This is a genomic window from Stappia sp. ABD4_338 (assembly GCF_056312175.1).
Genome location: NZ_CM149982.1, coordinates 3,227,205 through 3,283,013, shown reverse-complemented (window position 1 = coordinate 3,283,013; position 55,809 = coordinate 3,227,205). Strand labels below are relative to the sequence as shown.

General features: G+C 64.4%; 53 protein-coding genes (2 of these 53 running past the window's edge). 36 read left to right on the top strand and 17 right to left on the bottom strand.

Features of this window, described 5'->3' with window-relative positions; genetic code table 11:
• On the bottom strand, positions 1–2,204 hold the 5' portion of the coding sequence (locus ACYX4S_RS14785) for a methyl-accepting chemotaxis protein (RefSeq protein WP_476360744.1). It extends 232 nt beyond the left edge of the window; 2,204 of the gene's 2,436 nt are visible here — the first part of the coding sequence; the start codon lies at positions 2,202–2,204; its stop codon lies off the left edge, out of view.
• A 195-nt stretch (positions 2,205–2,399) separates the two neighbouring features.
• Positions 2,400–4,115, bottom strand: a complete 1,716-nt coding sequence (locus ACYX4S_RS14780; RefSeq protein ID WP_476360743.1) for a methyl-accepting chemotaxis protein — start codon at positions 4,113–4,115, stop codon at positions 2,400–2,402.
• Between the two features lie 350 nt (positions 4,116–4,465).
• On the opposite strand from ACYX4S_RS14780, the gene ACYX4S_RS14775 reads away from it, so the two are divergent.
• Complete coding sequence (locus ACYX4S_RS14775) at positions 4,466–4,699, top strand: (2Fe-2S)-binding protein (protein WP_476360742.1); 234 nt, start codon at positions 4,466–4,468, stop codon at positions 4,697–4,699.
• On the top strand, positions 4,689–5,174 hold the full coding sequence (bfr, locus tag ACYX4S_RS14770) for a bacterioferritin (RefSeq protein WP_293721532.1): 486 nt from the start codon (positions 4,689–4,691) through the stop codon (positions 5,172–5,174). Before ACYX4S_RS14775 ends, bfr begins: the two co-directional genes overlap by 11 nt.
• A gap of 34 nt (positions 5,175–5,208) precedes the next feature.
• On the opposite strand, the gene ACYX4S_RS14765 is transcribed toward bfr, so the two are convergent.
• The 4 genes from ACYX4S_RS14765 to ACYX4S_RS14750 all read right to left on the bottom strand — a co-directional run bounded on the left by ACYX4S_RS14765 (position 5,209) and on the right by ACYX4S_RS14750 (position 9,437).
• Positions 5,209–5,904: an ATP-binding cassette domain-containing protein gene (locus ACYX4S_RS14765; protein WP_476360741.1), complete on the bottom strand. Its 696-nt coding sequence runs from the start codon at positions 5,902–5,904 to the stop codon at positions 5,209–5,211.
• Positions 5,904–7,625, bottom strand: coding sequence for an ABC transporter permease (locus tag ACYX4S_RS14760; RefSeq protein WP_476360740.1), 1,722 nt, complete (start codon positions 7,623–7,625; stop codon positions 5,904–5,906). The genes ACYX4S_RS14765 and ACYX4S_RS14760 overlap by 1 nt, the downstream gene beginning before the upstream one ends.
• Complete coding sequence (locus ACYX4S_RS14755; protein ID WP_476360739.1) at positions 7,622–8,866, bottom strand: ABC transporter substrate-binding protein; 1,245 nt, start codon at positions 8,864–8,866, stop codon at positions 7,622–7,624. Before ACYX4S_RS14755 ends, ACYX4S_RS14760 begins: the two co-directional genes overlap by 4 nt.
• A gap of 103 nt (positions 8,867–8,969) precedes the next feature.
• Entirely contained in the window at positions 8,970–9,437 is a 468-nt protein-coding gene (locus ACYX4S_RS14750; RefSeq protein ID WP_293721538.1) for an Lrp/AsnC ligand binding domain-containing protein, read from the bottom strand.
• A 189-nt stretch (positions 9,438–9,626) separates the two neighbouring features.
• On the opposite strand from ACYX4S_RS14750, the gene putA reads away from it, so the two are divergent.
• Positions 9,627–12,770 carry a bifunctional proline dehydrogenase/L-glutamate gamma-semialdehyde dehydrogenase PutA gene (gene putA, locus ACYX4S_RS14745; protein ID WP_476360738.1) on the top strand — a complete coding sequence of 1,048 codons (3,144 nt, stop codon included), beginning with the start codon at positions 9,627–9,629 and terminating at the stop codon, positions 12,768–12,770.
• 142 nt (positions 12,771–12,912) lie between these two features.
• Positions 12,913–13,311 carry a hypothetical protein gene (locus ACYX4S_RS14740; RefSeq protein ID WP_476360737.1) on the top strand — a complete coding sequence of 133 codons (399 nt, stop codon included), beginning with the start codon at positions 12,913–12,915 and terminating at the stop codon, positions 13,309–13,311.
• Positions 13,312–13,354: 43 nt separating this feature from the next.
• On the opposite strand, the gene hrpB is transcribed toward ACYX4S_RS14740, so the two are convergent.
• The 4 genes from hrpB to ACYX4S_RS14720 form a co-directional block, all read right to left on the bottom strand.
• Positions 13,355–15,850, bottom strand: coding sequence for an ATP-dependent helicase HrpB (gene hrpB / locus ACYX4S_RS14735; RefSeq protein WP_476360736.1), 2,496 nt, complete (start codon positions 15,848–15,850; stop codon positions 13,355–13,357).
• A gap of 10 nt (positions 15,851–15,860) precedes the next feature.
• Positions 15,861–16,919 (bottom strand): glucokinase, encoded by a 1,059-nt coding sequence (gene glk / locus ACYX4S_RS14730; RefSeq protein ID WP_476360735.1) that lies wholly within the window; start codon positions 16,917–16,919, stop codon positions 15,861–15,863.
• A complete protein-coding gene (locus ACYX4S_RS14725; protein WP_293721956.1) occupies positions 16,916–17,341 on the bottom strand; it encodes a methylglyoxal synthase in 426 nt (141 codons plus the stop codon). Before ACYX4S_RS14725 ends, glk begins: the two co-directional genes overlap by 4 nt.
• 227 nt (positions 17,342–17,568) lie before the next feature.
• Positions 17,569–18,441 carry a DUF1194 domain-containing protein gene (locus tag ACYX4S_RS14720; RefSeq protein WP_476360734.1) on the bottom strand — a complete coding sequence of 291 codons (873 nt, stop codon included), beginning with the start codon at positions 18,439–18,441 and terminating at the stop codon, positions 17,569–17,571.
• A 599-nt stretch (positions 18,442–19,040) separates the two neighbouring features.
• On the opposite strand from ACYX4S_RS14720, the gene ACYX4S_RS14715 reads away from it, so the two are divergent.
• From ACYX4S_RS14715 to ACYX4S_RS14630, 18 genes are all read left to right on the top strand, one after another.
• Positions 19,041–19,994, top strand: a complete 954-nt coding sequence (locus tag ACYX4S_RS14715; RefSeq protein ID WP_476360733.1) for a sugar-binding transcriptional regulator — start codon at positions 19,041–19,043, stop codon at positions 19,992–19,994.
• Between the two features lie 37 nt (positions 19,995–20,031).
• Positions 20,032–21,024 (top strand): BMP family lipoprotein, encoded by a 993-nt coding sequence (locus tag ACYX4S_RS14710; RefSeq protein ID WP_422070295.1) that lies wholly within the window; start codon positions 20,032–20,034, stop codon positions 21,022–21,024.
• 92 nt (positions 21,025–21,116) lie between these two features.
• Positions 21,117–22,139 (top strand): BMP family lipoprotein, encoded by a 1,023-nt coding sequence (locus tag ACYX4S_RS14705; protein ID WP_476360732.1) that lies wholly within the window; start codon positions 21,117–21,119, stop codon positions 22,137–22,139.
• Positions 22,136–23,674 carry an ABC transporter ATP-binding protein gene (locus ACYX4S_RS14700; protein ID WP_476360731.1) on the top strand — a complete coding sequence of 513 codons (1,539 nt, stop codon included), beginning with the start codon at positions 22,136–22,138 and terminating at the stop codon, positions 23,672–23,674. The genes ACYX4S_RS14705 and ACYX4S_RS14700 overlap by 4 nt, the downstream gene beginning before the upstream one ends.
• The gene (locus tag ACYX4S_RS14695) at positions 23,671–24,780 is read left to right on the top strand and encodes an ABC transporter permease (RefSeq protein WP_293721554.1); all 1,110 of its coding nucleotides are present in this window, start codon (positions 23,671–23,673) and stop codon (positions 24,778–24,780) included. The genes ACYX4S_RS14700 and ACYX4S_RS14695 overlap by 4 nt, the downstream gene beginning before the upstream one ends.
• A gap of 10 nt (positions 24,781–24,790) precedes the next feature.
• The gene (locus ACYX4S_RS14690) at positions 24,791–25,759 is read left to right on the top strand and encodes an ABC transporter permease (protein WP_476360730.1); all 969 of its coding nucleotides are present in this window, start codon (positions 24,791–24,793) and stop codon (positions 25,757–25,759) included.
• Between the two features lies 1 nt (position 25,760).
• Entirely contained in the window at positions 25,761–26,150 is a 390-nt protein-coding gene (gene cdd, locus ACYX4S_RS14685) for a cytidine deaminase (protein WP_476360729.1), read from the top strand.
• 11 nt (positions 26,151–26,161) lie between these two features.
• Entirely contained in the window at positions 26,162–26,971 is an 810-nt protein-coding gene (locus tag ACYX4S_RS14680) for a purine-nucleoside phosphorylase (RefSeq protein WP_476360728.1), read from the top strand.
• A gap of 11 nt (positions 26,972–26,982) precedes the next feature.
• On the top strand, positions 26,983–27,759 hold the full coding sequence (gene deoC / locus ACYX4S_RS14675) for a deoxyribose-phosphate aldolase (protein ID WP_476360727.1): 777 nt from the start codon (positions 26,983–26,985) through the stop codon (positions 27,757–27,759).
• A 3-nt stretch (positions 27,760–27,762) separates the two neighbouring features.
• Positions 27,763–29,085 carry a thymidine phosphorylase gene (gene deoA / locus ACYX4S_RS14670; protein ID WP_476360726.1) on the top strand — a complete coding sequence of 441 codons (1,323 nt, stop codon included), beginning with the start codon at positions 27,763–27,765 and terminating at the stop codon, positions 29,083–29,085.
• Between the two features lie 63 nt (positions 29,086–29,148).
• Positions 29,149–30,369: a phosphopentomutase gene (locus tag ACYX4S_RS14665; protein WP_476360725.1), complete on the top strand. Its 1,221-nt coding sequence runs from the start codon at positions 29,149–29,151 to the stop codon at positions 30,367–30,369.
• An 82-nt stretch (positions 30,370–30,451) separates the two neighbouring features.
• Entirely contained in the window at positions 30,452–31,465 is a 1,014-nt protein-coding gene (locus tag ACYX4S_RS14660) for an adenosine deaminase (protein WP_476360724.1), read from the top strand.
• A gap of 162 nt (positions 31,466–31,627) precedes the next feature.
• Positions 31,628–32,257, top strand: a complete 630-nt coding sequence (gene upp, locus ACYX4S_RS14655; RefSeq protein WP_293721571.1) for a uracil phosphoribosyltransferase — start codon at positions 31,628–31,630, stop codon at positions 32,255–32,257.
• Positions 32,258–32,325: 68 nt separating this feature from the next.
• On the top strand, positions 32,326–33,102 hold the full coding sequence (locus ACYX4S_RS14650; RefSeq protein ID WP_293721573.1) for an SDR family NAD(P)-dependent oxidoreductase: 777 nt from the start codon (positions 32,326–32,328) through the stop codon (positions 33,100–33,102).
• 42 nt (positions 33,103–33,144) lie between these two features.
• On the top strand, positions 33,145–34,074 hold the full coding sequence (locus tag ACYX4S_RS14645; RefSeq protein WP_476360723.1) for a ribokinase: 930 nt from the start codon (positions 33,145–33,147) through the stop codon (positions 34,072–34,074).
• 126 nt (positions 34,075–34,200) lie between these two features.
• The gene (locus ACYX4S_RS14640; protein WP_293721577.1) at positions 34,201–34,713 is read left to right on the top strand and encodes a retropepsin-like aspartic protease family protein; all 513 of its coding nucleotides are present in this window, start codon (positions 34,201–34,203) and stop codon (positions 34,711–34,713) included.
• A 74-nt stretch (positions 34,714–34,787) separates the two neighbouring features.
• Positions 34,788–35,783, top strand: a complete 996-nt coding sequence (locus tag ACYX4S_RS14635) for an aldose epimerase family protein (RefSeq protein WP_476360722.1) — start codon at positions 34,788–34,790, stop codon at positions 35,781–35,783.
• A gap of 38 nt (positions 35,784–35,821) precedes the next feature.
• Positions 35,822–36,853 carry a histone deacetylase family protein gene (locus ACYX4S_RS14630; protein WP_476360721.1) on the top strand — a complete coding sequence of 344 codons (1,032 nt, stop codon included), beginning with the start codon at positions 35,822–35,824 and terminating at the stop codon, positions 36,851–36,853.
• Between the two features lie 23 nt (positions 36,854–36,876).
• Here ACYX4S_RS14630 and ACYX4S_RS14625 read toward each other — a convergent pair whose 3' ends face one another.
• Positions 36,877–37,494, bottom strand: a complete 618-nt coding sequence (locus ACYX4S_RS14625; protein WP_476360720.1) for an HAD family hydrolase — start codon at positions 37,492–37,494, stop codon at positions 36,877–36,879.
• 152 nt (positions 37,495–37,646) lie between these two features.
• Between ACYX4S_RS14625 and ACYX4S_RS14620 the strand changes: the two genes are divergently transcribed.
• On the top strand, positions 37,647–38,696 hold the full coding sequence (locus ACYX4S_RS14620) for a phosphate/phosphite/phosphonate ABC transporter substrate-binding protein (RefSeq protein ID WP_476360719.1): 1,050 nt from the start codon (positions 37,647–37,649) through the stop codon (positions 38,694–38,696).
• Positions 38,697–38,725: 29 nt separating this feature from the next.
• Here ACYX4S_RS14620 and ACYX4S_RS14615 read toward each other — a convergent pair whose 3' ends face one another.
• The 3 genes from ACYX4S_RS14615 to ACYX4S_RS14605 are packed head-to-tail and all read right to left on the bottom strand — an operon-like array spanning position 38,726 to position 40,460.
• Entirely contained in the window at positions 38,726–39,385 is a 660-nt protein-coding gene (locus ACYX4S_RS14615; RefSeq protein ID WP_476360718.1) for a TadE/TadG family type IV pilus assembly protein, read from the bottom strand.
• The gene (locus ACYX4S_RS14610) at positions 39,361–39,933 is read right to left on the bottom strand and encodes a TadE/TadG family type IV pilus assembly protein (protein WP_476360717.1); all 573 of its coding nucleotides are present in this window, start codon (positions 39,931–39,933) and stop codon (positions 39,361–39,363) included. Before ACYX4S_RS14610 ends, ACYX4S_RS14615 begins: the two co-directional genes overlap by 25 nt.
• A gap of 44 nt (positions 39,934–39,977) precedes the next feature.
• The gene (locus ACYX4S_RS14605; RefSeq protein WP_293721595.1) at positions 39,978–40,460 is read right to left on the bottom strand and encodes a pilus assembly protein N-terminal domain-containing protein; all 483 of its coding nucleotides are present in this window, start codon (positions 40,458–40,460) and stop codon (positions 39,978–39,980) included.
• Between the two features lie 395 nt (positions 40,461–40,855).
• Between ACYX4S_RS14605 and ACYX4S_RS14600 the strand changes: the two genes are divergently transcribed.
• From ACYX4S_RS14600 to ACYX4S_RS14560, 9 genes are all read left to right on the top strand, one after another.
• Positions 40,856–41,041 carry a Flp family type IVb pilin gene (locus ACYX4S_RS14600; RefSeq protein WP_476360716.1) on the top strand — a complete coding sequence of 62 codons (186 nt, stop codon included), beginning with the start codon at positions 40,856–40,858 and terminating at the stop codon, positions 41,039–41,041.
• A 112-nt stretch (positions 41,042–41,153) separates the two neighbouring features.
• Entirely contained in the window at positions 41,154–41,663 is a 510-nt protein-coding gene (locus tag ACYX4S_RS14595; RefSeq protein WP_476360715.1) for an A24 family peptidase, read from the top strand.
• A gap of 289 nt (positions 41,664–41,952) precedes the next feature.
• On the top strand, positions 41,953–42,729 hold the full coding sequence (cpaB, locus tag ACYX4S_RS14590) for a Flp pilus assembly protein CpaB (protein ID WP_422067891.1): 777 nt from the start codon (positions 41,953–41,955) through the stop codon (positions 42,727–42,729).
• A 40-nt stretch (positions 42,730–42,769) separates the two neighbouring features.
• Positions 42,770–44,239: a type II and III secretion system protein family protein gene (locus tag ACYX4S_RS14585; protein WP_476360714.1), complete on the top strand. Its 1,470-nt coding sequence runs from the start codon at positions 42,770–42,772 to the stop codon at positions 44,237–44,239.
• Positions 44,240–44,250: 11 nt separating this feature from the next.
• Entirely contained in the window at positions 44,251–45,042 is a 792-nt protein-coding gene (locus ACYX4S_RS14580; protein WP_293721606.1) for a CpaD family pilus assembly protein, read from the top strand.
• Between the two features lie 16 nt (positions 45,043–45,058).
• Positions 45,059–46,384, top strand: a complete 1,326-nt coding sequence (locus tag ACYX4S_RS14575) for a CpaE/TadZ family protein (RefSeq protein WP_476360713.1) — start codon at positions 45,059–45,061, stop codon at positions 46,382–46,384.
• Positions 46,385–46,427: 43 nt separating this feature from the next.
• On the top strand, positions 46,428–47,975 hold the full coding sequence (locus tag ACYX4S_RS14570; RefSeq protein ID WP_476360712.1) for a CpaF family protein: 1,548 nt from the start codon (positions 46,428–46,430) through the stop codon (positions 47,973–47,975).
• Complete coding sequence (locus ACYX4S_RS14565; RefSeq protein WP_422067895.1) at positions 47,968–48,987, top strand: type II secretion system F family protein; 1,020 nt, start codon at positions 47,968–47,970, stop codon at positions 48,985–48,987. The genes ACYX4S_RS14570 and ACYX4S_RS14565 overlap by 8 nt, the downstream gene beginning before the upstream one ends.
• 11 nt (positions 48,988–48,998) lie before the next feature.
• Positions 48,999–49,976: a type II secretion system F family protein gene (locus ACYX4S_RS14560; protein WP_476360711.1), complete on the top strand. Its 978-nt coding sequence runs from the start codon at positions 48,999–49,001 to the stop codon at positions 49,974–49,976.
• A 131-nt stretch (positions 49,977–50,107) separates the two neighbouring features.
• Here the strand turns inward: ACYX4S_RS14560 and ACYX4S_RS14555 are convergent, their stop codons facing one another.
• On the bottom strand, positions 50,108–50,932 hold the full coding sequence (locus ACYX4S_RS14555) for a tetratricopeptide repeat protein (RefSeq protein ID WP_293721616.1): 825 nt from the start codon (positions 50,930–50,932) through the stop codon (positions 50,108–50,110).
• A 245-nt stretch (positions 50,933–51,177) separates the two neighbouring features.
• Here ACYX4S_RS14555 and ACYX4S_RS14550 point away from each other — a divergent pair, with 245 nt between their 5' ends.
• From ACYX4S_RS14550 to ACYX4S_RS14535, 4 genes are all read left to right on the top strand, one after another.
• Positions 51,178–52,578, top strand: coding sequence for a leucyl aminopeptidase family protein (locus tag ACYX4S_RS14550; RefSeq protein ID WP_476360710.1), 1,401 nt, complete (start codon positions 51,178–51,180; stop codon positions 52,576–52,578).
• 96 nt (positions 52,579–52,674) lie between these two features.
• Positions 52,675–53,025, top strand: a complete 351-nt coding sequence (locus ACYX4S_RS14545) for a MarR family winged helix-turn-helix transcriptional regulator (RefSeq protein WP_293721621.1) — start codon at positions 52,675–52,677, stop codon at positions 53,023–53,025.
• Between the two features lie 51 nt (positions 53,026–53,076).
• The gene (locus tag ACYX4S_RS14540) at positions 53,077–53,967 is read left to right on the top strand and encodes a C40 family peptidase (protein WP_476360709.1); all 891 of its coding nucleotides are present in this window, start codon (positions 53,077–53,079) and stop codon (positions 53,965–53,967) included.
• 368 nt (positions 53,968–54,335) lie between these two features.
• A complete protein-coding gene (locus tag ACYX4S_RS14535; protein WP_293721625.1) occupies positions 54,336–54,758 on the top strand; it encodes a response regulator in 423 nt (140 codons plus the stop codon).
• A 12-nt stretch (positions 54,759–54,770) separates the two neighbouring features.
• On the opposite strand, the gene ACYX4S_RS14530 is transcribed toward ACYX4S_RS14535, so the two are convergent.
• Positions 54,771–55,715 (bottom strand): 2-hydroxyacid dehydrogenase, encoded by a 945-nt coding sequence (locus ACYX4S_RS14530; RefSeq protein ID WP_476360708.1) that lies wholly within the window; start codon positions 55,713–55,715, stop codon positions 54,771–54,773.
• Positions 55,716–55,795: 80 nt separating this feature from the next.
• On the bottom strand, positions 55,796–55,809 hold the 3' end of the coding sequence (locus tag ACYX4S_RS14525; RefSeq protein ID WP_476360707.1) for a DNA recombination protein RmuC. Its footprint extends 1,177 nt past the window's final position; only the last 14 of its 1,191 coding nucleotides appear in the window; its start codon lies beyond the right edge, outside the window; its stop codon occupies positions 55,796–55,798.

The window sequence follows — 55,809 nt, the reverse complement described above, 5'->3', positions numbered from 1 at the left end:
GCAATGGCGGCGGTGTAGCTGTCGACTTCCTGCATCGTCGTGGTGATCGCGGCGATCGCCTCGACAGCATCCTTTGTCGAGGCCTGGATCGAAGCGATCTGCGCGCCGATCTCCTCGGTCGCCTTGGAGGTCTGGGTGGCGAGTTCCTTCACCTCGGCCGCGACGACGGCAAAGCCCTTGCCGGCGTCTCCGGCGCGTGCCGCCTCGATGGTGGCGTTGAGGGCCAGCAGGTTGGTCTGCTCGGCAATCGCCTGGATGAGGGTCACGACCTCGCCGATCTTGCTGGCGGCCTGGGCGAGGCCGGCCACCTGTTCGTTGGTACGCTGGGTGCCGGCACTGGCCTGATTGACGATCTCCGTGGTCTGGCCGACCTGGCGGCCGATCTCGGAGATGGACGCGGCCAGTTCCTCTGCCGCCGTCGCCACGCTCTCCACGTTGTTCGTGGCATCGCCGCTTGCCCGTGTCGTGCTCTCCGCGCGCTCGGCGCTTTCGCCGGCGATGCGGGTGAGGTCGCGCGCGGTTTCCTCCATGCCCGAGGCGGTCTCGCCGACGGAGGCAAGAACGGCCTGCACCTGGGAGCGGAACCCGTCGATCAGCGCCTCGATCCGATGCTGGCGCGCGATCGCCGCCTTCTGCTCTTCCGCCTGCTCGCGCTCGATGCGTGCGCGTTCCCTGGCGTTGTCGCGGAACACTTCGACCGTGCGGCTCATGGCGCCGATCTCGTCGCCGCGCCGGCTGTCGGCAAGATCCACCTCGGTGTCGCCCTCGGCCAGCCGGCCCATGATGCCGGTGAGCCGGCGGATGGGGCGCGAGATGGCGAAGGACAGCACCGTCGCGATGGCCGCACCGATCGCCAGAACGGCGGCGATTGTCGCGGCGATCACCCAGAAGCCGGCCGCACCGCTCTGCGCGGCCGCATTCGCGCGGGCATTGGCGAGGTCGACGATCTGGTGACGGATGTCGATTGCGACCGTGCCGAAGCTGCGAATTTCGGTCGACACGGCGTCACGGCTTTCCATGAGCGCGTCGAAGGCCTTGCCGTAGGTCTCGATGTCGGCGTTGACCTCGGTGACCAGGGCCGTGACCTTCGGGAACTGGGAAACGGACTTCACGAGATTGCCGGCAACGCGGGCGAGTTCGGCGATTTCGCGGTGAACCGCCTCGGCGTCGATGTCCGCCGCACCGGAGATCAACTCGAGCGTGGTGGCTTTCACGCGCACGGCCTGCTTGGAAAGCTGCGCGGCGTTGGAGGTCACGAGGTCGACCTTGATGAGCGCGAGCTCGCTGGCCTGGACGTTCTGCTGGACCTTGGTGATGGCGTAGTAGGCGGATTCCTTCACCTTGCGGGAGAGGGAGGCGATATCGGTCAGCCCGTCGTTGATCTTCTGGCGAAGCTGCACCTTCTCGCCGAAGGATTCCGTGACGGCGAGCTGCTTGAAGTCCTCCTCGAGAGCGGCGGCACGCTCCGCGAGCAGGTTTGCGCTGTCCTTGTCGATGCCCTCGACGCGGGCCCGGGTAAGCGCTTCCGCGTCGGAGGCGAGCGTGCTTGCCTCTTCAAGCGCGGCCTCGAACACGCCAGGCTCGGTGGAACTCGTGGAGCGCAGGAAAAGCAACTGCGTGCGCATGGCCTCTTCCTGCAGGTCGACGACGAACCGGATGATCTCGTCGGCCTTGCGCCGGGTGGCGCCGGCGGTCAGGGTCTCGCGCTTCGCATCCCGTCGGACCAGCTCCATCTGCTTGTCGATCTGCTCCGACAGCTCCCCGAGCCGTGCGATGATCGTGACGAGATTCGCGGTCATCTCGCCCTGTGCCGAGATTTGCGTGCGGGCCTGCTCGAAGGTCGTTCCAAGACGTCCCACGCCGGCAAGGGCCTGGTTCACGTCAGCCGTGGCCTTGGCGTCGCCCTCGACGGACCTTGCCATGTCGCGCAGGTCCGCTTCCAGCTTCGCGATGGCGGAGAGCGTTTCCTCTCCCTGTTCCGGATCATGATCACGCAGGAACAGGTCCTGGGCGGCGGAGACGTCCTGCAAACGTGCCAGAACGCTCGTGGCATGACGGGAACTCTCCATCTGCCCGGACAGGCTCGTGATGGTCATGGTGCCGACGCCGCCGGTCACGACAGCCAGAAGGAGAATGATCGCAAAGCCCGCGACGATTTTCGTCGCGAAGCCGATGTTGTCGAGGAACCCGAAGGAACGCGGCATCTCGGTACTCCACATGAGCAAGGTGAAGTGACGGTACGCGCAGTCGATGAATCTTAGGTAAAGCGCGGAATTCCGCGCTTCTCGGGGATATTCCTTACCTAGCGTCATTCAAAAGCGAACGGGCGCGGCCCCGGCCGCGCCCGTTGTATGCTGTTTTCAAAGAACGATCCGTCCCGGACGGGCGGCGGCGCCCGGTCAGGCCGCGGCGACGCGGGTGAGGAAGTGCTCGATCTCCTGGCTCAGCGCGTGGGTGTCGCGGGCCATGGCCTCGGAAGCGCCGAGCACGCTCGAGGCGGCGGAGGAGGTGTTCTCCACCGTCGAGGCGAGACGCTCCATGGTCCGCGTCACGGAACCGGTGCCCTCGGCCGCCTGCTGCACCGAGCGCGAGATGTCGCTCGTCGCGGCGCCCTGCTGCTCCACCGCAGAAGCGATGGAGGTGGTGTAGCCGTTCACCTCCTGCATGATCTGGGCGATCTCGCCGATCGCCGTCACCGCCTCACCGGTCGAGCCCTGGATCGCCGCGATCTGGGCGGAGATCTCCTCGGTCGCCTTGGAGGTCTGCGTGGCGAGTTCCTTCACCTCCGCCGCCACGACGGCGAAGCCCTTGCCGGCCTCGCCCGCGCGCGCCGCCTCGATGGTGGCATTGAGGGCCAGAAGGTTGGTCTGCTCGGCGATCGCCTGGATGAGGGTCACGACCTCGCCGATCTTGTTGGCGGCCTGGGCCAGGCCCGCGACCTTCTCGTTGGTGGTCTGGGTGCCCTGGGTGGCCTGGCTGACGACCTGGGTCGTCTGGCCGATCTGGCGGGAGATCTCGCCGATGGAGGCGGACAGTTCCTCCGCCGCCGAGGCGACGGTCTGCACGCTGTCGGTGGCCCGTGCGCTGGCCTCGGTGGTCTCGGCGGCGCTCTCGGCGCTTTCACCGGCCATGCCGGTCAGCTCGCGCGCCGTGGCGTCCAGGCTCGCCGCCGTCTGGCTGACGGTTCCCGTCAGATGCGAGGTCGCCTCGCGGAACTCCGAAATCAGCGCCTCCACCCGTGCCTGGCGATCACGGGCCTCGTCGCCGGAGGCGTCCCGTTCGGCCGCGAGCCGGTTGCGTTCCTCGGCGTTCTTGCGAAGGACCTCGAAGGACTCGGCGAGCTGGCCGATCTCGTCTTTGCGCTCGCGGAAGGGGACTTCCACCTCGAGATTGTTCTCGGCGATGTCATGCGCGACGCCCGCAAGGTGGGGAAGCGGCTGCAGGAGCCGGCGCGAAAGAAGTGCCATGGCGGCCACCGAAACGATCAGGATCGGCACGAAGGCGATCAGAAGCGTGTTGGTCATGTTGCCCATGATCGCGGTGATCGCGGACTTGCGCACGCCGGCGTAAAGAATGCCGCTGATGCTTTCGTCGGGGCCGTAGATCGGGGCGTAGATCGTATAGTAGGGAGTTCCCAGGATCACCGCCTCGCCGCGGAAGGTCTCCCCCTTCATCACCACCGGATAGACGGCGCCGTTCTGGCCGAGCTTCGTGCCGACCGCGCGCTTGCCGTCCGGCTTGATGATGTTGGTCGTCTTGCGCCAGAAGTCGCGGGTCTCGTCATCCCACTTGAAGACCGTCACGGTTTCGCCGGTCATCCTGCCGATCTCGTCGATCATGCCGTGATCGGTGATCTCGTCGGGGATGGTGTCCATCTGGACGCGCGAGACATTCCCGTCGGCGTTCCAGGAAATCTTCGTCCCCGGCATGTCGCGTTCGACGATTGTCGCGGCGACGCGAAGGCTCGTGTTCTGACGGGCCTGTGCATCCGCCTGGATACGGTCGTTGAGAACGAAATAGACAACACTGCCCACCGTCGCCAGCGCGAGAACGATGACGGCAGCGGATGCAATCGAGACGATCGAAACGAGGTTCAGTCTTGAAAAGAGGCGCATGATCATTTCCCCGGAAGAATGTGCCAGTGTTTTTCTGGCATATCGTTGGGGAATTTTCCTTTGAGGAGGTAAATTAGTTGTTATGCGGGATGCGGAAGATGCACGAATGTGTCTGCTCTACCGTGTTGCGCTGCGGAATATCCGGTTCTGTCTCTGGGGAATGAAGATCCGGCCGGACAGCAATGCGGAAGGTAGCGTGGAGGCGACGCAAAGGCGGGGAGGCTGATCGTCAAGGAGAAAGGCGCGAAAACTTGACTCGTTGGATCAGGTTGAATACTGCGCATCCGTCTCATATGTAATGCGGACAGGCGGTGCCCTTCGCCCGCACCCCGCGACAAACGGATCTCCTCGTGATCGTCTGCTCCTGCAACGTACTGACCGACAAGGAATTGCGCCGCGCTGCCCGCGAGCTGCAGTCCGGGCCGGAGCGGTCTGTTGTCACCCCCGGTGCGGTGTTTCGCGCTCTTGGCAAGCGGCCCCGTTGCGGGGGATGCTTCAAGACAATCATTCCGATGATTCACGAGGAGGCGCCGGAGGACGACGCGGCGCCGCAGGACAAGGGAAAGCCGGACAATGAAGGGTGATGACAAGGTCATCGAATATCTCAACAAGGCGCTTCGTCACGAACTGACGGCCGTCAACCAGTACTGGCTTCACGGGCGGCTTCTGGAAGACTGGGGCTATGCCAAGCTTGCCGCGAAAGAGCAGGCCGAGGCCGAGGAAGAGCGCGTTCATGCCGACAAGCTGATCGAGCGGATTCTCTTCCTCGAGGGCTTTCCGAACATGCAGACGCTCGATCCGCTGCGGATCGGGGCGTCGCTGAAGGATGTCGTCGAGGCGGATCTGGCCGGCGAATATTCCGCGCGCGCCCTTTACCGGGAAGCGCGCGAGATAACCCATGCGGCCAGCGACTACGTGTCCATGAAGCTGTTCGAGGAGCTTCTCGCCGACGAGGAGCACCATATCGACTATCTGGAGACCCAGCTCCAGCTCATCGAGAACATCGGGATCGAGCGCTACGCGCTTCTGCAGTCGGCGGATGCTTCCGCCGCCGAGTGACGCACTCCCGGCCGGGCGGTTCGCCGCCGCCCGGTCATGCCTCGTCCAACCGGGAAGTTCCCAACTCGATGACCTTCCCGCCGGCTGCTCGCGCGTCGTCCCGGTCGTGCGTCACGAGAAGGGCCGGCAGGCCGCGAGCCCGCGCCATGGAAAAGACCAGGGTGCGGACCTGCTCGCGCAAGGCGGCATCGAGCCGCGAGAAGGGTTCGTCGAGCAGAAGAGCCTGCGGGCGGCTGGCAAGCACGCGAACCAGTGCCACCCGCGCCTTCTGCCCGCCCGAAAGGGTCCCGGGATCGCGATCCCCGAAGCCGGACAGATCCACGCTCGCCAGTGCGTCCCGAACGGCGGCATCCCTTGTGGCTCGTCCGCGCATGTCCTCCGGCAGGGCGAAGGCGATGTTTTCTCCCACCGACATATGCGGGAACAGCAAGGGATCCTGAAACAGCAGGCCCATGTGCCTTGCGTGCGCGGGAAGGTCCGTGACCGGCGTGCCGTCGACCAGAACCCGCCCACGGGGGGAAAACGCGGGAGCGAGAAAGCCGGCCGCATAGGCCAGCAGCGTCGATTTTCCGATGCCCGACGGCCCCATCACCGTCAGCACCTGGCCAGGTTCCACATGCCGGTCGAGCTCGACAAGCGGCTGCCCTCCAAGCGAGATGCGAACCTTCTCGAAGGTAAGCCCATTGCCTGGGCGGTCGGCGCTCCCGGTCTTCGAGAAAGGCTCGCTCATCAGCCGGCCCTCATGCCGCTACGCTTGCGAAAGAGAATGTGAGGCACCGCAGCGGCCAAGGCGAAGGCCGCGAGTGGCAGGAGCGTCTGCAACAGGGCGTAGATCCCGACAAGTCGGCGGTTCCCGCCCGCCGCAAGGGCGACGGCCTCGGTGGTCACGGTGGAAATGCGCCCCCCGCCCACCAGGAGTGTCGGCAGATATTGCGCGCAGGAGACGGCGACCGACAGGGCGGCGGCGGCCGCCACGGCGCGGGCGAGAAGCGGCAGGCGCACGCGCCAGAAGATGCGGTTCTGCGACGCGCCAAGCCCGGCGGCCACCTGTGCATAGCGCGGGTCGAGGGCCCGCCAGGGATCGCTGAGCGCGAGAAAGACATAGGGAAGCAGAAAGACCAGATGGGCGAGCGCCACCGCCGCCAGCGTGTCGTGCAGTCCGGCGACGAGCAGCAGCACCTGCAGCCCGAAGAGGAAGGCAACCTGCGGCACAAGCAGGGGAACGTAGAGCAGCGGCAGGCCGCGATGCGGCCGGCTTTCCCCCGTCCGGTTCTCTCTTTCAAGACAGGCCAGGGCGAGCCCCAGTGCCACGAACGTTGCCGGCAGAGCTATGGCAAGCGTTGTTGCCACCGCATCCGTGGCCTCGCCCAGATGCCGGCTCCAGGTGGAAAACGTCAGATACGCAGGCATTGCCTCGGGAAAGCGCCAGGGACCGGCGAGCGACCATAGGGCAAGCAGGCCGAGACCCGCGTAGAGCGAGAGCAGGGCGAGGGGAACGGCGAGGCTTGCCACGAGCGCCAGGGGACCTTCCGCGAAACCGCGCCGGCCGCTGGCATAGATGCGGCGGCCGAAGTGGGCAACCAGTCGCTCGCCGAGGATCCACAGGCCGATCGCTCCGGCCGAAACGGCAAGCTGGAGCAGTGCTCCGGCGGAGGCGACGAAGCGCATCGAGATGTCGGGATCGTTCATCCAGCCGACCAGGCGAACGGCCAGCGGTGCCGGCGTGGTCGGCCCCAGGATCAGCGCCACATCCACCACCGACGTCGAATAGGCGATGACGGCGAAAACCGGCAGACGGATCTGGGGATAGGCCTGCGGCAGGACCGTCTTCAGCCAGGCCGCGACAGGGTGATAGCCAAGGCTTGTCGCCATCTGTCGTGATCGCTCACTGTCCGTCTGCGGAAGTGCAGCCAGAAGCATGAGGAAGAGAAACGGCATTTCCTTGATCGCGAGCCCGGCGGTCATGGCGATGCCGAGCGGGTCCCCGATCACCAGAACGTCCGGCGGACGTTCAAACCCCGTCGCCCAGGGCGAGACGAGCCGCATGGCAAAACCGGACGGGGCCACGAGGAAGGCGAGGCCGAAGGCCGCCGCCGCGTGGGGAACCGCAAGGACGGGCGAGAGCGCGCGCCTGAGGGCCGCGAAGGCCCGCGACCCCTCGAAGCGCGCGGTGAAGATCACGACGAGGAAAAAGGCGGTAAGCGTCGCGCAAAGTCCCGTGTACAGGCTGAGCATGAGTGAACGGACAAGCCCGGGTTCGCCGGCAAGACTGTGAAACGGGTCGAGGGACACCCGGGTGCCGCCCAGAGCGGGCAGATAGCCGAAGGCGGGCAGCATTGTCCCGGCAAGTCCCGCCGCGACGGGCCCGAGCATCAGCGCGATCGTTGCCGCCGGAGCCAGCCGCAGCAGGGGCCCCGCGCGCTGCCTTGCCGGCTGCCCTGCCGGTGTCATCGGGTGCCGTAGCGGGCGACCCAGGCGCGTTCGATCCCGGTCATCCAGCTCGCGTGCGGCTCATCGATGACCGGACCGAGGTCCTCCGGTGACAGCGTGGCGGGCCCGAGGTCAAGCGTCTCGAAACGGGCGCGCTCGTCTTCGGAAAGGCTGGCCACGTCCAGCACGGTCGGGTCGCCCCATACCTGCGGGTCCTGCTTGCGGGCCTGGGCCTCGGGAGAGATCAGGAAATTCGCGAGCACGAGTGCGCCCGCCTTGGCATTGGCGTTGTAGGGAATCGCCACGAAGTGGGCGTTGCCGATGGTGCCGCCCTCGAAGACGAAGGTGCGCACCGTGTCGGGGAGTTCGCCGGCGGCGATCGCCGCCGAGGCGCCTGACGGGTTGAAGGTGAACGCGATATCGACCTCGCCGTCGGCCAGAAGCTGGCGCATGGCCGGCTGGTTTTGCGGAAAGGCGCGGCCCTGCCGCCACAGGTTCGGATGGAGCTTGTCGAGAAACGCGAACAGCGGTGCGACATCGTCCTCGAAGGTTGCCGGATCGACGGGGCGCTTCAGTTTATCCGGGTCGTCGATGGTGTCCGCCAGCACCTGCTTGAGAAAGGTGGACCCGTGGAAGTTGGGTGGTTGGGGATAGGTAAAGCTTCCGGGATGGTCCGAGACGTAGCTTGCCAGATCCGCAAGTGAGCGGGGCGGTTCCGCGACGCGTGCGGTGTCATGCATGAAGACGAGCTTGGCCATGCCCCAGGGGCTTTCCAGTCCCTCCGTCGGCTCGGTGAAGTCGGTCAGGACCGCCGGCTTGTTGCGCGTGTCCACCAGCTTCCAGTTCGGAAGCCGCGTCGCCCAGTCCGGCGACATGAGAAGGCCGGCGTCCTTCAGCGCGGCAAAGTTCTCGCCGTTGATCCAGACAAGGTCGACGGCGCCGCTCGTGTCCTTGCCGGCAGCCTTTTCCGCCACGATGCGCGAAACGACGTTGGCGGTGTCATCGACCTTCACCTGTTCGACGGTGACGCCATGGCGTTGCTCCAGCTTCTCGCCCGCCCAGACGATGAAGTCGTTGATGCGCGGTTCGCCGCCCCAGGCATGGAAGTACACGGTCTGACCGCGTGCGGCCTCGAGCACGCCGTCCCAGTCGGAGGGAGACGGCGCGGTCTGCGCATGAACGTTCATCGATGCGAGCGCGAGCGTTGCGGCAAATGCCGGCCCGAGCAGGCAGCGCGGCAGATGGCGAGGCAGTTCGGTCATGTGTCGTCCTTCCCGTTTGAACTTTTCGTGCCGGAGGCGGGAGACCCGGTCAAGACACGGCTGTGTTATGCTTCGTGAGTTGCCGACGGGCAGATGAAGGCGCTCACACGGGCAGGAGATGCGTGTCCTTGACCGCCTCCATCACCGCGTAGGTGTGGGTCTCGCGAACGCCGGGCAGGTCGAGAACCGCATCCGCCAGCAGGCGCCTGTAGGCGGTCATGTCGGACACGCGCGCCTTGACGAGGTAGTCGAAGCCCCCGGCGACCATGTGGCATTCAAGGACCTGCGGCACGCGCTTCACGGCCTCGGCAAAGGCATCGAAGACATCGGGCGTGGTGCGGTCGAGTTTGACCTGAACGAAGACCAGAAGCCCCAGTCCCAGTCGCTCGGGATCGAGCTCCGCCGAAAAGCGCAGGATGTAGCCCTCGCGCATGAGCCGCTTCATCCGTTCCGCCGTCGCTGTGGGCGAGAGGTTCACGCGCTGGGCCAGGTCCGTTGTGGTGATGCGGCCGTCGGCCTGCAGAACATCGAGGATGCGCCGGTCTGTCCGGTCGAGATCGGTGGATGTCACGGTATATTCTCCATTGAGCGTGAAATTGGAGGATTTTGAATTAAAATTCGCCGGGAAGCACGATCAAAACGGGAATACACTTGAAAAAGATAAGTTGAGGCTAGGGCGTCGAGGCCTGGCTGCCGGAACACCTGAGGTCGGGCCTGTGTTGACGCGGCCCGGCCCTGTCATTTTCGAGGGAGTTGCCGAATGAACCTGGGCATGGAGCCTCGCCCCGCCGTCTCGGCGGTATCGCGGATCGAGCCGTTTCGAGCGGCCTATGCGCCTTCGGACGAGGAGGCGGTGCGCCGTCTGCTTGGAAAGGTCGATTTCGACACGGCTGCCGATGCGCGTATCGACGATCTGGCCACGGACTACATCCAGTCGATCCGAAAGGCCATCGGAGGGCTCGGCGGCGTCGAGGACTTCCTGCGCGAGTACGGGCTCTCCACGCGCGAGGGTCTGGCGCTCATGGTGCTCGCCGAGGCGCTGCTGCGCGTTCCGGACGCTGCGACCGCCGACAGGCTGATCGAGGACAAGCTTGCCGCCGCACGCTTTGACGAAAGTGAGGGCGGCACGTCCGACACCTGGCTCGTTTCCGCTTCCTCCTGGGCGCTTGGCGTCACCTCGCGGCTGATCCATCCCGGCGAGCAGCCGAACACCATCCTTTCCTCGCTGGTCAAGCGCATGGGCATGCCGGCAGTGCGCGGCGCCACCCGCCAGGCGATGCGTGTTCTCGGCCATCAGTTCGTGCTTGGCGAGACGATCAAGAACGCCCTGTCGCGCGCGAAGGGGATGGAGGCCAAGGGGTACCGCTATTCCTACGACATGCTGGGCGAGGGCGCCCGAACGGCCGAGGACGCGGAGCGCTATTTCCGCTCCTATGCCGATGCCATCGAGGCGATCGGCAAGGGCGCGGGAAGCGAGGACCTGCCGAAGCGGCCGGGTATCTCGGTCAAGCTGTCGGCACTGCATCCCCGCTATGAGGCGGTGAAGGGGACCAGGGCGCGCGACGAACTCGCACCGCGCCTGCTGGAGCTTGCCCAGGCGGCGAAGCGCCACAATCTCAACTTCACCGTCGATGCCGAGGAAGCCGACCGGCTGGAAATCTCGCTCGACATCATCGCGGTGGTTGCGGGCGATCCCTCGCTTGCCGGCTGGGACGGCTTCGGGCTGGCGATCCAGGCCTATCAGAAGCGCGCCTATGAGACCGTCAACTGGATCATCGATCTGGCGCGCAAGCTCGACCGCCGCTTCATGGTGCGTCTGGTCAAGGGCGCGTACTGGGACACGGAGATCAAGCGCGGGCAGGAGCGGGGTCTGGCGCAGTTTCCCGTGTTCACGCGAAAGGCCGCGACCGACCTTTCGTATATCGCCTGTGCCCGCGCCATGCTGAACGCCCGCGATGTGCTTTATCCGCAGTTTGCCACCCACAACGCGCTCACCGTGGCGCAGGTGGTCGAGCTTGCCGGAAACGAGGGCGGCTTCGAGTTCCAGCGCCTGCACGGCATGGGGGAGAGCCTGTTCAAGGCGGTGACCGAGCGTGACGGCCATCCCTGCCGTATTTATGCGCCCGTTGGTGGCCATCGCGACCTTCTTGCCTATCTCGTGCGCCGATTGCTTGAGAACGGCGCCAATTCGTCATTCGTGTCTGCGGTCGGTGACTCGGCCGTGCCGATCTCCAGGCTTCTCGCCCGTCCCGAGGAGGCGCTGGCCGGAGGCACGAAGGCGCGCAACCGCAAGATCCCCCTGGCCGCCGAACTTTATGGAGCCTCGCGCGTCAACTCAGCCGGTCTGGAGTTCGGCTATTCAGCCGATCGCATGAACCTGGTGGATGCCCTCTCGAAGACCCAGGTTGAGGTGGACACCGCCCATCCGTGCTACCCGGGCGCGCCGGATGCAGGAACCGGCCGGGCCATTGTCTCTCCGGTTGATGGCGTCACACGGGTCGGGTCGGTGCGCGAAGCGGGTGTCGATGAGGTTCCGGCACTTTTCGATGCGGCGGCGAAGGGCTTTGCAAGCTGGTCGCGTACCCCGGTGGAGGTCCGCGCCGCGGCGATCGAGAAGCTTGGGGACCTGCTGGAGCGCGATTGCGCGCGTCTCATGGCGTTGTGCTCCCGCGAGGCGGGCAAGACGCTTCCCGACGGGCTTGCGGAAATCCGCGAGGCCGTCGACTTCTGCCGATACTATTCCGCCGAGGCGATCCGCCACTTTGGCGAGGGCACTCTCATGCCCGGACCGACGGGCGAGGAGAACCGCTACCGGCTGCGCGGACGTGGCACCTTCGTGTGCATCTCGCCCTGGAACTTCCCGCTTGCGATCTTCCTCGGGCAGGTCACGGCGGCCCTTCTGGCCGGTAACGCGGTCATCGCGAAACCGGCGGACCAGACGCCTCTGGTCGCGCACGAGGCGGTGAAGCTTGCCTATGAGGCCGGGGTGCCGGAGGACGCGCTGCTTCTTGCGCCCGGCGGGCGTGAGTTCGGTGCGGCGCTCGTTGCAGAACCGCGTGTCGCGGGTGTCGCCTTCACCGGTTCCACCGAGACGGCCTGGGCGATCAACCGGGCGCTGGCGGAAAAACGCGGTCCCATCGTGCCGCTCATCGCCGAGACGGGCGGCATCAACGCCATGCTGGTGGATGCGACGGCCCTTCCCGAGCAGGTCTGCGACGACGTGATGATGTCGGCGTTCCGCTCGGCCGGTCAGCGCTGCTCGGCCCTGCGCCTGCTGTATGTGCAGGACGATGTCGCCGACAAGCACCTGGAGATGCTTTCGGGCGCGGCGGCGGAACTGTCGCTTGGCGACCCGATCGATCCGGCGACCGATATCGGGCCGGTGATCGACGCGACGGCGCGTGACCGGTTGCTTGCCCATGTCGAGGACATGCGCGCGTCGCAAAAACTGGTCTATGCGGGCAGGACGCCGGACGGCGGGTTGGCCGGCGGCACCTGGGTGGCGCCGCACATCATCGAACTCGACCGGCCGGACGCGCTGACGAAGGAGACCTTCGGTCCGATCCTGCATGTGGTGCGCTACAAGGCCGCCGACCTGCCGAAGATGCTGGAGACCATCGCGGCAACCGGCTACGGCCTGACGCTCGGCGTGCACTCGCGCATCGATGCCATGGCCGCGCAGGTGGTCGACCGGTTGTCGGTGGGCAATGTCTATGTGAACCGCAACACGATCGGCGCGGTGGTCGGAACGCAGCCCTTCGGTGGCTCCGGGCTTTCCGGCACGGGGCCCAAGGCGGGCGGTCCGGCTTATCTCACGCGCTTCGCGCTGGAACAGGTCGTCTCGATCAACACGGCCGCCGCCGGCGGCAATGCAAGCCTCATCGCCATGGCCGAGGAGGACTGAGGGCAGTGCTTCGCGCATACGACGAGACGGACAGGCGAACGCGGCTTCGATTTTGCCTCTCCAGGTTGTCGGATGACATCTCCGGTGGGTATCCTGAAGGCATGGATCTTCATGGTTCCCGCAAGAGAGAGAGACGCATTTCATGATGAGGATTTTTCAAAGTGTTGGTACCGCCGGCCTGGCAGTTGCCCTCGGTCTCGGGGGGCTAGTGGCGTTCAGCCAGTCGGCGGAAGCCGCGTCCTTCGAGAGGCTCAAGAAGCAGGGCTTCAAGGTCGGCACCTTCACCCGTGGCCGGTCAGGGTCCCGTGGCTGGTATCTCAGCAAGGGAAACGAGAAGTACTTTTGCAAGTTCCAGGGAACCACGGTTTATGTCGGGAAAAACAAGATGGTGATCTACACGGCGACGGGCCGCGAAATGAGCATGAACCGCAAGGCCTATGAGGAAAAGGCCGGCGGTCCCGACCCATCCATCCCGAAGATGAGCGACTTGAAGGCAGGGCGGCCGGAGGCACGGCTGGTCGGAGCTTGCGCCAAGCAGTAGAGCCTTCCCTGTATCGCGGGAACATGTCCGGCGGTATTTTGCCTCAGGTGCCGCGCGGCTTCGCCCGCGCGGTGGCCTGTGCCGAGGCCGGGTCTTCCGGCCAGGGATGCTTTGGGTAGCGTCCCTTCATCTCGCTGCGCACCGCTGCCCAGGAACCGCGCCAGAAGCCCGGAAGATCGCGGGTCAGCTGGATCGGCCGGTGGGCGGGTGAAAGAAGCTCCAGAAGCAGCGGCACCTTGCCGCCGGCAATTGCCGGATGGCGGTCGAGACCGAAAAGCTCCTGCACGCGGATCGGCAACGCGGGCCCTTCGTCGCGGTCGTAGTCGATGGGCAGGCGCGATCCGCTCGGCGCGTCGAAGTGCGATGGCAGCAGCCGGTCGAGTTCGGACAGCCTGTGTTGCGGCAGCAGGCCGGACAGCGCCGCGCCCAGCACCTCCGCATCGATGTCCGACGCGTTGCGTACGCCGGCGAGATAGGGAGCCAGCCAGTCGTCCAGCGTTTCGCCAAGCGCTTCATCCGACACGTCCGGCCAGTCCGTGGCGGCTTCGTCACCGAGAAGTCTGCGCAAGGTCGTGACCCGGGCGCGAAGGGCGAGTTGCGCTTTTGTCCAGGCAAGCCGGTCGACACCACGCTTTCGCACGTGCTCGACAAGTGCCGACGCGACGGCTTCGGGATCGGGCGCGCCGGCCGAGGTCTCCGACAGGACAAGCTTTCCGAGACGGGTCACCTCGCGGGTCCGCACACGCCCCTCGTTGTCGCAGGATACCTCCGTTCGCGTCACGATATGACCGGCAAAGAGGGCGTCGATTTCGCCACGGCCGATGGGAGCCGCAAGAAGGATTCGGCCGCGTGCGGCCGTGCCCTGTACCTCGGCGATGGCAAGGAACGGCTCACGTGCAAGGGCGTCGCTTTCCTCGAGGCTTGCACCGCGTCCGTTCGCCATTCGGAAGCCGCCGCGTCCGTCCCGCGACTGTGCGACCCGGTCGGGATAGGCCAGGGCAAGCACGCGCCCGGCTTCCTGGTCACTTGCGTTGCCCGGGGCAACGCCCGCAGCCTCGCGCCAGCGTGCGGCCAGGCCAAGTGCGGCCCTGGCACGTGGATCGCGCGAACGCCGCACCTCGGCCAGACGGTTGCGCAGGTCGCTGGACCGTCCGCCGAGGCCGGCCTCCGACAACAGCGCGGCGATCTCGGAAGCCAGACGCCCCGCATCGTCGTCGCCGGCCGAGATCAACATGTGCGCAAGGCGGGGGGCGAGCGGAATGCGCATCATGCGCTTGCCGGTTTCGCTCAGAAGACCGTTCCCGTCCAGCGCGTCGAGCTCCTTGAGAAGCGTCACAGCCTCCGCCCATGCGGCGGCGGGAGGCTGGTCGGGGAAGGGAAGTCGCGTCGGGTCGCCGACGCCCCAGGACGCGAGGTCGAGAACGAGACGGGAGAGGTCCGCTTCCAGGATCTCCGGGCGGTCGGCGGTGGCGAGGGCCGCTGTCTGTCCCTCGTCCCACAGCCGGAAGCAGACACCGGGTTCGGTTCGTCCCGCGCGTCCGCGTCGCTGGTCGGCCGATGCGCGGGAGACCTTCACCGTTTCGAGACGTGTCAGTCCGGTGGCGGGCTCGAAGACGGGAACGCGGGCCAGTCCGCTGTCGACGACCACGCGTACGCCCTCGATGGTCAAAGAGGTCTGGGCAATGGCACTTGCGAGCACCACCTTGCGTCGTCCCTCCGGAGCCGGACGGATCGCCGCCGCCTGGGCCCTGGGGTCGAGCGCACCGTAGAGCGGGGCGAGGTCCGTATCGCGCGGAAGGGTTCCCTCAAGCAGATCGGCGGCCCGGCGGATCTCGCCCTGGCCTGGAAGAAACGCGAGCACCGAGCCACTTTCCTGCGAGAGTGCCTTGCGCACCGCCGAGGCAACCTGATCGGCGGCGGGCTTGCGCGGGTCGCGACCCAGATAATGCGTCTCGACCGGGAAGGTCCTGCCCGGACAGGTGATGACCGGCACATCCCCCAGAAGCCGCGCGACAGCGGCGGCGTCCAGGGTTGCCGACATGGGCAGGATTTTCAGGTCCTCGCGCAGGGCGCCTTGCGTGTCGAGCGCAAGCGCAAGACCGAGGTCGCCGTCGAGCGAGCGCTCGTGGAACTCGTCGAAAATCACGCAGGCGATCCCGGAAAGCTCCGGATCGTCGAGGATCATCCGGGTGAAGACCCCCTCGGTCACGATCTCGATTCGTGTCCGGCGTGAGACGCGGGTCTCCATGCGCACCCTGAGTCCGACTGTTTCACCGACCTCCTCGCCCAGGAGACGGGCCATGCGCGCCGCTGCCGCACGGGCGGCAAGACGGCGCGGCTCGAGCATGAGAATGCGCCCGTCACCACGCCATGATGCCTCGAGAAGGGCCAGGGGAACGACGGTCGTCTTGCCCGCTCCCGGCTCGGCAATGAGAACGGCACCGGTGTTTTTCTCAAGCGCGCTGCAAAGCGGCGCGAGGACACTCTCGATCGGCAGGCCCGTCTCGAGACGAGCGGGACGCGGCCCGGTGGACGTCATGTCGGAACTCTCAGGACGCGGGCGCGGAGGCCTGCGCTCTCCAGCAACGCCCACTTGTCTCGACCGCGAACAGCGTCGGCGTGCGCGCGAAGGCCGCAAGTCCCTCCAGCGCGGGCATCTCGTGACGGATGAGGTAGGTGGGGATAGAGCGCACGAGCGCGCCGTGGGGTGCCTTGGCCTCGAAGGCATCGCGGAAGGCCGGATGGGCGAGATAGCGGCTGATGCGGCCGGGAATTCCGCCGCCCAGGAAAACGCCGCCGCGAGCGAGAAAGGTGAGTGCGAAGTCGCCGGCCACCCGGCCGAGGGCGCGCACGAAGACCTCCATCGTTCGAAGCCCGATTTCGTCGCCGGAATCCGCGGCCGCTGTCACATCGGCGGGGGTCGCGAAGCGTCTCTCGAGACCGGCTTCGCTGGCGACCGCGCGCGAAAGGCGCAAAAGACCGGCGCCGCTGAGGATCCGCTCCGCCGTGATCCTTCCCTCAAGCCGTTCGATATGCGGCCAGACGCGATAGTCCGTCTCCGACACGGGCCCGAGCTCGACATGCCCCCCTTCGCCGGGAACCGGAACCCATGTGCCATGGGCATAAACCATGGCTGCGACACCGAGGCCGGTGCCGGGACCCAGAACGACCTTGGCTCCGTGGGGTTGCGCCGTCCCCGGTCCGATTTGTTCGAGCGCATCGCCCTCGAGGCCCGGAAGGGCCAGGGCCTGGGCCTCGAAGTCGTTGAGCACGATCACCTGCGCGAGGTCGAGCTGTTCGATGAGCTTCAGCGGCTCGATGACCCAATTTGCATTCGTCAGGGGGATGCGTTCGCCCGTGACCGGCCCGGCAGCGGCAATGACCGCCGTGCGTGGCAGGAGCGCGCTGTGATCCAGAAGGCCGTTTTGAGCGGCTTCGGCAAATCCTGGATGGGCATCGGTCGCGACGCGGGTGATCGCCTCTGCCGGACCATGGGCATCGCGCACCATCGCGAAGCGCGCGTTCGTTCCACCGATGTCGGCGACGAGCACGGGGAAACTCAAATGGCGTGGAGCGCCTTCGGGGAGATGTCCGTCCGACGATGTCATGATGCGCTCGTTTCGACCTCCGGCGTTTGCGACGTGGAGAGGAGGCCGGCAAGACGCGCGCTGCGCAGGAGAATATCCGCGGTCGACCGGTTCAGCGCCATGGGAACATTGTAGACGAGTGCAAGGCGCATCAGCGCCTTGACGTCCACGTCATGAGGCATTGGCGACAGCGGATCGACCAGGAAGATCATGCCCTGGAGGCGGCCTTCGGCGATCATTGCGCCGATCTGCTGGTCTCCGCCGAGCGGGCCGCTCTTGAGGCGCGTGATATCCAGATCGGGGCAGGCGTCGGCGATCCGGCCGCCAGTCGTTCCGGTCGCGAAGAGGCGATAGCGGGCGAGCTTGTCGGCATGGGCTCTTGCGAAGGCGACCATCTCGTCCTTCTTCGCGTCGTGGGCGATGAGAGCGAGTGCGGGAAGAATGGCCTGGTCTTGATGCGTCACGAAGCGGTCCTGTCCCTGTTCGACTTTCGGTCGCTCTCTCGCCAAGGCCCGTCCGCGCCTGGCTGGCCGGCGGTACCTGACAGCCTTGAGAACTCCTTCAAGGGTTTACCGCGTTCCGGACCTGCTTGGAAGCCACAGGCGTGGCTCGTGCCTGCGTCGCCGGACGGCGGCTGCCGCCGTCCGGCCCGTGTTCGTTCCGCCGAGGATCAATCGAAGAGGCTGCAGTTGACCGGCTTGCGACCAGATGCCGGCAGGATGCGCGGTTCGTGCAAGAGCCCGGCGATCTCAAGCACCAGCTTCATGCGGATCGCATCCGCGAACTGTGCCTTGGAGTGGACGGGTACGAAGAAATGCCCCGGTCCGCCGATCACGCAGTCCTCATAGTAGTGATCGATGTTCATGAGCGTCTGCCATGAATCCTTGTCGGACTTCATCATCAGCGGCAGACCGTTGATGGTGATGCCGGCGGCGATTGCCCGGTCCCGGAAGGCGGTTACTGTTCCGCCCTGGTTGTTGGGGCCGTCGCCGGAGATGTCGATGACCTTCCGAAGCCCTTCGTAGTCGTTCGTGGCGACCATGGTGGTGGCACGATCGAGCGCGGATGCGATGGATGTTCGCTGGCGATGGTTCAGCGGCGCTTCCGCGATCCGTGTGGCGAAAGCCGCGGCCGTGGCCTCGTCGTGGATTACCGCCCAGTCGGCAACCACGACCTGCTCGCCCTTTCCGCCCCACTCAAAATAGGTAACGGCGATGCGGCCGGTCGGTCCGTAGCGGATGGCATCGAGCACCTGGGGCGAGGTCAGTGCGGAAACATACCCGGCTCTCTGGATTTCCTGCTCGTCCACATCCATCGACTGGGAGACGTCGACGGCGAGGACGAGTTCGACATCGACCTCGCGGTTCGGATCGTAGCCATAGCCGAGACGTGGTTGCGGGGCGCCCGCCTTAATGATGGAAGAGGACAGGGCTGCACCTGCAAATGCAAGAACGGCAAGTGCGAGGACGGCAAGCCTTGCGAGACCACTCTGGCGGGCCCTTGCCGGGCGTCCGCTCTGGCGGGTGGGGACATAATCGCGCATGGTCGAACTCCTTCAACCGATCTGAAGGGCTCCCATCTCGTCCGACGTTTCTCTTCCTGTTCCCCTCCGCGCCTTATCTTCCTCGAGATCGTCTCATGTCCCCCAGCCAATGAAGCGACCGTCCGGCCTGGCGTGATGAAAAATACGCAAGGGCCATGCCATTTCACGGTCCTGAAAGACTGTGAAACACAAGTGAGACGCTGCGTCATTTCTGCCTGGGCGGGCTGTTGTGTCGGTGCCCGCGTTTGTTGCGATTGCTCAGCCGGTTAAGGTGAAGCCGAACGCGAATGGCGGTGACGGCATCGGGTCTGTTGCACACGTGGGCGTGATGAGATTCTGTGCGCTGGCGATGTTCATGTGCATGTCGACACGGCAAATCTTGCCGGTCACCCGGCAATAGCTGCCGGTTTGAGGGCCGGGGAGAGCTGCCACCGCTGCGTAAAGAGGCTTGACCCTGCCAGTCGCTTTGGGCACTGTGAATGAAATAAAACACAAAGCTTGAATTATTTTTCGGGTGTCAGCGGTCCGCAAAAAAATGCGGCGATGCCCGTCGGCGAGGGGACGGCATCCTTATGCCTCAGGGCGACTGGACCACGGACATGTCCATTCGTGCCGCGTGGATGTCGTTTGTAGGCGGCGTCACGCAGGGCGAGATCGCGAACCGTCTTGGCATTTCCACGGCCAAGGTGCATCGGCTGATCGCTCATGCGCAGCGCACCGGCCTGGTGCGCTTCCAGATTGTCGGCCGCCCGGCCGACTGTCTGGAGATCGAGGCGGCGCTTGTTGAAGAATACGGACTTTCATCCTGTCTGATCGCGCCTGACATCGGCGCGGGTGGCGAGGACAGCGGTTTTCGCGCCATCGCGGAAGTGGCGGGGCCGCATCTGGCCAACCTTCTGGCGGCACCGAATGTCACACAGGTCGGCGTCGGCATGGGGCGGACACTGCGCGCGGCGATCGAGCGGATGCCGCGTGTCCAGCGTTCCGATATCGCCATCGTCTCCATTTCCGGGTCGCTGACCAGGAAGCTTTCCGCAAATCCGTTCGATGTGGTGCAGCAACTGGCCGAGCGGACCGGCGGCGAAGGCTACTATCTTCCCGTTCCCTATCTCGCCGACAGCGTTGGCGAGCGCGACATGTTCCTGGGGCAGCGCAGTGTCCAGGCCCTTCTGGCGCGCGCGCGACGGTCCGATCTGTTCGTGATCGGCATCGGGTCGGTGGAAGACGACGGCCATCTGATCCGTCGCGACCTGATCTCCCGGGAAGAACAGAAGGACCTCATCGCCTCGGGGGCGGTCTGCGATCTGATGGGCCGGTTCATCGGCCGCGATGGGGCGCTTGTCGCCGCGAAGCTTGGCGACAAGGCGGTGGGCCTGCCTTTCGAGGCGGTGCGCGGCGCGCGCGTGGTGGCGCTCGCCGGGGGGCTTGGCAAGCTCGAGGCGACGCGGGCGGCGCTTCGCTCCGGCCTGATCACGGATCTGATCGTCGACGAGGAACTGGGACGGAACCTTTCGGCATCGAACGAACAAGAGAAGAACGTGCGAACGGCATGACGCCGGGCGCGGCAACCATCTGGAGGTGAATGCAGTGTTGAAACGGATCATGCTCGGCGTCGCGGCTGCGGCGCTTCTGGCCGGCCCGGTCGTGGCCGATGAATTCGCACCGGCCGTCGTCTATGACCTCGGCGGCAAGTTCGACAAGTCGTTCAACGAGTCGGCCTACATGGGGGCCGAGAAGTTCAAGGCCGATACCGGCACGGACTACCGCGACTTCGAGATCCAGAACGACAGCCAGCGCGAACAGGCGCTCAGGAACTTCGCGCGTCGTGGCGCCAACCCGGTGATCGCCATCGGCTTTTCCCACGCGAATGCGCTGGAGAAGGTGGCCGAGGAGTTCCCCGAGACCAAGTTCGCCATTGTCGACATGGTCGTGGACAAGCCGAACGTGCGCTCGATCGTCTTCAAGGAGAACGAGGGCTCCTACATCGTCGGCAAGCTGGCCATCATGGCCTCGGAGACCAAGAAGGTCGGCTTCGTCGGCGGCATGGACGTTCCGCTCATCCGCAAGTTCGCCTGTGGCTACAAGCAGGGCGTGCTCGAGACCAATCCCGATGCGGAGGTCTTCGAGAACATGACCGGAAACACCGGCGCGGCCTGGACCGATCCGATCAAGGGCGGCGAACTCGCCAAGTCCCAGATCGATCGTGGCGCGGACGTGATCTATCACGCCGCCGGCGGCACGGGTCTGGGCGTCCTGCAGGCGGCCGCGGATGCAGGCAAACTCGGCATCGGCGTCGACAGCAACCAGAACGCTCTCCATCCGGGCCAGATCCTGACCTCGATGCTGAAGCGTGTCGATGTGGCCGTCGCCAAGACCTTCACGGATGCGCGTGATGGGGAGTGGACGTCCGGCATCTATTCGCTCGGCCTCAAGGAAGGCGGCGTGGACTGGGCGCTCGACGACAACAACAAGGACCTCATCACCGACGAGATGAAGGCCGCCGTCGAGAAGGCCAAGGCCGACATCATTGCCGGCGACATCAAGGTCCACGACTACATCGCCGAAGGCGAGTGTCCGTTCTGATCCGACCCTGACAGCAGCGGACGGCGAGCCGGAGTGTCGCCGTCCGCTTTTGCCGTCGGCCCGACATGGAACCCGTCCGCCGGAGTGCGTCGATGACCTTCCATCCGACCCGTTTTCGTCCGCTGGCGGCCCTGCTGGTCCTGGTCGGTCTGTCGCTCGGCATGGGTGTCTCGGTTGCGCCGGCGAGGAGCGAACCGGCGCTTGTCTATTCCGTTGGAGGCAAGTTCGACGGCTCCTTCAACGAGGCGGCCTATCGCGGTGCCGAGCGCTTCGTCGCCGAGACCGGAGCCTCCTACCGGGATTTCGAGATCGCCCGCGACGCGGACAGCCTGCAGGCCCTTCGTACCTTTGCCGCACGCGGGGCGCGTCCCGTCGTCGCGATCGGCTTCAATCAGGCATCGGCCGTGAAGTCGGCCGCGAAGGCCTACCCCGAGACCGGTTTCTCCATCGTGGACATGGTGGTCGACGCCCCCAATGTGCGTTCCGTCGTGTTCCGCGAACAGGAGGGGGCCTATATCGCGGGCCTCCTTGCGGCGATGGCATCGAAGACCGGAACCATCGGTTTCGTTGGCGGCATGGACATACCCATCATCCGGCGGTTCCTCTGCGGGTATCGGCAGGGCGCGGAAGCCGGACGGCCGGGAACGCGGGTTCTCTTCGCCATGGCGGGTAACACGCCGGCCGCCTTTGCCGACCCCGCGCGCGGCAGCGAGCTTGCCCGCTCCCAGATCGGACGTGGTGCCGACGTGATCATCCAGGCAGCGGGAGGCACCGGGATCGGCGTTCTTCAGGCGGCCGCCGATCGCGGTATCCTCGGCATCGGCACGGACAGCAACCAGAACGGCCTTCACCCCGGACACATGCTGACCTCGATCCGCAAGCGTGTCGATATCGCCGTCTACCGGAATTTCATCGATGCGCGAGAGGGGCGCTGGACACCCGGTATCGAGGTGCTTGGCCTTGAGGAGGGCGGAATGGACTGGGTCCTCGACGAGAACAACCGCGCGCTGGTGACACCTGAAATGGAAAAGGCGGCGCGCAAGGCCGAGGCGGATATCGCCTCGGGTGCCGTTCATGTCCACGACGTGGTGAGTGAGGGAGCCTGCCCGCTATGACCGAGCAACTCGCCATCGAGCTCGTCGGCATCGACAAGAGCTTCGGCCCTGTTCAGGCCAATCGCGACATTCATCTGAAGGTCCGCAAGGGATCCATCCACGGGATCGTCGGCGAGAACGGCGCCGGCAAGTCGACGCTGATGTCGATCCTCTACGGCTTTTATCATGCCGATGCGGGCGAGATCCGCATGAACGGCAAGTCCGTGACGCTTGCCTCCAGCCAGGAGGCGATCGCGCAAGGCATCGGCATGGTGCACCAGCATTTCATGCTGGTGCAGAACTTTACCGTTCTGGAGAACGTGATCCTCGGGGCGGAGGGCGGCAGCCTGCTCGGGGAGGGCGTCGCGCGCGCCCGTGCCGAACTGAAGCGCCTTGCCGACGATTACGATCTCAAGGTCGATCCGGAAGCCGTGACGGAGGAGCTTCCCGTCGGTCTTCAGCAGCGTGTCGAGATCCTCAAGGCGCTTTTCCGTGGAGCCGAGGTGTTGATCCTTGATGAACCGACCGGCGTGCTGACGCCGGCCGAGGCGGATCATCTGTTCCGGATTCTCCGGGTGCTGCGCGACGAGGGAAAGACGATCCTCCTGATCACGCACAAGCTGCGCGAGATCATGGCCGTGACCGACGAGGTTTCGGTGATGCGACGCGGCGAGATCGTCGCCACTCGCGAGACGGCGAAGACGTCGATGGGCGAGCTTGCCGAACTCATGGTCGGGCGTCGCGTGCTGCTCGAGGTGGAGAAGAAGAAGGCCGAGCCGGGCCGGCCCCTGCTGACCGTCTCCGGTCTGCGTGTGCACGACAGCCGTGGCGTGGAACTCGTGAAGGACGTCTCGCTTAGTGTCCGGGCCGGCGAGATTGTCGGCATTGCCGGGGTGTCCGGAAATGGCCAGTCGGAGCTTCTCGAGGCGATCGCCGGTATCCGGAAGGTGACAGCCGGCACGCTCGACATTGACGGCACCGTCATCGATCTCGCGTCCACGGACCCGAATGCGGCCGAGATGCGCAGGCTTGGCCTGGCGCATGTGCCCGAGGATCGTCACCGCATGGGCCTTGTCACCCGCTTCGTCGAATACGAGAACGCGGTGCTTGGCTATCACCGGGATCCCGCGCTTGGAAACGGGCCCTTTCTTGATCCCGAGAAAATGAAGAACTTCGCCCGCACCGAAATCGACAAATACGACATCCGCCCGCCCGACTGCATGCTCAAGACCGCCAATTTCTCCGGCGGCAATCAGCAAAAGGTTGTGCTCGCGCGCGAGATCGAACGCGATCCGGCGGTGCTGCTCGTGGGCCAGCCGACACGGGGCGTCGACATCGGCGCCATCGAGTTCATACACAAGCGCCTTGTGGCCCTGCGCGATGCCGGCAAGGCAATCCTGCTGGTCTCGGTCGAACTCGACGAGATCCGCGCACTCGCCGATCGCGTGCTCGTCATGTTCGACGGAAAGGTCGTCGGCGAACGCGAGCCGGAGGCCGCGGAAAGCGAACTCGGGCTGCTAATGGCGGGCGCCGCCGGACAGGAGGCCGCGGAATGACGGTCGGACAGCTTCCGCGCTGGGCGGACTATGGTCTCATGCCGGCGATCAACGTGATCGCCGCGTTTCTCGTTGCCGGTCTCGTGGTCCTGCTCATCGGCGAGAATCCCATCGAAGCGGTGGAGGTGCTGCTGTGGGGCGCGCTCGGCTGGAACGAGGGTATCGGCTTTACCCTCTTCTACGCCACGAACTTCATCTTCACCGGACTTGCTGTCGCGGTCGCCTTTCATGGTGGCCTGTTCAACATCGGTGGCGAGGGGCAGGCCTATCTGGGCGGGCTCGGTGTGGCCCTGGCCTGTCTGGCGCTCGACCGGCTGGTTCCCTGGTGGGTGACGCTTCCCGTCGCGGTGCTGGGAGCGGCGGCCTTCGGCGCCCTGTGGGCGTTCGTTCCGGCGGTTCTTCAGGCGCGACGCGGCAGCCACGTGGTCATCACCACGATCATGTTCAATTTCATCGCCGCCTCGGTGATGGTCTATCTGCTGGTCAACGTGATGTCGAAGCCGGGCTCCATGCAGCCCGAGACCAGAACCTTCGAGGCCGGTGGTCGGCTGCCGTCGCTTGAAAGCGTCCTGCCCGCGGGGATCGACTTCGGGTCCGCGCCGGTCAACATTTCCTTCCTGATCGCGCTGCTTGCCTGCGTGGCCTGCTGGCTGCTGATCTGGCGGACCCGGCTCGGCTATGAAATCCGGGTTTTCGGCGCAAGCCCGACGGCCGCGGCCTATGCCGGTATTTCCGCATCCCGCATCACCATCGTCACGATGCTGATCTCCGGCGGTCTGGCGGGCATGATGGCGGTCAACGAAATCATGGGTTCGCAACACCGGCTGCTGATCGAGTTCGTGTCAGGCTATGGTTTCGTCGGCATCGCGGTGGCGCTCATGGGCCGTTCGCACCCGGTCGGCATCGTGCTGGCCTCGATCCTTTTCGGCATCCTCTATCAGGGCGGTGCCGAGCTCGCGTTCGAGATGCCGACCATCACGCGCGACATGATCGTGGTGATCCAGGGCCTCGTCATCCTGTTCGCCGGAGCGCTGGAGCATATGTTCCGCCCCGCCCTGCTGCGTGTCTTCGGGGTGATCGCCTCCCCGGCGACGAAGACCGCGTGAGGAGGGGCAGATGTTCGATACGATGATCCTCGTTCTCGACAGCACCGTCCGTCTCGCGACACCTCTCCTGCTCGCGGCACTGGCCGGGCTCTTCTCCGAACGTTCCGGCGTCTTCGACATCGGTCTGGAAGGCAAGATGCTGGGCGCGGCCTTCGCCGCCGGTGCGGCGGCCGCACTCACGGGATCCGCCTGGATCGGCCTGATCGCTGCCATGGTCATTTCCGTGGGGCTTGCGCTCGTGCACGGGTTCGCCTGCATCACCAACCGGGGCAACCAGATTGTCTCCGGCGTTGCGATCAATTTCCTCGCCATGGGACTGACGGCGCTGCTCGGACAGGCATGGTTCGGCCAGGGCGGGCGAACGCCCCCGCTTTCCTCCGGCGGGCGTTTTCGGGAGATCACACTGCCTTTCGCGGACAGCCTTCGCGACGTGCCGCTGGTCGGCGGCATCTATTCGGAACTGCTGTCAGGCCACAACATTCTTGTCTATGCCGCCTTCGTGGCGGTGCCGCTCTCCTGGTGGGTTCTCTTCCGCACGCGCTTCGGGCTGCGACTGAGGGCGGTCGGCGAGAATCCGGCGGCCGTCGACACCGCGGGGATCTCCGTGCAGTGGCTGCGTTACAGGGCCGTGATCTGCACCGGCATCCTTTGTGGCTTTGCCGGTGCCTATCTCTCCATTGCCCAGTCGGCGGGCTTCATCAAGGACATGACGGCCGGCAAGGGGTTCATCGCGCTCGCCGCACTGATCTTCGCCAAGTGGAAGCCGGTTCCGGTGATGTTCGCCTGCCTGCTCTTCGGTTTTCTTGATGCGGTCGCAATCCGGCTTCAGGGTCAGGATGTGCCGGGAATCGGCGAGGTTCCCGTCCAGGCGATCCAGGCGTTGCCCTACATCCTCACCGTGATCCTTCTTGCCGGGTTCATCGGCAAGGCGGTTCCGCCCCGGGCCGGAGGCACGGCCTATGTCAAGGAAAGGACCTGACATGAGTGAGATCGATGCGCTTTTCCAGGCGGCGAAGAACGCCAGGGAAAAAGCGCATGCGCCCTATTCGGACTTTGCGGTGGGGGCGGCGATCCTGACCGCGTCGGGCACGATCCATGCCGGGTGCAACGTGGAAAATGCCAGCTTTCCCGAAGGCTGGTGTGCCGAGACCACGGCGCTTGGCCATATGATCGCCAGTGAGGGAAAGGTCCGGGTGGAAGCGGTTCTCGTCATGGCCGATGCGGCGCTGTGCACGCCCTGCGGCGGGTGCCGCCAGCGGCTGGCGGAGTTCGCGGACGATACGACGCCGGTTCATGTCTGCGACACGAAGGGGGTGGTCCAAACGTTCACGCTGGGCGAGCTTCTGCCCCACAAGTTCGTGCTCAAGTGAAAGAGGCAATCGTGAGCGGATACGGAACGGAAAGCGCTGCAATCGTCAGGGCGGCGCGGCCGGGCACCTACCGGCTGGGCCTCGTCCTCGGCTCGGGACTTGGCAGTCTCGCTGATGAGATCGAGGATGCCGTGCGCGTGCCCTACACGAGACTGGCCGGATTCCCGGTTTCCACGGTCTCCTCCCACGGCAGCGAGCTTGTTGCCGGTACGCTGGAAGGTGTTTCCGTCGTGGTTCTCTCGGGGCGGGCGCACTACTACGAAGGCGGCGGAGCCGACGTGATGCGGACCCCGCTGGAAACGCTGAAGGAGCTCGGTTGCGAGACCGTGTTGCTCACCAACGCGGCCGGAAGCCTGCGAGAGGCGTTCGCGCCCGGCACGCCGATGCTGATCTCGGATCACATCAACTGGTCGGGCCTCAATCCGCTCATCGGCGAGGAAAGCGAGGGCCGCTTTCTCGACATGAGCGCCGCCTACGATGCGGATCTGCGCGACAAGCTGAAGGCACGGGCGAAGGAAGAGGGGATCGCGCTCGGCGAGGGCGTTTACATGTGGTTCTCGGGCCCCTCGTTCGAGACGCCGGCGGAAATCCGCATGGCGCAGGTGCTCGGAGCCGACGCCGTCGGCATGTCGACCGTGCCGGAGGTCATCCTCGCCCGCTATCTTGGCATGCGCGTCGCCGCAATCTCGACGATCACCAACTATGGCGCCGGGCTGCAGGCCCACGCCCTGTCCCACGCGGAGACCAAGGCGACGGCTCTGACCGCCGTCGACGCGCTCAAGCGCCTGATCCGGGGTTTCGCGCGGGATCTCGATACGTGAAGGACAAATACATGACTGAAGCGACTGCGGCGGCAATTGCCGCAAGGGCCCTTCCACTTGTCGACCTGACCAACCTTGAGGACGACTGCAAGCCCGCCGACATCGAAAAGCTGTGCAGGCGGGCCGTGACGCCACACGGCCCCGTGGCCGCCGTGTGCATCTGGCCTCGGTTCGTGGGGCAGGCGGCGACCCAGCTCAGGGGAAGCGGCGTGCGTGTCGCGACAGTGGTCAATTTTCCCGCCGGAGGCATTGAGACGCTGGCCGTCGTGGGCGAAGCCAGGGCCGCCGTCGCCGAGGGCGCTGACGAGATCGACCTCGTCATGCCCTGGCAGGCGTTTCTGGACGGTCGGCGCGGTTATGCCGAAACCCAGATTACCCGTGTTCGTGCGGCATGCCCGGATGCGACGCTGAAAGTCATCCTGGAAACGGGCGAGCTGGGAGATGCGCTGCTTGTCCACGCAGCGGCCAACGTGGCGATTGCGGGCGGAGCGGACTTCATCAAGACCTCCACGGGCAAGGTGAAGGTCAACGCGACGCTCGAGGCGGCGGAAATCATGCTGACCGTGATCGAGGAAATTCGCCGCGAGGGTGGCCGCGAGGTCGGTTTCAAACCCGCAGGCGGCATCCGTACGGTGGACGATGCCGGTGCCTATCTGGCTATTGCGGACCGGCTTCTGGGGGCGAACTGGGTTTCCGCCGCGCATTTTCGTTTCGGCGCGAGCGGTCTGCTCGACGCGCTTCTGGCCGCGCTCGATGGCAAAGAAGCGGCGACCGGCGAGGGATACTGAAGGATGCTTGCCCAGGAACTCATTCGTCGCAAGCGTGATGGCGGAACGTTGAGCGCCGAGGAAATCGGCTTCTTCGTGAAGGGGCTGACCGACGAGAGTGTCAGCAACGAGCAGATTTCCGCACTTGCCATGGCCGTGTTCTTTCGTGGCCTCTCGCTGGACGAGCGCGTCGCGCTGACCCTGTCCATGCGCGACAGCGGCACCGTGCTGGACTGGTCCGATCTCGACGCTCCGGTTGTCGACAAGCATTCCACCGGCGGCGTTGGCGACAATGTCTCGCTGATGCTGGCGCCGGCCCTGGCCGCCTGCGGTGCGGCGGTGCCCATGATTTCCGGCCGCGGGCTTGGTCATACCGGCGGCACGCTCGACAAGTTCGATGCCGTGCCCGGCTATACGACCCAGCCCGACAATGCGCTGTTCCGCAAGGTGGTGCGCGAGGCGGGTTGCGCGGTCATTGGCCAGACCAGCGACCTTGCGCCTGCCGACAAGCGCTTCTATGCGATCCGCGACGTGACAGGCACGGTCGAAAGCCTTGATCTGATCACCGCCTCGATCCTTTCAAAGAAGCTCGCCGCGGGCCTTGGCTCGCTTGTTCTCGACGTGAAATGGGGGACGGGAGCCTTCATGGCGACGCTGGACGAGGCGCGTGCGCTTGCGGAAAGTCTCGTCACGGTCGCGAACGGGGCTGGATGCCGCACCACCGCGCTTCTGACCGACATGAATGAACCGCTCGCCTCCGCCGCCGGAAATGCGGTCGAGGTGAAAAACGCGGTCGACTTCCTGACCGGCCGCGAGATCGACAATCGCCTTTTCGATGTGACCGTGGCGCTTGGCGCGGAGGTTCTTGCCACCGCCGGCCTTGCCGAGGACACGGATGCGGGCAGCCGCATGATGCGCAATGCGTTCGAAAGCGGTGCGGCGGCCGAGCGGTTCGCCCGCATGGTGGCCGGACTGGGCGGCCCGGCGGATTTCATCGAGCGGGCGGACAGCTATCTTGCCAAGGCTCCGGTCGAACGGGCGGTCTATCCCGACCGGCCCGGCACGGTCGTTGGCGTGGATACCCGCGCGGTCGGGGTCGCGGTCATCGAGCTTGGCGGTGGGCGCCGCGTGTCGAGCGACCGCATCGATCCTTCCGTTGGCTTCACGCATCTGGCCGGTGTCGGCCACATGGTCGATACGGATTCGCCTTTCGCCATCGTGCATGCGGCCGACGAGGTGGCGGCAGCCCGGGCCGGCGCGGCTCTCAAGGCCGCTTACCGCCTCGGCAACCCGGCGGATATCGACGACCAGCCGGTGGTGAGCGAGCGTATCGGCATTCCTGGCTGAACCTAGCCGAGAAGACACGCCTGGGCCGGCAAAGCCGACTGGGCGGCAAGACGGGGACATCAAATGGCGCGTGCCATCCTCTGCGTTCTGGACAGTTTCGGCATCGGCGGCGCGCCGGATGCAGCCAGCTTCGGCGACGAGGGAGCGAACACCTTCGGGCATATCGCCGCTGCCTGCGCGCGTGGAGAGGCGGATCGCGAGGGGCTGCGGTCCGGCGTTCTGCATGTGCCCAACATGGCACGCCTGGGACTCGCACATGCCGGCCGGCTTGCGAGTGGCGAGGCACCGGACGGCTTCGATCTTTCGATCGCGCCCGAAGGGATCTGGGGCGCGGCAAGCGAGACGTCGCGCGGCAAGGACACGCCATCCGGACATTGGGAGATCGCCGGGGTGCCGGTTGCTTTCGACTGGGGGTATTTCCCGGACGAAGTGCCGACGTTTCCCGATGAACTGGTCAGCAAGGTCATCGAGGCCGGGGCTATTCCCGGAATTCTCGGCAACTGCCATGCGTCCGGAACCACCATCATCGCCGAACTCGGCGAGGAGCATCTGCGCACAGGCAAGCCGATCTGCTACACGAGCGCCGACAGTGTGTTCCAGATTGCCGCGCACGAGACGCATTTCGGTCTCGAGCGGCTCTATCGCCTGTGTGAGACGGTGCGCGAACTCGTCGACCCCTATCGCATCGGTCGCGTTATTGCCCGCCCGTTCATTGGCGAGAACGCGGAAACCTTCGAGCGGACCGCGAACAGGCGCGATTATTCCGTCCTTCCACCGGAGCCGACCCTGCTCGACCGTGTCGTCGCGGCCGGGCATCGGACACTGACCGTGGGCAAGATCGCCGATATCTTTGCCCATCAGGGGATCGGTGAGGTGCTGAAGGCCGCCGGAAACGATGCACTTTTCGACCGAACCCTGGAAGCGCTGGACTTGGCGGGCCACGGCGATCTGGTTTTCGCCAATTTCATCGATTTCGATAGCCTCTATGGTCACCGCCGGGATGTGGCGGGATATGCGGCGGGTCTCGAGGCCTTCGACCGCCGCTTGCCGGAGCTGCTCGAGCGTCTCGAGCCGGACGATCTGCTCATTCTGACCGCCGACCACGGATGTGACCCGACGTGGCGTGGAACCGACCATACCCGTGAGCGCGTGCCGGTAATCGGCGTTGCGCCAGGACGCGGCAAGGTTCCGATCGGCATTCGCGACACCTTTGCGGACATCGGCGAGACGGTTGCCCGTCATCTCGGAGTCGCACCTGGCGGACACGGGGTGCCCTTTCTCTGAGGGCGGGCTTCCAACCAACCGTAGCGTGCGGTGCTCACCGGGCGTTTGCATGTGACACCGAGACAAAGGACGACAAACGCCCATGGCGACGACCGAGGCTGCGTCCCACCGCCTGCCCAAGGCTGAACTGCATGTTCACGTGGAAGGGGCTGCGCCTCCCGCGCTCGTGGCAAGGCTTGCGGAACGTCACGGTCTGGATCTGGAGGGCGTGTTTGACGACCAGGGCCGTTATCGCTGGGAGGATTTCACCGGCTTCCTGCATGCCTACGACCGGGCGGCCAGTGTCTTCCGGACGCCGGAAGACTACGCGGTGCTGTCCGAGACCTACCTGAAGGAGATTGCCGCTGACGGGGCGATCTATGCGGAACTGACAATTTCGCCCGATCATGCGGCCGGAGCCGGCCTGTCCTATGTCGACTATGTTGCCGGACTGGCGGAGGGGATCGGCCGTGCCCGGGCGGAGACGGGGATAGAGGCGCGCATGATCGCGGTGGGCGTGCGTCACTTCGGTGCGCGGGCCGTGGAACAGGTCGCAAGCCAGGTGATCGCCGCGCCGCATCCGCTGGTGACAGGCTTCGGGCTTGCCGGCGACGAGCGCGAGGGGCATCCGGCGAACTTCGCGCGCGCCTTTCGGATGGCCGGAGAGGCGGGCCTCGGGCTTACCGCGCACGCGGGCGAGGTTTGCGGGCCGGAAAGCGTGACGGCGACCCTTGATTTTCTGCGCGTGCAGCGCATCGGGCACGGCGTTCGGGCGATCGAGGACCCGGAGGTGGTGCGCAGACTTGTGGAAGACGAAGTGGTTCTGGAAGTGTGTCCGGGATCAAATCTTGCCTTGGGCCTTTACGAGCGGTTGCGTTTCCATCCGGTGAACCTGCTGCGCCGCTCGGGTTGCCGCATCACGCTGAACTCCGATGATCCGCCATTTTTTCATACGTCGCTGGCCGAGGAATACGAGAGCTGCGCGACCACCTTCGGCTGGAGCGGGGCGGACATGCTCGACATGACGCGCGAGGCGGTGCGCGGTGCGTTTTGCGATCCCGCGACCCGGATGCGCCTGATGGACAGGATAGAGGAATACGGGAACGGGGAAAGCTGACCAACGGGGCATCGAATGGTGGATCGAGGCCTTCACGGTCTTCCCGCTTGTTTCGATTTGCGGCAGCTTGGTCTAACAAAAGAGAAGGGAGACCGGGCGCGCTCAAGGCGTTGCCGCGTGTCCGCCTTCAGAACATCAGGCATCGACAGACGGGGACGCGCCATGACCGGAGCCACAGTGATCGACCATCCTCTGGTCCAGCACAAACTCACTCACATGCGCATGAAGGACACCTCCACGCAGGGCTTCCGCCGTCTTCTGCGGGAGATCTCGGTGTTGCTCACCTACGAGGTGACGCGCGATCTGCCCATCACCGCGATGGAGATCGAGACGCCGCTGGAGCCGATGGCCGCGCCCGTGATCGAAGGAAAGAAGCTCGTCTTCGCTTCCGTGCTGCGGGCGGGAAACGGCCTTCTGGAAGGGATGCTGGAGCTGGTCCCGGCCGCGCGCGTGGCCCATATCGGCCTTTACCGTGATCCCAAGACGCTGCAGCCGGTCGAATACTACTTCAAGGCGCCGGAAGATCTCGGCGAACGCCTCGTGATCGTTGTCGATCCCATGCTTGCAACGGCCAACTCGGCCATTGCGGCGGTGCAGCGCCTCAAGGATCGCGGCGCGACCAATATCCGTTTCCTGTGTCTGCTGGCCGCGCCGGAAGGGATCGCCAAGTTCAACGAGGCCCATCCGGACGTTCCAATCTTTACTGCCGCCATCGACGCCCGCCTCAACGAGAAGGGATACATCATGCCCGGTCTTGGCGATGCGGGAGATCGCATGTACGGCACAAAGTAGGCGCCTGAACGCGCGTCCTCTTCCTGACGGGCGCGCGCGAGAACGCCAGACATCGGGAGGAGGACGACATGACCAGCGCGACCATCGGTTCGGCAATCTATCCCGGCCTCAAGGGAAAGACTGTGCTCGTGACGGGAGGCGGCAGCGGCATCGGCGCCGAGATCGTGCGCCACTTCGCGGCCCAGGGATGTCGCGTCGGCTTCATCGACCGTAACGATGAAGCCGCGCGTTCCGTCCTCGAGGAGGTTTCCGCGACGGGCGCGGCCATTCAGTTCGTGAAGGCCGACCTCACCGACATTCCCGCAACGAGGGCGGCGATCGGCAAGATCCGCGCCGCTCTGGGGCCAATCGCGGTTCTCGTGAACAATGCCGCTCATGACGAGCGCCACAGGCTCGAGGATGTCACGCCCGAATACTGGGACGAGCGCATGGCGGTAAACCTGCGGCACCAGTTCTTCTGTTCGCAGGCCGTGGTGGATGACATGCGCGGGCTTGGCGGCGGAGCCATCGTCAACATGGGTTCCATTTCCTGGATGATCGGTCAGGGGGGCATGGCAGGGTACACCTCGGCCAAGTCGGCAATCGTCGGTCTGACACGCTCGCTGGCCCGTGACCTGGGGCCCGACAACATCCGTGTGAACTGTATTGCGCCGGGCTGGATCATGACCGACCGACAGATCGAGCTCTGGCTGGACGAAGAGGGCGAACGCGAGATCCAGGCACGCCAGTGCCTCAAGCGGAAGCTCGTCCCCTCCGACGTGGCTTCGGTTGTGACCTTTTTCGCCTCCGACGCCGCAGCGGCCTGCACCAATCAGACCTATGTGGTGGACGGCGGCTGGATCTGAGTGAGCGGCCTTGAGGGGCGAGGCTAAACAGGGGCGTTCGCGATGATCACCGTCTTCGGCTCGATCAACCTGGATCTGGTGGTCTGCCTGCCACGTCTGCCGGTGCCGGGCGAGACGGTCGTTGGTCCCGATCACCAGACCTTTGCCGGCGGCAAGGGAGCGAACCAGGCCCTTGCCGCAGCCCGCGCAGGCGCTTCCGTGCGCATGGTCGGAGCGGTTGGAAGGGACGCCCATTCGGCACCGGCGCTTGCGAACCTCGATCTCGCGGGCGTGGATCTCTCCGCCGTGCGTCATCTGGAGGGCACCACGGGACTTGCCATGATCGGCATCGATGCGGAAGGCGAGAACCTGATCATGTGCGCCAGCGGCGTGAACGCACGCGTCGCGGCTGACTGGCTCGACGGTGTGCTCGAGCCGGACGATCTTCTCGTGCTCCAGCGCGAGTTGTCCGCCGATCCGATCTCCGGGGCGATCGCGCGGGCGCGCAAGGTGGGCGCCCGCGTGTTGCTCAACGCCGCGCCTTCAGGCGATGCCGCGCTTGCAGGATTGATCGGGGATGTGGATGTTCTCGTGGCCAATGCCGTGGAGGCTGCAGAACTGGCAGGAGCATTCGGTTGCAATGGGGCCGAGGGTGCGGAGGCGCATTGCGCCGCTCTTTGCGGGACCTCGCGTCTTGCTGTTGTAACCCTTGGCGGCGACGGCCTTGTCGCGCGGACGGCCGAGAGGATCTGGCGCGTTGCCGCGCCGCGCGTCGAGGTGCTCGACACCACCGGTGCCGGTGATGCCTTCGTCGGAGCTCTCGCGGCCGCGCTGGACAGGGGCGCGGACATTTCCCGTGCCCTGGCGGAAGGCACTGCGGCCGGTGCACTTGCCTGCACGGCGACCGGAGCGCAATCGAGTTCCCCCGACGCCGGCGCCATAGCCGAACTTGCGGACACGCTCGTCGTGGAGACGGCGCCCGTGACACGCTGAAACGTTAGCCGCCCGTTTACTTCGAAACGGATCGGCGCAGTGCCTTAGCCAATCGGCAACGCCTCGCGTTCAGACTGCCTGATACGCGCATTTCCCGCGTGCGGCAGCCGGCACGGGAGACGGCACATGGAACGCTATCTGTTCATCGCCATCGGCGTGGCGGTCATTGCAATGATCGCTCCCAAGGCCGCTGACATGTTGGTGGTGGCCAATGGCGGGCCGGCCTCCGTGGCTGTTGCGACCAATGAGCCCGAGCCTGCCCGGGGACCGCGAACACTTGTGCTTTCGGTCGGTGAAAACGGCCACTATTCCGTCGATGCACACATCAATGGCCGTCCGGTGCACTCGCTCATCGATACGGGAGCATCTGTTGTCGCCCTGCCGGCGGATGTGGCGCGTGCTTCCGGCCTTCATCCCGCAGAGAGCGACTTCAAGGTCCCGGTGAACACCGCGAACGGAACCGCACGAGCCGCGCGTGTCAGCTTGCGCGAACTGCGTCTCGGCACGATCCGGTTGAAGAACGTCGACGCGCTGGTTCTCCCCGATGGCGCGCTGCATGTTCCGCTGATCGGAATGTCCGCGCTCAACCGTCTCGCCAAGGTCGATATCCGGTCCGGCACGATGCGGTTGATTCAATAGCCCCTGGAAAGCGATAGTCCGCCGGCAGCCAATCGGTCCCAAATCCGGTCGGCGTGCACTGCGAAAGGGCGGACATGGCATATGCACGACTTGCCGACGGGCGCCCGGTGGAGCGCGTCAGGTTGCGGCGCGGCGGTATCGAGGCTGACATCCTCACGTTCGGCGCGGTGATTCAGGATCTGCGGGTCGGCGGCCGTTCCGTGGTGCTCGGCTTCGACACATTCGTGCCCTATCTCGACCAGTCTCCCTACTTCGGTGCCATCGCCGGCCGATGCGCCAATCGTATCGCCAACGGCCGTTTCACTCTCGAGGGCCGGGAGTACCATCTTCCGCTCAATGAGGCCGGCCGCCACCACCTTCACGGTGGAACCGCCGGCTTTTCCGAACGGTTGTGGACCCTTGAAGAGGCGGATGCGCACAGCGTCCTGCTTTCGCTCGAGAGCGCGGACGGCGATCAGGGCTATCCAGGAACGGTGCAGGCTATATGCCGCTACACGTTGCTTGACGACACGAGCTTGAGGATTGAACTCGAGGGAAGGACCGATGCGCCCACCCTGTTCAATCCCGCTGCGCACAGCTACTTCAACCTCGATGGGACGGGAGGTGTTCTCGCCCACCGGCTCCGGATCGATGCGCATGAATTCCTGCCGGTGGATGGGGACCTGATCCCCACGGGCGAGATCAGACCGGTTTCCGGAACATCTTTCGATTTTCGCGAGCCGCGCGTGATCGGCGAACAATCGGGACATGAGCCGCTGGACCACAATTTCTGCCTGTCACGTGAGGCTGTCCTGCAGCCGCGCAAGGTTGCCAGGCTCGAGGCGGGCGACGGCAGTCTTGCTCTCGACCTGGCGACAACAGCCCCGGGCCTGCAGGTTTACGATGGGGCAAAGGTTGACGTTCCCCTTGCGGGGCACGACGGGCGGGGCTATGGCCCGAATGCGGGTTTGTGTCTGGAGCCCCAATTCTGGCCGGATGCCATCAACCACGAGGGTTTTGCCGGCTGCGTGCTGCGGCCTGGTGAAACCTCGCGCCAGGTGACGGACTATATTTTCACGTCTCGCACCTGAGGTGCCGACGCCTTGTTTCGATACGGGAATAGCCTCCTATGAAGACAGTCTTTTCGCCAGTGCAGCTCGCACATGATCCCAAACAGGAAATCTCGGACGGCATGCTGAAACCCGCCGTGGAAATTCCCTCCCGCGCGACCATGGTGCGGGACCGGGTTATTGCCGAAGGGCTTGGTGGCATCCTGGAGCCGGAGGAGTTCGGACGCGCAGCGCTCGAGCGCGTACATGATGCGGGCTATCTCGATTTCCTTGAAAGCTTCTGGGGGCGATGGACGGATGCGGGGCGCAGCGGTGAAGCCTTTCCGTTCGTCTGGCCCGTGCGGGGCCTGTCGACAGAGCCGGTTCCGGAGCACATCGACGGACTTCTGGGGCGCTATTCGTTCGACGCGGGAACGCCGCTTGGCGAGAACACCTTCGCGGCGGCGCGGGCAAGCGCCAACTCTGCCCTGACCGCGGCCCGGCTCGTCGCAGGCGGCGAGCGCTGCGCATTCGCGCTCAGCCGCCCGCCCGGCCACCACGCGGCGGCCGACTACTACGGTGGCTACTGTTTTCTCAACAACGCCGCGATCGCCGCACAGTGGATGCGCGACAACGGCGCGGCCAGGGTTGCCGTGCTGGATGTCGACTACCATCACGGCAACGGCACCCAATCGATTTTCTATGACCGGTCCGACGTCCTGTTCCTGTCCATTCATGCCGACCCGAGGGAGGAATATCCTTACTTTCTGGGTCATGCGCAGGAGACGGGAGAAGGTGACGGCGAAGGGTTCAATGTCAATCTGCCCCTGGCACCAGGAGCGGACTGGGCGATCTGGAGCGCCGCGCTCGAGGAGAGCCTGGGGCGTATCTTGGCCTTTGGTGCGGACACACTGATCGTGTCGCTGGGTCTCGACACCTACGAGAAGGACCCGATCTCGCGTTTCCGTCTTGTCTCGGAGGATTTTCTCAGGATGGGCGAGCGCCTGGCCGGCCTGAAGCTGCCGACCACCTTCATCATGGAAGGCGGGTATGCCGTCGAGGCCATCGGCGTGAACTGCGTCAACACACTCGCGGGCTTCGAGGGCGCCTGACAAAGGCGCCCTCGGTGGCCGGATCAGACAGGGAAGCCGTGGTCGCGCAGTGCCTGTCGCAGCGCATCGGCGCCCGTGAAGTGGATTGCATGCATCCCCGCGTCCCGCGCGCCCGCCACGTTGACCGCACTGTCGTCGATGAAGACCGTGCGCTCGGGCGAAAGGGCGTTCCGGGTCAAAAGCACGTCGTAGATGCGCGTGTCGGGTTTCAGCAGTTTCTCGTGTGCGGAGACGACCGTGTCACGAAAGCTGTCCGCCAGGAAAGGGAAGCGCTCGAGACATTCGGCGTATTTTTCGGCGCTGAAGTTGGTGATTGCGTAAAGCGGTACGCCGGCTGCCTTGAGGTCCTGGAGAAGTGAGACGGAGCCATCGACAGGACCGGGAACCATCTCGTGCCAGCGGGTATCCCAGGCGCGGATCTCCTCCTCGTAGTCGGGATGGCGGGCAAGGGCTTCAGCGATGCCGTCCGCGAAACTGCGGCCCCGGTCCTGCTCGAGATTCCATGACGGCGGCAGAATCTCGGTGAGGAAATGATCGACTGCCTCTGCCTCGGAAAAAAGCCGGGAATAGAGGTGACGTGGATCCCATTCGATGAGAACGTTTCCGAAGTCGAATACGACCGTATCGGGCTGACGGGACATGAAAGCTCCTGAGTGACAGGGAAAGCGACAGGCGCATGATCGCCGAAGGGTTTGAACGCGAAAAGCGAAGCTTTCATGTCGGCGTGAGGTGCATTCGGGCTTTTGCCGCACACGGCCTGGTTCACGTGGCTGCCTTCCTGCTGGTTTTTTCCGTGGCTCTTCCCCTCGTGAGCGTTCGCGCGCAGGACGGCGACGGTCTGCCCGTGCCCTTGGACACCGACGTGGCGGGGCAGGATGAGGCGGACGCCGCCATGTTTCTTCCATGGCCGGAAGCCTCCACGTCCGAAGGCGACGACCGGGAGGAGGCATCGGATGAAGATGATGCCGGCGGGTCGGCGAGGGTTTTCGATCCCGAACGCCTCGCGATGTGGCCCGTGTTGCGCATCGGCATGGTTCTCGACCCGGCGCAAGGGGAGTTCGGCGGGGTCGAGCCTTTCCGTGCAAACCTGGAGGAACGGCTTGGCATCCCCGCTGTCGTTGTCGCCTTTTCGAGTCTGACACGGCTGCAGGCGGGGCTGCTGCGCGGGGAGGTGGACTATGCGTCGCTTTCCACCACCGCTTTCGTTGATGCTCAGGAACGCTGTTCCTGCCTGGACCCTCTCGCCGTTCCGATGGACGAGGCTGGGGTGAGCGGCTGGACCCTGCTGGCGATCGTGCCGGCAGGCAGTCGCTTTTCCGGCCTGGAGAGCCTTGGCTCTGCCCGCATCGCACTGGCCCCGGAAGGTTCGACGGCCGGGCGGCGCCTGCCGCTTGCGCTTCTGGAGGCCGCAGGCGTTTCGTCTGATGAGGCGCGGCTGGTGGAGGAGGCCGGACCGTTGGAAGCGGTCGCGGCAGTGCTTTCCGGGAGGGCGGATGTCGCCTTTGGCTGGAGGCCGGCAACACGAGATGGAACGTTTGCGGAAGGCGGAACGCTTGCCGCACTTCTGGCACGCAGCGGCGTTGTTCCTGCGGTCGATGCCATACCGCTTTTGGGACCGATCCCTTCCGCGCCGCATGTGGCCCGTACGGATCTTCCCGAAAGCCTTCGGCAAGAGCTGCGCGGCGTGCTGGCAACCTGGGGCGGTTCGGGAGAGCGTCCTGCCGGAAGCGGCGCATTTCAGCCCGTTTCGCAAAAGGACTTCGATCTGCTTGCGCCTCTCACGGCAGGAGGCGGCGGCAAGAACGCGGTGCGTGGCCGGCTGCGTCCGCTGGTGCCGCGTTGAGAGGCGGCACCGACGTCAAGAGGCCTGTATCAGGAACAGCACTCTACCTCTGAACTGACACGCGGACGCATGTAGTAGGTGTCGGTCAGTTCGATCGTATCGGTTGCAAACACGTCTTTCAGAAGTGCGGCGAAGGTCGGCCGATGCGTATAGGTCGCCTGCGCCACGATCAGATAGGTGTCCTTCTGCTTCGTCAGACCTTCCGGAATATCGACGGGGGGAGCTCCGTTTTCGGACCACTGGGCGGTATTCAGAGCCCGGCTCCATTTCACGCGGGGCTTGTTGACTTCCTTGATCCAGATGCTTGCGACGACGAGCTTCAGATTGCTCGCGGGGTACGGATCGAGCACCGCGTCCGACATCTTGAGGAGGTCTCTGATGTCGGCTTCGTTGAGTTTGTCGGTCTGGGCGACGAGGTCGGCAATGGAACTGGCCACCTGACTGACCTTGCGGTCGACCGTGAGCGCTGAATCAAGCTCCACCATCCCCAAGAACAGGAGCAGCATGAACGGCAGAACGAGTGCGAACTCGACCGCCGCGACGCCGCGGCTGTCCCGGCCGAGGCGGCGCAGCAGGCGAAAGCGCGCGAAAACTCCGCCCGTACGGCCGGAACGCTCCTTGCTGGCAAAGGGGACGGACTTCAAGGGCCTCACCGGACGGTCTCCTAGCTGTTGGGCTTCGTCGACCATGGGAACGGCTCGTTGCGGAAGATCGCTGTTGCGACCAGCAGACGGTCTCCCGACGCGAGGTCGGCGAAGTTGGTCGCCATCAGCGAGGAGAACATCGGCCAGCGGTACATGGCACGCACGATGATGATCTCGTTTGCCTCGCCATGGTCGTAGCCCACGTCATCCGTCATCTGGCCGTCTTCGATCAGAGGCTTGGACTTGTAACTGGTGAAAGATTCGATCTTTTCGACGTCAATTGTCAGCCGGTCCGCGCTTATCGGGAAACCGCTTGTCTTGGCGAGGATCTGCTCCTTGAACTTCGAGGCGTCGAACCCTTCCGCCTGGGCCTGGCCGGTCCTGATCATGCGCGCCGCATCCAGAACGGCGTTGTTCAGCACCTGATCGGCAAAGAAGGCGAGGCCGATCTCGATGATGCCGAAAAGAAGAAGCATGAAGGGAATGGCCACGAAGGCGAACTCGATCGCCGCCGTGCCTTCGCGGTCGCGGCCGAACGCACGAAGCAGGCGGCAGAGTGACCCGAGCCGTGTCTTGCCGCTCCTGTCAGCCATGAATGTCTCTCACCTCTTCACGTCGGGAGCGGTTCCTGGGGACGTCAGTTGCCGACGCCGGCTGCCTTTTCAGACATCTCGGTACGTGCGGTGGACTGCTTCGCGATCGCATCATAAGCGGTTTCCGTGTCGCCGACGCGAAGCACCGGCTCACACTGTGGCGCGCAGGAGTAGGAACTGCGCGCGGTTCTGCGCAGGACCGTCACGACGTCGCTCGAGGGGGCTCCGACGGTAATGACTTCGTCGATGATCGGTTCACCGGCCTTGTCGAGGATCACCAGGTTCGTGGTGCCGTAGAGCTTGCCCGTCACGACAACGGTCTGGCGGTCGTACATCGCGACATCCGCGATTGCGGGATTGCCCACGATGACGGTATCCGCCGGCGCATCGATGCGAAACACCTTGGCCCGGTCGGTCATGACATGAACGGCACCACCTTCGGCAGCCATGGTGCCGCTCGCGAAAGCAGGGGCGAGAACCGCGGCGGCGGCAATCGCCGCGCCCAGAATTGCGCGATGTCGAGACATGCCTTTCGGCTCCTTCTCAGAGTTCCTACCCGAACGTCAACGATATTGGTGAAGGAACCGCTAACGGTCGTTGCAATCAGGTGGCATAGTTAAATTTATCAATATTGGTGAGCCATCAAGTCTGCACTCTCCAGGCAGCTTGGGGAGAGCGAAAATCAGGTTCTTCGCACTCTATGATCGGGAGTCGTTTTCGATTGTGGTTAATAGTGAGACCTTGTTGTTCTCAAGTCGTTAACCAAAATTCGGCAGATCTCGAAAGTCATCCGTGTGTTGGGTGAATTTAACTTTGTGGCAAGATGTCAAGTCTACATTCAGGTCAACTTCGATCGGTCGGAAATAAAAACAAGGCCGACGAGGTGGTGCAGTCAAATCGAATGGAAAATAGGAGCCAAATCATGAAGAACCTTCTCGCTCGCTTTGCCAAGGACGAATCCGGTGCGACCGCCATCGAGTACGGCCTCATCGCCGGCCTCATCTCCATCGGCATCGTCACGGCCGTGACCACCTCTGGCACCGCCATCTCGGGTATCTTCACGACGGTCGGAACCCAGCTGACCACGGCCAACGGCAACGTGAAGTAAGCCCTGTGCTGAATGCTTCGGAATGGTTCGCGGTTGCGAACCATTCCGGCAAACGGGCGGCTTAGGCCGCCCGCTTTTCTTGGAGCCATCGGATTTCGCGAGGAAACCGGACATGATCGAGGCAGCCCTGCTTGTCATCTTTCCGACGCTGGTTGCTTTTGCCGGCGCGTCCGATCTCTTCACGATGACGATTCCGAACCGCGTTTCCCTGCTGCTTGTCGCCGGCTTTTGCCTGCTCGCTCCGGCCGCCGGCCTTGGCCTGGTCGATATTGGCTTTCATCTGGCGGCAGCGGGTGCGGTTTTTCTCCTTTGCCTTGCCTTCTTTGCCTTCGGCTGGATGGGGGGAGGAGATGCAAAGATCGCAACTGCGGTCGCCCTCTGGTTCGGCTTTACCCAGCAGACGATTGGATTTATCGCGCTGTCCGGTATCTACGGTGCCTTGTTGACTATTGCGCTGGTATTTTTCCGTCGGGTGCCCGCATTGCCTCTGCCCGCAAACAACCGCACGGAATGGCTTTTGCGCCTTCATGACAGTCGTTCCGGTATTCCGTATGGTATCGCGATTGCCGTCGCGGCGCTGCAGGTCTATCCGCTGACCATGTGGTTCAAGCTGATCGGCTGATCGCCCGGGAACCTCTCCGCCACCGCGATCCATTTGCCGGGCCGCTGGCCCGCGCCTGTTTCCCTCTCCGTAAGCCGTATTGAACCTGTTGTCGGTCGCCGTTTCATGTTGTTAACGGTTGGTAAATAAGCTTGCCCTGATTTTCGAAATGCGAAAACGTTTAATTCTGTTAATCAACGTTGCTCATACCTGATTAACCATGTCTTGACCATTTGTCCCGCAAAGTAATCGGAACATGGCCGGAGCGTCTCAGCTCGACGGCCGGATTCGATCTCTACGGGTATTGGTCATGAAGATCGCACGACTGGCAATCCTTGGTGTCTCGCTTGCGGCCGGGCTTCTCGTGGCACGCATGGTGCTGAGCACCGGCCCGGAGCCGGTGGCGGAACCCGTTGTGGCCGAGCAGGAGGTCGAGAAGGACGAGGTCCTTGTCGCCGACCGTGACATTGCGCTCGGCACGGCTGTTCACGATGGGGACATGCGCTGGGCGGAATGGCCGCGCGATCTGGCTCCCGCGAACGCGATCCTGCGCTCGATGCGCCCCGACGCCATCGGCGAGATCGCGGGCCGTATCGCCAAGGCACCGGTCTATGCGGGCGAGCCCCTGCGCGAGGAGCGCCTGATCAACTCGGACCGCGGCTTCATGTCGTCAATCCTTCCCAAGGGCAAGCGCGCCATCGCCGTCTCGGTCGAGGCCCTGACGGCTGCCGGCGGTTTCATCCTGCCCGGTGACAAGGTGGACGTGATCCTGACGCGTCAGTCCGGCAGCCGGGGGTCGAACTCCTTCATGAGCGAGACCATCCTGCAGAACGTGCGCGTCCTCGCCATCGACACCACCACCGCCGGCGAGCAGGACGAGAAGGCGCTGCCCCCCGGCCAGACCGCGACCCTGGAGTTGCTTCCCGCACAGGCGGAAGTCGTCGCGCAGGCATCGCAGCTCGGCACCATCTCCCTTGTGCTGCGGTCGGTTGAAGACTCTGCCGATGACGCAGAGACCGACGACATCGGTGGCGGGGTGAATTTTGTGAAGTTCGGCGTGTCCGGCCAGATGCAGACCCAGCGCTGAAGCGCGGGTCGGCTGGAAGACGACGGCAAGGAGAACTCGAATGCTGGCTCAACGTTTCAAAGGCATCGGCACCCGCGCTGCTCTTGTCGTGACGCTCGCTCTGGGGCTGGCGGCAGGAAGCGGCCTCGGTGTCCCGACGGCCGCCCACGCGGAATCGTTTCCCAAGTCGGTGACGATCTCTGCCGATGAGCGCGTTGCCGGCCGGCTCTTGCGCGTGGGCATCGGTCGCTCGGTGGTGGTCAACCTGGGAGAGGAGGTGGCTGACGTCATCGTCTCCAACCCGGAAGTCGCCGATGCGGTCGTCCGCAGCTCGCGCCGGGTCTTCATCATGGGCAACAAGGCCGGGCAGGCGAGCCTGTTTCTGTTCGGACGCGCGGGCAACCAGATCGCGAGCTTCGATCTGGCGGTCGAGAACGACACCACGGACCTCAATGCCATGTTCCGCCGCGCAATTCCCGGTGCGGAGATCCGTGCCGAGTCGGTGAATGGCAATATCGTCCTGTCTGGCCGTGCCCCGAGCACCGCTGCAGCACAGCGGGCTGCCGATCTTGCCGCCCGCTTTACCCAGAGCAAGGGCGAGGACGCACAGCCGGTTCTCAACATGATCGCCGTCACCGGCAAGGATCAGGTCCACCTCAAGGTGACCGTGGCCGAGGTCGAGCGCTCGATCATCAAGCAGCTCGGCGTGAACCTCGCCGGCAACATCGGCCTTGGAAACTACAACATCGGTTTCAACAACTCGCCGAGCTACACGGTCAACTCGAACATCAACAACCGTGGGGCTGGCGGGCTCTATGACCCGACGAATCCCAACTCGACCTCGGGCTTTGTCGCGGGCGGAACCCAGCTCAAGGCGAATATCGAGGCACTGCAGCGTGACGGTGTCATCCGCACGCTGGCCGAGCCCACCCTGACGGCAATCTCCGGCGAGAACGCCAGCTTTCTGGCGGGTGGCGAGTTCCCGATCCCGATCGCTCAGGACAACAACAAGATCACGGTGCAGTTCAAGAAGTTCGGCGTCGGGCTCGACTTCACGCCCGTGGTCCTCGACGAGGGACGTATCTCGCTGCGGGTCAAGACCGAGGTCAGCGAGTTGACCCAGGACGGTGCCGTCAACATCGGCACGCTGACGATCCCGGCGCTGAAGGTGCGCAGGGCGGAGTCCACCGTCGAGCTTCCCTCGGGCGGCACGCTTGTGATGGCGGGCCTCCTCAAGGAGACCTACAAGCAGGATCTCAACGGCGTTCCGGGCCTCATGCAGGTTCCGATCCTGGGCTCCTTGTTCAAAAGCCGGGACTTCCTGCGCCAGGAGACCGAACTCGTCGTCTTCGTCACACCTTACACGGTGCGCCCGGTCGCTCGCTCCGAGCTCGTCACGCCGACAAAGAATTTCGCTCCGGCGACCGACGGCGACACCATTTTCCTGAACCGGCTCAATCGCATGTATCGGGTTTCCGGAAACCCGGGCGAGGGCTCCTATCACGGCCAGGTCGGCTTCATCTACGAGTGAGGAACGGAACCATGACGTCCCGCCCCGCCAATCGCCCGATCCGTCGCGGCTCCCGCCATGGAACGGAAACAGGTCGCCAGACGATCCGTGCGAGCCTGCCGCTGGTTGCCGTTGCAGCAGCTCTGATCACGGGCGCCTGCAACACGCAGAAGCCCACGACCGAGGTGCTTGCGCTCAACGACTACCGCCTTCGTCATCCGATCATCGTGGCTGAAGGCACGAAGACGCTAGATGTGCCGGTGGGCAGCGGCATGCGCTCGATCTCGCCGTCACTGTCGGCGGCTGTCTCGAGTTTTGCCGGCGAGGCCCGATCGCGCGGAGCCGATTCCATGGAGATCGTCGTACCGTCCGGGTCCGCGAATGAGGCGGCCGTTCACGCGGTCCTGCCGAAGCTGCGCGGCGCGGTGGCCCGTGGAGGCATCTCGTCGAAGCGCATCGTGACACGCAGCTATCCGGTCGGAGATCCGAGCGTTTCGGCGCCGATCCGCTTGGCCTATTCGGGCATTCAGGCGAAGGCGGGACCATGTGGCCAGTGGCCGGACAACATCACCGGCGGCGGCGACGGAAAGCGTCACAACCCGCAGCTCAACAACACCCAGTACTACAACTTCGGATGCGCGCAGCAGGCGAATCTTGCCGCCATGGTCGACAATCCGACAGACCTGCTTTATCCGCGCGCGTCTTCTCCGGCTGACCAGAACCGCCGCGCCAAGATCTACGAGACCTATCGCAACGGCGAGCAGACGGCATCCGAATACAAGGAAGGCAGCGGCGCCAAGGTGTCCGATGCAGCCGGCAAGTGAGGCGGGGAGTAGAGGAATGAACGGCCTGTCCTATGACGACCTGAGCCTGCCGGAAGTCGACGCCGATCCGGAGCCGCGCGTGCCTTCCGGTGCCGAACTGGAACCGCCCGTCGACACGCTCGACCTGAAGATGGTGCCGCGCATTGCGGTGCAGGCCTTTTGCGAGACCGAGGATGTCACGCGCGTCATCGAGACGGTGGCGCAGGACCGCCGAATGTCCAAGGCGCATGTGAAGGTGCACCGAGGCGGCATCGCCGCGGCTGTCGATTTCTACGGTCAGGCCCCGACGCCGAACCTGATCATCATCGAAAGCCGCAACCAGTCGGCTCGCCTGCTTGAGGATCTGGAGCGTCTTGCCGAGGTCTGCGATCCCGGCACCAAGGTCGTGATCGTCGGGCACGTCAACGATGTCGTGCTCTACCGCGAACTCATCCACCGAGGCGTCAGCGACTACCTCGTCGCCCCTGTCAGCCTCTATCAGGTGATTGGGGCAATCGGTGAGCTCTACGCGAGTCCTGAAGCCGATCCCCTGGGCAGGGTGACTGCTTTCATAGGCGCAAAGGGAGGCGTTGGATCCTCCACGGTTGCCCACAACGTCGCCTGGTCGATTGCACGCCAGATCGAGCGGGACGTGCTGATCGCCGACCTCGACCTTGCCTTCGGCACCGCCGGGCTTGATTTCAACCAGGACCCGCTGCAGGGCGTGTTCGAGGCGATCTCATCTCCCGAGCGTCTCGACGAGACCATGCTCGACAGGCTGTTGTCCAAGTGCACCGAGCGGCTGAGCCTGCTTGCGGCGCCTGCCACGCTGGAGCGTACCTACGATCCGTCCGAGGAGAGTTTCGACGGTCTCATCGATATCATGCGCCAGGGAGCGCCTTCGGTGGTTCTGGACCTGCCGCACGGCTGGTCGGGCTGGACCCGCAAGGTGTTGGCGTCGGTCGACGACGTGGTGATTGTGGCCGAGCCGGATCTCGCCAATCTGCGCAATGCGAAGAACATGATCGATACGCTCGGGCAGCTTCGGCCGAACGACGGACCTCCGCGGCTGGTCCTGAACCGGGTGGGCGTTCCCAAGCGGCCTGAAATCAAGGCGTCCGAGTTTGCCGATGCATTGGGTGTCGAGGCGGTCGTCTCCATACCCTTCGAGCCCCAGTTGTTCGGAACGGCTGCCAACAACGGTCAGATGATCGGCGAGCAGGACGAGCGCCACGCGACAGCCGAACTGTTCACGCGGATCTCGCAGGTGGTGACGGGGCGTTCTGAAGTGCAGCGAAACAAGGGACTGGCGCTCGGCGCTCTCGTCGGGCGCTTGCTCAAGAAGGGCCGGGCGGGCGCGTGATCCGTCCGGGGCGTCCGTCAAGACGATCTGAAAGCAGGTAGCGATGTTCGGTCGACGTGGTGTGACATCCGGAACCCCGAGTTCCAGCCCCGAGGCAGCTCCGCCGCCGCGCCAGCAGGCGCCGGCGCCGACCGCGCCTGCGGAGCCGGCACCGCCGTCTCCGGCGGAGCACGCCACCCCGGTCGCGCCGAAGATCACGGCTCCGGATACCTCCGCTCCAGCGCCGGCCGCGGCACCCCAGCCGCGAGCCCAGGCTAGACCGCAGACGGAAACGGTCAAGATCAAGGCGCCGCAACGCTCGCAGGAGTATTACGCCACCAAGGCGTCGATCTTCAACGCGCTGGTCGAGGCGATCGACCTGTCGCTTCTCACGCGCCTGAGCGTGGATGAGGCGCGCGAGGAAATCCGCGATGTCGTCAACGATATCATCGCGCTCAAGAACGTGGTCATGTCCATTTCGGAGCAGGAAGACCTGCTGGAGGACATCTGCAACGACGTGCTGGGTTTCGGGCCGCTCGAGCCGCTTCTGGCGCGCGACGATATTGCCGACATCATGGTCAATGGCGCCGACACGGTCTACATCGAGACCGAGGGCCGGATGCAGCAGACCAACGTGCGCTTCCGCGACAACCGGCAGCTCATGAATATCTGCCAGCGGATCGTGAGCCAGGTCGGACGACGCGTTGACGAGTCGAGCCCGATCTGTGACGCGCGCCTGGCTGACGGCTCGCGCGTCAACGTGATCGCGCCGCCGCTCGCCATCGACGGCCCCACGCTCACCATTCGTAAGTTCAAGAAGGACAAGCTGACCCTCAAGCAGCTCGTGCAGTTCGGGTCGATCTCGCCCGAGGGAGCCTCGGTCCTGGAGATTATCGGCCGCTCCCGCTGCAACGTACTGATCTCCGGAGGTACCGGCTCGGGCAAGACGACCCTTCTCAACTGCCTGACCGCCTACATCGATGCGACAGAGCGTGTCATCACCTGCGAGGATGCCGCGGAGCTTCAGCTTCAGCAGCCCCATGTGGTGCGCCTCGAAACCCGTCCGCCCAATCTGGAGGGGGAGGGCGAAGTGACCATGCGCGATCTGGTCAAGAACTGCCTGCGCATGCGTCCCGAGCGCATCATCGTCGGTGAGGTGCGTGGCCCGGAGGCGTTCGATCTCCTGCAGGCCATGAACACCGGTCACGACGGTTCGATGGGCACGCTTCACGCAAACAGCCCGCGCGAGGCGCTTTCGCGACTGGAATCCATGATCACCATGGGGGGCTTCTCGCTGCCGTCGCGGACGCTGCGCGAGATGATCATTTCCTCCATCGACGTGATCGTTCAGGCTCAGCGCCTGCGTGACGGCTCGCGCAGGATCACTCATGTGACCGAGGTGGTGGGCATGGAAGGCGACGTCATCATCACCCAGGACGTCTTCCTCTACGACATCCTGGGCGAGGACGCGAACGGACGCCTGATCGGCCGCCATCGCTCCACCGGCATCGGTCGTCCGAAGTTCTGGGAGAAGGCACGCTACTTCGGCGAAGAGCAGCGGCTTGCCGCAGCCCTTGACGCATCGGAAGTTCTGGAGGACGGGCGTGGTTGATTTCCAGGCACTCCTGACACCTGAAGTGACCCGGCTCGCCTTGGCGGGCTTGGCGGCCTTCTCGATCGTCGGCATTCTCTATGCCGTGTTCCAGCCCATGCTGAGTGGCGGTTCGCGTAGCGAAAAACGGCTGAAAAGCATTGCCACGCGGGCCCCGTCTCTTGAGGCGGTGAGGCGCACGAAGGACGCGGACAAGCGCCGAAAATCGGTTCAGGATCAGCTTCGCGACTTTGAGCAGCGCGAAAAGAAGAAGGCCCAAAAGGCGGCAAAGGTCTCCATCGAGGAACGGCTCGACCAGGCCGGGCTCGAGTGGTCCAAACGCGGTTTCTATGTCTTTTCCGCGATTTGCGGCGTTGTCATGCTGATCATCGGCATGTTGATCACCGGATCGCTGCTGCTGAACGCGGCGTTTGCCTTCATCGGCTTCTTTGGTCTGCCACGCTTCTACCTGTCACGTCGGCGCAACAAGCGCATCGAGGCTTTTCTGAACGAATTGCCCAATGCGGTTGACGTGGTCGTGCGCGGAACGAAGGCCGGTTTGCCGTTGGCGGAGTGTCTGACGATCGTTTCTCAGGAGGCACGCGAGCCTATCCGCACCGAATTCCGCCGGATTATCGAGGCCCAGGCGATGGGCATCTCGCTGCCCGAGGCCGTGGCGCGCCTGCCCGAGCGCATGCCGGTCGCGGAAGCCAATTTCTTTGCCATTGTGGTGGCCATCCAGTCCCAGGCCGGTGGTTCCATTTCCGAGGCGCTCGGCAACCTTTCGAAGGTGCTGCGTGAGCGCCGTGCGATGAAGGGCAAGATCAAGGCGATGAGCCAGGAGGCGAAGTCCTCCGCCGCGATCATCGGCTCGCTGCCCTTTATCGTGGCCGGTGTCCTCACGATCACCAGCCCGTCCTACATCATGCTCCTCTTCACGGATCCGACCGGCAACATCATCCTGGCGTTCTCAGCCATCTGGATGGTGACCGGGATGCTGATCATGAAGAAGATGATCGCCTTCGATTTCTGAGTGGTCCAGCCATGTCCATGTCCGAGCTTCTGTCCCAGCAGACCATCATCCTGGCGTTGACCGTTCTGGCGGTGGGCGGCACGGTCTATTCGCTGGTCATCCCGTTTATCGAGGGGGACAAGCTCAAGAGCCGGATGAAGTCGGTCGCCCTGGAAAGGGACAAGCTGCGTGCGCGCGAGCGTGCACGTCTCGCAAATGAGAAGCAGGCGTCACGGGTTTCGCTGCGCAACGCGCCCAAGAAGCGTCTTCAAAGCATCGTCGACCAGCTTAACCTGAAGAACCTCATGTCGGACGAGAAGACGGCGTTCCGTCTCGTCCAGGCTGGCCTGCGTGGTCCGCGACCGCTCTATACGTTTCTCTTCGCCCGGCTCGTGATGCCGGTGATCCTCTTCGTGGTGGCGTTGTTCTACACGTTCATCGTGCTTCAGCTCGAACAGCCGCCAATGGTCAATGTGCTGATTGCCAGCGTGATCGCCTTCATCGGCTACTACGCTCCGGACCTTTATGTGAAGAACCGCATCCAGAACCGTCAGGTATCGATTAACCGGGCCTGGCCGGATGCGCTCGACCTCATGCTGATCTGTGTGGAGTCGGGCATGTCCATCGAGGTTGCCTTCCGAAAGGTCGCGGAAGAAATCGGCATTCAGTCCGTGCCGCTCGCCGAGGAACTGACGCTGACGAACGCCGAACTTTCCTATCTCGGAGACCGCAAGCAGGCTTACGAGAACCTGGCAAAGCGGACAGGCCTCGAGGGGGTGAAGAATGTCTCGCTTGCGCTGATTCAGGCCGAGCGGTACGGCACGCCCGTTTCCCAGGCACTGCGTGTGATGGCGGATGAAAGCCGGTCGCAGCGAATGCAGGCCGCCGAAAAGAAGGCCGCCGCCCTGCCGCCAAAGCTCACCGTGCCGATGATCGTGTTCTTCCTGCCCGTGCTTCTGGCCGTTATCATCGGTCCCGTCATCATTCAGGCCATGGCGACCTTCCGATAGGGCTGTTTTCGTGCTGATGCCGTTTGGCGCAGTCGCTGTTGGAAGCTAAGCAAAAGGCCCGCCGGAATTTTCCGGCGGGCCTTTTGCATTGTCTAGCTTTTTTCTGTCAAGAGAGGCGAAAGCTGTCCGGATCAGCTGCCGCTCTTCTTCTTCCTCTTGTCGCCATCGGACAGCTCCGCCCAGGTGTTCTTCTGGGAGAGCATCTTGCGAAGGTAGGCGATGTTCTCGTTCGCTTGGCGCGGGTCCATCTCGGCGCGAGCGACCTGCTCCGCTTCGTCGAAGCGTCCCTGCAGGCCGATAGCCAGCGCGAGGTTCTGTCGGATACGGCTGTCGGCGCGGGGGCTGTTGGACGCGTCGCGCAGGATCTTTTCTGCCTTCTGCACCTCGCCTGACAGCAGATAGGACATGGCGAGGTTGTTGAGCAGGCTGGGCTCTTGCGGGGCGATACGGAGTGCCTGGGTATAGAGCTTGCGTGCCTCGGCGGTGTTGCCCATCTGGTCATTGATCGCCGCTGCCGCCGACATTAGCCGCCAATCCGGATTCGTTGGTGTCTGGGCCCCGTTGATCACCTGAAGCGCTTCTGCCAGCTTGCCGCTCATGGCCAGCACCTTGCCGTAGGCGGCGGCAATGTCCCGATCCGACTGATGGGTGATGACGGCCTTGCGCAGAACGGCTTCGGCCTGTTCGACCTGGCCATTTCGTTTCAGGGAGGCCGAATAGTTCAGAATGTTCTCGCGGTCGCTCGGGTCGCTCTCGTAGGCCCTGGCCCAGTACCCCACCGCCTGGCGCGCGGCGTCCGAGCCGGGCGCGACATAGTTCTGGCCGCTCGCGCCATGGGTTCCCACGCTCCGCTTGGACGAGGCGCAGCCGCCGACCGCCAGGAGAGCGACCATCGAGACCGCAAGCGTCATGCGGAGCGGGGTCGATCGCGTGATATCGCGTCGGAAGAAGGGCATGAAACCAGGCTCCTGGACTGTGCCCGCCAGTCCGGCCGCGATCTGTTCGCGCCCGGCTGGCGAGGGTCGCAATTTGGCTTTCCAAGCAATAGGCCGTTAACCCTAATGCTTCGTTAAATCCGGGCGGAGCGTCTGCCTGGAAACTGGGTTGCGCGCGGATTTGCGGCGTCCGGGCAATCGGTTAAGCTGGAAGCCTTCCGGTGTTGCCACGCCGCCGCGTGGCCAGGTGAAATGAGGTCAGTTCCGTGCGTCATGCTCTTGCAGCCTTCGAGTCATCCCTTCCGACCGTTCCGGTTCATGTCGTTGACAAGCAGTCTTTGGCGGAGACGCTTGCCGGCCTGCCTGCGTCGGTTAGAGGGTTTGCGGAAGCGTCGGGCTTTGAGGCTTCCGTCGGCCAGGTCCTCGTGGTTCCGGATGTGGACGGAGCCATTGCAACCGTTCTGTTTGGCGTGGCGAACGCGACAGATCCCGGCTTTGCGCTCGGCGACCTGGCGCGCAAGCTTCCCGTCGGGACATTTCGTATCGTCGGGGTTGGTAGTGTGGGGGAGGCGGCGGCCCTTGCCTTCGCGCTTGGTTCCTATCGGTTCGAGCGCTATCGCAAGCCTTCGGACAAGGCCCGGCCGGTGCTGATGGTGGAACCGGAGGTCGATCTGGACGCGGTGCTGGGCATTGTCGCCGGGGTGCAGATCGCACGGGATCTCGTCAACACCCCGGCCAATGACCTCGGCCCGGAAGAACTCGCCACCGCCGCTATCACGCTCTTTGGCACTTATGGCGGGTCGAGCCGGGTTGTCGAAGGAGAAGCGCTTCTGGAAGAAGGCTTTCCCATGATCCATGCGGTCGGTCGGGCAAGCACGCGCGCGCCGCGCCTGATCGATGCGACATGGGGTGACGAGACGGATCCGAAGGTGACGCTTGTGGGCAAGGGGGTCATTTTCGATACAGGTGGTCTCGACATCAAGCCGGCCAACGCCATGACCCTGATGAAGAAGGATATGGGCGGCGCGGCCAATGTTCTCGCTCTCGCGGCCATGGTCATGGACGCGGAACTGCCAGTGCGGTTGCGGGTCATTATTCCCGCTGTCGAGAATGCGATCTCCGGCAATGCCTTCAGGCCGGGCGACATTTTGCCGAGCCGCAAGGGGATCACCGTCGAGATCGGAAACACGGATGCCGAGGGACGGCTGGTGCTTGCGGACGCGCTTGCGCTGGCTGATGAGGAGGAGCCGGAGATCCTTCTGGATATGGCGACGCTTACGGGAGCTGCACGTGTCGCGCTCGGGCCGGAACTGCCGCCCTTCTACACCGACGACGAAGACTTTGCCTCCGATCTGGCTGCAAGGGCACTCAAGGTGTCGGATCCGCTCTGGCGGCTTCCTCTGTGGAGGCCCTATGAGAGCTATCTGGAGAGCAGGGTTGCCGATATCAATCACATCAACACCTCCGGTGCGGGGTTCGCGGGATCGGTAACGGCCGCGCTCTTTTTGGCCCGGTTTGTCGAGAAGGCCAAAACCTGGGCGCATTTCGACATCTACGCCTGGAACCCGTCCGACCGTCCGGCACGCCCGGCAGGCGGAGAAGCGCAGGCCGTGCGTGCCCTCTTTGACCTGCTGAAGGAGCGGTACGGAGGGAGCCAGGCTGCGTGACGGAAGGTGGCCGACGTATAACGGATCCGAAACGATATTCGCGCTAGTGTCGCCTGGGACGCCCGGACCACCCGGGGCAGGAGGGACATCAGACGGATGGGAATCGAGATCCGGCCGGCACAGGCGCTGAGGCTCTGGCACGACGTGACGATGTCGCTGGTGACCGATGGTGACCAGGATCTGACGTCGCGCCAGATGGCGATCCTTCTCACTGTTTACCTGGAGCCGCCGCCCCATACGGTGCGGGGGCTGGCGGCGCGCCTCGACGTCACCAAGCCCGTCATTACCCGTGCCCTGGATACGCTGGGAGCAATGAAGCTTCTGTCGCGTCGCCGCGATGAAGCCGACCGGCGCAACGTGGTCGTAACGCGGACCGTTGCCGGTGCCTTGTATCTGGAGCGTATTGGCGACACGATCAGTGTGAAGGCTGCCGAGATAACACGCTGAAAGCCGCATGGCAGATGCGGGGTGTTCAACTTCCTCCAGTCAGGGTGATGCATGACCGGGACAGCCGAGCTTGCCGATTTGGATCGCCGTCGCCATCCCGTGCGAACCGATCTTGCGGCGCGCGCCTATGAGGGGCGCGTCGATGTTCCCCGTTTTGCCGATGGCACTTTGATGCATGTCACCGCCGATCTTGTCGACATTCGGCCTGTGCCCGATCCATGTCGTTCCATCGATAGCCAGGCGATCTTCGGTGAGCAGGTAACCGTCTTCGAGGTTTCCGATGATGGCTGGGCCTGGGGACAGCTCGGAACGGACGGCTATGTGGGATACATGCCGTATTCGGCACTTGGAGACAGAGGGGAGACGCCGACCCATCGGGTCACGGCTTTGCGCAGCTACCGCTATCCCTCTCCCGAGTTGAAGAGCCCGCCGCTTGGTCTGCTCTCACTGGGTGCACGCGTCGCAGTGATCGGCGAAACGGTGGTGCGCGGGTTGACCTATGCGCTTCTCGCGGACGGTTCTGCCATGGTTGCCCGCCACCTCGCGCCTCTCGGCGCCCGCGTGGACGACTGGGTGTCCGTGGCCGAGATGTTTCTTGGAACACCCTATCTATGGGGAGGGCGCTCCTCACTCGGGCTTGACTGTTCCGCGCTGATCCAGCTTGCCGCCGCCGAAGCCGGCATCCTTGTTCCGCGCGACAGTGACATGCAGGCCGGGGAAGCCGGCGATGCGCTGCCGCTTGAGGATTTCAGCAAGGGCAACCGGCGGCGTGGCGATCTTCTGTTCTGGAAAGGCCATGTTGGTGTGCTCTTGTCACCGGACGAACTTCTACATGCCAATGGCCATACGATGAGCGTTGCCAGGGAGCCTGTGGCTGAAGCCTTGTCCCGTATTTCAAAGGTCGAGTGGGGAGCGCTTACGGGTTGGCGGCGGCTGCGCTGATGCTGTCGTTCTCGGCGTACCCTGCGGGGGATCTGGTCGGGGCATACGACCGGCGCCGATAATGTCGTTCAAAAATTGTTTTGTGAAATTTTATTCGTTTTACTAATCCTTGGTCGGAAATTTGTTCTTGGTGTGTCTTTTACGTTGGGGCAGCTATGCAATATATGCATTTGCCCCTACAGGTGAATCCGAATAGACAGCCGTCAATTCGTCCAGCAATCATCTGGACATATGATCAGATCGTGGCCGGTCGGCAGAGGAGGGACCCTTGCCCGGCACGCCGCGACCCTTGGTAAAAGCTCCTCGACACTGCCTTGGTAGCCGGGAGGGCGGCTGTTGTCGCGGGAGCCGGACGGACCTTCTGTTTCATGTTGCATGTCATTCCCGATGCCGTGTTCCTCCATGTCGAGGACAGCGCGGCAGATGCCCGGCTTTTCCGTGACGTCCTCTCCACGGTTACCGGAAATGTTCGCGTTCGCCGGGTAAGTTCCATCGCCAAGGCGCTGGATCTGCTTTCCGTCGACGATCCTTCCGCTGTTCCCTTCGATTGCGTCGTTGCGTCCACGGGGATTGCGGGTGGAAGCGCACGTGATCTCGCCTGCCGCTTGCGCCAGCGTTACGATACGGCGACGCTTCCCATCATCGGGCTGGCGCGCGATGCGCCCCAGAGCGAGGCCGCGAGCTGGTTCGATGCGGTCTACCAGAAGTGTGACAGCCGCAAGGGTTTGCGCCCGGTCGTCGAGGCGATCGTGAGCCTCTGGTTCGATCGCGCCCGCCGTTTCCACTGCTGATCCCGCGGGGTTTCAGTAGCCGGCGTTTCTGTCTACGAGATTGGCCAGTGGTTTTCCGGCCTCGTGGGCAAGTATCTGTTCGGCGATATAGTCGGAGATGGCTTCAGGGTCGCTGTCGGCGGCTATATGCGGCGTGATCACCACGTTCTCAAGATCCCAGAGCGGGCTTGTCGCGGCGAGTGGTTCCGTTTCGAAGACGTCGAGGCTTGCGCCGGCAAGTGTCCCATCGGTGAGCGCGCGTACCAGATCGGTTTCCACCTGGCTGCCACCTCGCCCCGCGTTGATGAACACCGGCCCATCGATTGCGCCGTCACGAGCGAGCCGTGACAGGAAGCCATGATCGACGAGATGCCGGGTTTCGTCGGTCAGCGGCAGAAGATTGACGAGAATGTCCGTACGCGCGAGGAAATCATCGAGCTCGGACGCGCCGGCGAAACAGGCTGCGCCATCCACCTGTTTGCGGCTGCGAGCCCATCCGGCAACGTCGTACCCGAGCCGCACCAGAACGGACGCGGCCTCCTTGCCCAGCACCCCGAGTCCTAGAATGCCGACGCGTACGCGGTGCGCAGCAGCCTGTTCGTAGTCTTTCCAGACCCGTGCCCTTTGCTGCGCAAGATAGGTGAGTTGTCGGCGGTGGTGCAGAAGGACCTGCAGGGTAACCCATTCGCTCATGCGAGCGGTGAGGTCCGGGTCCACGACACGCACCAGGGGGACATCCGGAAGGTGTGGGTCGGACAGGAGGTGATCGACGCCCGCGCCGAGTGAGAAGATCACCTCTAGATTGGGGCAGCGTGCGAGAAGTCCCGGTTCGGGTTTCCAGGCCAGCGCGTAGCGCACCTTTGAAAGTTCGCTATCGCTTGCGGGGTGGCTCGCAACCCTGTGACCGGGAAGACGGGTTGAAAGTCTCTTCACCCACGGCTGCGGGTTCCATCCGGACACGGCAATGAACAGGGACATGGATGAACGGGCTCCCGGTCTGAGGATTGGTGTCCCGTATTAGCTGCTTGTCCGGCCCGAGGCAAAGTCGCCGGCGGCGCTCAGGCGCCGGACC

What these genes read in the sequence shown, in the direction of transcription:
- ACYX4S_RS14545 (WP_293721621.1), top strand. Translation starts at nt 52,675, where the DNA reads ATGGGAATCGAGATCCGGCCGGCACAGGCGCTGAGGCTCTGGCACGAC.
- ACYX4S_RS14535 (WP_293721625.1), top strand. Translation starts at nt 54,336, where the DNA reads ATGTTGCATGTCATTCCCGATGCCGTGTTCCTCCATGTCGAGGACAGC.
- bfr (WP_293721532.1), top strand. Translation starts at nt 4,689, where the DNA reads ATGAAGGGTGATGACAAGGTCATCGAATATCTCAACAAGGCGCTTCGT.
- ACYX4S_RS14560 (WP_476360711.1), top strand. Translation starts at nt 48,999, where the DNA reads ATGTCCATGTCCGAGCTTCTGTCCCAGCAGACCATCATCCTGGCGTTG.
- ACYX4S_RS14595 (WP_476360715.1), top strand. Translation starts at nt 41,154, where the DNA reads ATGATCGAGGCAGCCCTGCTTGTCATCTTTCCGACGCTGGTTGCTTTT.
- ACYX4S_RS14540 (WP_476360709.1), top strand. Translation starts at nt 53,077, where the DNA reads ATGACCGGGACAGCCGAGCTTGCCGATTTGGATCGCCGTCGCCATCCC.
- ACYX4S_RS14765 (WP_476360741.1), bottom strand. Translation starts at nt 5,904, where the DNA reads ATGAGCGAGCCTTTCTCGAAGACCGGGAGCGCCGACCGCCCAGGCAAT.
- ACYX4S_RS14630 (WP_476360721.1), top strand. Translation starts at nt 35,822, where the DNA reads ATGAAGACAGTCTTTTCGCCAGTGCAGCTCGCACATGATCCCAAACAG.
- ACYX4S_RS14665 (WP_476360725.1), top strand. Translation starts at nt 29,149, where the DNA reads ATGGCGCGTGCCATCCTCTGCGTTCTGGACAGTTTCGGCATCGGCGGC.
- ACYX4S_RS14690 (WP_476360730.1), top strand. Translation starts at nt 24,791, where the DNA reads ATGTTCGATACGATGATCCTCGTTCTCGACAGCACCGTCCGTCTCGCG.
- ACYX4S_RS14695 (WP_293721554.1), top strand. Translation starts at nt 23,671, where the DNA reads ATGACGGTCGGACAGCTTCCGCGCTGGGCGGACTATGGTCTCATGCCG.
- ACYX4S_RS14585 (WP_476360714.1), top strand. Translation starts at nt 42,770, where the DNA reads ATGCTGGCTCAACGTTTCAAAGGCATCGGCACCCGCGCTGCTCTTGTC.
- ACYX4S_RS14650 (WP_293721573.1), top strand. Translation starts at nt 32,326, where the DNA reads ATGACCAGCGCGACCATCGGTTCGGCAATCTATCCCGGCCTCAAGGGA.
- ACYX4S_RS14720 (WP_476360734.1), bottom strand. Translation starts at nt 18,441, where the DNA reads ATGCGCGATTATGTCCCCACCCGCCAGAGCGGACGCCCGGCAAGGGCC.
- ACYX4S_RS14600 (WP_476360716.1), top strand. Translation starts at nt 40,856, where the DNA reads ATGAAGAACCTTCTCGCTCGCTTTGCCAAGGACGAATCCGGTGCGACC.
- upp (WP_293721571.1), top strand. Translation starts at nt 31,628, where the DNA reads ATGACCGGAGCCACAGTGATCGACCATCCTCTGGTCCAGCACAAACTC.
- hrpB (WP_476360736.1), bottom strand. Translation starts at nt 15,850, where the DNA reads ATGACGTCCACCGGGCCGCGTCCCGCTCGTCTCGAGACGGGCCTGCCG.
- glk (WP_476360735.1), bottom strand. Translation starts at nt 16,919, where the DNA reads ATGACATCGTCGGACGGACATCTCCCCGAAGGCGCTCCACGCCATTTG.
- ACYX4S_RS14645 (WP_476360723.1), top strand. Translation starts at nt 33,145, where the DNA reads ATGATCACCGTCTTCGGCTCGATCAACCTGGATCTGGTGGTCTGCCTG.
- ACYX4S_RS14715 (WP_476360733.1), top strand. Translation starts at nt 19,041, where the DNA reads ATGTCCATTCGTGCCGCGTGGATGTCGTTTGTAGGCGGCGTCACGCAG.
- ACYX4S_RS14530 (WP_476360708.1), bottom strand. Translation starts at nt 55,715, where the DNA reads ATGTCCCTGTTCATTGCCGTGTCCGGATGGAACCCGCAGCCGTGGGTG.
- deoC (WP_476360727.1), top strand. Translation starts at nt 26,983, where the DNA reads ATGACTGAAGCGACTGCGGCGGCAATTGCCGCAAGGGCCCTTCCACTT.
- cpaB (WP_422067891.1), top strand. Translation starts at nt 41,953, where the DNA reads ATGAAGATCGCACGACTGGCAATCCTTGGTGTCTCGCTTGCGGCCGGG.
- ACYX4S_RS14640 (WP_293721577.1), top strand. Translation starts at nt 34,201, where the DNA reads ATGGAACGCTATCTGTTCATCGCCATCGGCGTGGCGGTCATTGCAATG.
- ACYX4S_RS14575 (WP_476360713.1), top strand. Translation starts at nt 45,059, where the DNA reads ATGAACGGCCTGTCCTATGACGACCTGAGCCTGCCGGAAGTCGACGCC.
- ACYX4S_RS14760 (WP_476360740.1), bottom strand. Translation starts at nt 7,625, where the DNA reads ATGACACCGGCAGGGCAGCCGGCAAGGCAGCGCGCGGGGCCCCTGCTG.
- ACYX4S_RS14555 (WP_293721616.1), bottom strand. Translation starts at nt 50,932, where the DNA reads ATGCCCTTCTTCCGACGCGATATCACGCGATCGACCCCGCTCCGCATG.
- ACYX4S_RS14605 (WP_293721595.1), bottom strand. Translation starts at nt 40,460, where the DNA reads ATGTCTCGACATCGCGCAATTCTGGGCGCGGCGATTGCCGCCGCCGCG.
- ACYX4S_RS14610 (WP_476360717.1), bottom strand. Translation starts at nt 39,933, where the DNA reads ATGGCTGACAGGAGCGGCAAGACACGGCTCGGGTCACTCTGCCGCCTG.
- ACYX4S_RS14570 (WP_476360712.1), top strand. Translation starts at nt 46,428, where the DNA reads ATGTTCGGTCGACGTGGTGTGACATCCGGAACCCCGAGTTCCAGCCCC.
- putA (WP_476360738.1), top strand. Translation starts at nt 9,627, where the DNA reads ATGAACCTGGGCATGGAGCCTCGCCCCGCCGTCTCGGCGGTATCGCGG.
- deoA (WP_476360726.1), top strand. Translation starts at nt 27,763, where the DNA reads ATGCTTGCCCAGGAACTCATTCGTCGCAAGCGTGATGGCGGAACGTTG.
- ACYX4S_RS14740 (WP_476360737.1), top strand. Translation starts at nt 12,913, where the DNA reads ATGATGAGGATTTTTCAAAGTGTTGGTACCGCCGGCCTGGCAGTTGCC.
- ACYX4S_RS14705 (WP_476360732.1), top strand. Translation starts at nt 21,117, where the DNA reads ATGACCTTCCATCCGACCCGTTTTCGTCCGCTGGCGGCCCTGCTGGTC.
- ACYX4S_RS14700 (WP_476360731.1), top strand. Translation starts at nt 22,136, where the DNA reads ATGACCGAGCAACTCGCCATCGAGCTCGTCGGCATCGACAAGAGCTTC.
- ACYX4S_RS14635 (WP_476360722.1), top strand. Translation starts at nt 34,788, where the DNA reads ATGGCATATGCACGACTTGCCGACGGGCGCCCGGTGGAGCGCGTCAGG.
- ACYX4S_RS14580 (WP_293721606.1), top strand. Translation starts at nt 44,251, where the DNA reads ATGACGTCCCGCCCCGCCAATCGCCCGATCCGTCGCGGCTCCCGCCAT.
- ACYX4S_RS14780 (WP_476360743.1), bottom strand. Translation starts at nt 4,115, where the DNA reads ATGCGCCTCTTTTCAAGACTGAACCTCGTTTCGATCGTCTCGATTGCA.
- cdd (WP_476360729.1), top strand. Translation starts at nt 25,761, where the DNA reads ATGAGTGAGATCGATGCGCTTTTCCAGGCGGCGAAGAACGCCAGGGAA.
- ACYX4S_RS14660 (WP_476360724.1), top strand. Translation starts at nt 30,452, where the DNA reads ATGGCGACGACCGAGGCTGCGTCCCACCGCCTGCCCAAGGCTGAACTG.
- ACYX4S_RS14615 (WP_476360718.1), bottom strand. Translation starts at nt 39,385, where the DNA reads ATGGTCGACGAAGCCCAACAGCTAGGAGACCGTCCGGTGAGGCCCTTG.
- ACYX4S_RS14755 (WP_476360739.1), bottom strand. Translation starts at nt 8,866, where the DNA reads ATGACCGAACTGCCTCGCCATCTGCCGCGCTGCCTGCTCGGGCCGGCA.
- ACYX4S_RS14625 (WP_476360720.1), bottom strand. Translation starts at nt 37,494, where the DNA reads ATGTCCCGTCAGCCCGATACGGTCGTATTCGACTTCGGAAACGTTCTC.